This is a genomic window from Staphylococcus sp. FSL W8-1207, assembly GCF_038003745.1.
GTDB lineage: Bacteria > Bacillota > Bacilli > Staphylococcales > Staphylococcaceae > Staphylococcus > Staphylococcus equorum.
In genome coordinates this window covers 1326442-1382521 of record NZ_JBBOPU010000001.1, presented here as the reverse complement: position 1 = coordinate 1382521, position 56080 = coordinate 1326442, and the positions used below count along the sequence as shown (strand labels likewise).

Here is a 56080-nt window from a genome sequence, read left to right as displayed (position 1 = left end):
TTAGAAGTGAATCCACGTTCGAGCCGTACAGTACCATTTTTAAGTAAAATTACGAACATCCAAATGGCTCAGCTAGCGATGCGTGCGATTATGGGTGAAAAACTTGTAGATTTAGGTTATAAAGCAGGTATTCAGCCATATACTGAAGGTGTCTTTGTCAAAGCGCCAGTGTTTAGCTTTAATAAGTTGAAAAATGTTGATATTACGCTCGGACCTGAAATGAAATCAACAGGAGAAGTTATGGGTAAAGATACAACAATGGAAAAAGCCCTATTCAAAGGATTAACAGCCAGCGGTATGGAAGTAAAAGATCATGGTACTGTATTGATGACAGTGAGTGATAAAGATAAAGAAGAAGTAGTCAGTATCGCACATCGTTTAAATGAAGTAGGCTATAAAATTTTAGCAACAGAAGGTACTGCCAATAAATTAGCTGAGCATAATATACCAACAGAAATTGTCGGTAAAATTGGTAAAGAAAATGATTTATTAACGCGTATTCAACAAAGCGAAGTACAAATTGTAGTGAATACGATGACGAAAGGTAAGGAATTCGAACGTGATGGCTTCCAAATCAGACGTACATCAGTTGAGAATGGCGTGCCTTGTCTCACTTCATTAGACACAGCTGATGCACTAACGTCAGTGATTGAAAGCATGACATTTACCATGAAAAATATGTAATAGTTAAGTTTGCTATCAACTAAGATAAAATAATAGCGTGATTGCGCAATAATTTTTTTATCTTAGTTCATATAGTAGAAGTTTTTAAAATACGAGGTGTAGAACATATTATGAATAATTTACCAATTATTGCACTAGACTTTGATTCATCAGAAGCGGTGGATACATTCTTAGACCAATTTGATGAGCCACTTTTTGTAAAGGTAGGTATGGAACTTTTTTATCAAACTGGACCACAATTAATAGCGTCTATTAAAGCACGCGGACACGATATTTTTTTGGATTTAAAATTACATGATATCCCTAATACTGTGGGTAAGGCAATGGAAGGATTAAGTAAATTAAACGTTGATTTAGTCAACGTACATGCTGCTGGCGGAACTGAAATGATGACGCGCGCATTAGAAGGCTTAAAAAAACATAACCAAAATATTAAAATTGTGGCAGTTACGCAACTTACTTCAACTACAGAAACCATGTTAAGAAATGAACAAAATATTCAAAGTTCTATAGAAGATGCAGTGCTTAATTATGCGCATCTAGCCAAAACATCTGGTTTAGATGGTGTCGTATGTTCACCACTTGAATCGGCATTACTCACAGGCGAACTCGGCAAAAACTTTTTAAAAGTAACACCTGGTATTAGGCCAGCGAATACGCATTTGGACGATCAAAAAAGAATTACTACACCGGAAGAAGCAAAACAATTAGGCTCGACACATATTGTAGTAGGACGACCAATTACAAAAAGTAATAATCCGGTTGCAAGTTATCATAAAATTAAAGAAAGTTGGTTAAGTTAAAATGGCTAAAGCAATAGCAAAAGCACTATTAGATATTAAAGCAGTTTCACTTTCGCCAAACGACCCGTTTACATGGAGTTCAGGTATTAAATCACCTATATATTGCGATAACCGAGTGACATTAGGTCATCCTTCTGTTCGACGTAATATTAGAAATGGTTTAATTACATTAATTAAAAATAATTTTGCGGATGTCGAAATCGTTTCGGGCACTGCAACAGCTGGTATTCCACATGCTGCCTATGTTTCTGAAGTGCTAGATTTACCGATGAATTATGTGCGTTCTAAAAGTAAGAGCCATGGTAAACAAAACCAAATTGAAGGTGCATTGAGCAAAGGTAAAAAAGTGGTTGTCATTGAAGACTTAATTTCAACAGGAGGTTCTTCTATAACTGCTGTGGAGGCGTTAAAAGAGGCAGGAGCTGATGTTCTAGGCGTTGTAGCTATATTTACGTACGGTCTAAAAAAAGCGGATGAACAATTTAAAGCAGCCCAAATACCTTTCTTTACTTTAAGTAATTATAATGAATTAATTGAGGTAGCTAAAGAAAAGGGAGAAATTTCTGACATTGATATTGATACATTAGTTGAATGGCGAGACAACTTGTCTTAAAATATGAGTTGGAGGGGATATTATGACAGAAGACCCGAAAAAAGCATATAATCACTTTGCACATTTAAATGATTTTTTAAAAAAAGAAGACGATTATAGACATCCATCTCATTCAGACGATAAAAACGAATGGCTAGCTAACACATCTGAAGCAAATATATACAAGAAATCAAAGTCTAGTATTAAACAAAAAGGACACATTAAGTAAATCATAACATGTAATATGTATAGACGTATTTAAGACCATAATAAAGAGGAAGATCAAAATGAATTCCATTTTGACCTTCCTCTTTATATTAAATCATTTTGATATAGTAAACTTTTTGTTGGAATTTGTTAAATTAAAGTCATTTTTTACCGATAAAGACTATCAATATAGTACTTATTATATGTGCTGACCGTATTAAAACTAAATTGTGTAATTGTGTAGTATAGTTATTAGCGGACCATAAGTTTAATAATAATATAACCTACTAATAATACTAATGCTGCGATAAGTAATGGAATAATATAAAAAGACATGAAATACCTCCAATTAGATTTATATTTATTCTAACTGTAAATATGAAAAAGTAAAAGAAATAAAGATGATATAGTCATTCAACTAAAAAAAGAGTTGACTGTTATACATTTTTTGAAAGTAATGGGCTAAAAGCTTTACAAAAATTACAAAGTGGTGTGACTACTATTGTTGTGGTACATTTACATTTATAATACGATGTATAACTTAGAATTACAATAATATATTTTCATGAGGCTGGGACATAAATATAAGTCTTAGCCTCAATAGTTATATTGATTTTAGCTGACTGAATTGAAAATACTACTCGTAATTGTTTGCCAAAGAGGTATAATTTTTGAAAATGTAAGGGGTGCTTAAATGAAAATGATGAAACAATTATTCCGTGATCATACTAAAAATGTCATTGTTTGTTTAATTGGCGCATTTGTCAGTGCAATTGCAGTAAATTGCTTTATCTTAGAATCTAATCTAGGGGATGGAGGCACAGTTGGTATATCTTTAGCGCTCAAATATGCTTTTGGTTGGTCGCCAGCTTTAACTTCTTTAATTATTAATACAATCGTTATTATTGTAGGTTGGAAATTTTTAAGTACCAGAACTGCTGTATATACTTTTATTGCAAATACGGCAATTTCTCTATTTTTAGATTTAACTGAAAATTTTAGTACAGGTATAGATAACTTTGTAATCAACGCTGCTTTTGGTGGTGTGTTTGTAGGCGTGGGCATCGGCTTGGTTATTGCAGCAGGTGGTGTCATTGGAGGAACTTCAGTTGTAGCTAAAATGCTGAATAAGTACTTTGATATAAAAACTTCACAAGGTATATTCTTATTAGATGGTTTAGTTGTCCTATCGTTCTTGTTTGTCTTACCGTTAGAAAATGTGTTGTTTACGATTATTATGATATTCATTACCGAACGTGCAACTGCATTTATAATTGAAGGATTTAATCCTAAAAAAGCTGTTACAATTATTTCAGATAAAAATGAAAATATTAGTGATAAAATTAACAGTTTTACAGGCAGAGGCTCAACCTTACTTAAAGGGAAAGGCGGTTTCGGTAAAAAAGAAACAAGTATGTTATATGTTGTAGTGCCACAATCCCAAGTCACGCGAGTCAAAAAATTGGTGAATGAAGAAGATGACAAAGCTTTCTTAGTTATACATGATGTACGTGACGTGCTAGGCAGTGGATTTATTAATTTAACATAAGCCAATATTTTAAACGATTGCAAATAAGAATTTGTAAATATTTTACAATTTATAATAGCGTTGTATATTCGATTTTTTACAATTTATCATTTATTCTAGTATTAAGAAGAATTAAGGAGGTTGGATAATGGCTATACCAAAAATAACTACATTTCTAATGTTCAATGGAGATGCAGAAGAAGCAATTAATTTATATGTTAATACATTTGAAGATGCTGAAATATTGGCATTGGTAAGATATAGTGAAAGTGATAAAGAACCAACAGGTGCTGTTCAACACGCTATTTTCAGGTTGAAAGATCAAGTGTTTATGGCAATTGATAACATGAATGGTGTCGATATAGAAATGAATCCAGCCGTATCATTGTATGTCACTGTAGACAGTGCGTTAGAAATGGAACGCTTATTCAGTAATCTGAAAAGTGGTGGGGCTATTTTAATGCCTAAAACTCAGATGCCACCATTTAGAGAATTTGCTTGGATACAAGATAAATTTGGTGTTAATTTTCAATTAGCATTGCCAGAATAAACTTAAATTATAAAATGAAAAAAGCTAGGATATAATCGTTTTTGAAAGAGCAAACGACTTTATCCTAGCTTTTTTATTATGCGCTTTGATAATCCTAACGCTTATAATAAAAATTATTTTACTTTCATTTTTTGAATGTGATCATAATCTGGTGTAGCAAAAAGCGTTTTCTGATTATCATATGTTACAAAACCTGGTTTGGCACCTGAAGGTTTGTGTACATGCCTAATTTCTGTGTAATCTACTGGAATTTGTCCGGAATTACCAGCTTTGGAGAAATAACCAGATAACATGGCCGCTTCTTTAATCGTGTCTTCACTTGGTGCATCACTAAGTATCACAACATGTGAGCCTGGTATATCTTTCGTGTGGAACCAAAGATGGTTTTTTGCCGCTTTTTTATTCGTTAAATAATCATTTTGTTTATTGTTTTTACCGACAAGAATTGTATCACCATCAGTTGAAACATATTCTTGTAATTGAATGGTTTGTTTCTTTTTCTTCTTATTTTGTTTGCGTTGTTTCATAAAGCCCTGTTCTGCAAGCTCATCACGGATATCATCAATCTCATCAACAGAGATATGTGCGAGTTGTTGTTCAATACTTTCAAAATAAGCAATATTCTCTTGAGTTAATTCAATTTGACGTAGTAACTCGTGTGCTCTTGTTTTTAACTTGTTATATTTTTTATAATAATTCTGCGCATTAACAGCAGGGGCTTTAGTTGGGTTAAGAGGAATCGTAATTTCTTCACCAGTATAATAATTAAGCGTTGTAATTTCTTTATCGCCTTGCTTAATTTGATAAATATTGGCAGTTATTAACTCACCATACAGTTGCTGTAATTCTTTTTCTTTTGTACCTTCTTGCTCATCAATTAGTTTACTTAATTTATTTTGATATTTATGAAGTTGTTGTTGTACAAATTTAACTAAATCATTCGCACGTTGTTTGACGCGTTCTCTCTCGCCACGTGCATCATAATAGCGATCAAGTAAATCATGCAGTGAATCATATTCTACAACATCATCATAAAATTGATTTAATTTCATAAAGTAAAAATCTTCTTTACCTGTTTCATGATTTTTATGGAAAACGGGTGTGGGCTCCCCCTTAGTTTCTTCAATTACTATATCAAATGCTTCAGGCAATGTTTGAGCAGTCATAAATTGTTTTCTGCTAACAATTTCATTAGTGATTAATGGACTAAAACCTTCTAAATGATCTAGTAATTGTCGTGCTATTTTTCCACTATTAAAATCTATATATTTTAATACAGTTTCTCCAGATATATCATATGGATTAATTTTGTTTTGCGCAGGTGGTGCTTCATATTGAAAACCAGGCATTACAGTACGATACTGATTTGTATTTGGTGTTAAATGCTTAAAGCCTTCAATAATCTTGCGCTGTTCATTTACTAAAATTAAATTACTGTGTTTACCCATAATTTCCAATATAATTGTACGATGTATTGTATCGCCAATTTCATCTTTACTCTGTACATCTATTTCTACACGTCTATCATTACCAATTTGTCTTACTGCTTTTATAAAGCCACCTTCAATATGTTTACGGAACACACGTGCAAACATAGGAGGATCAAATGGATTATCATATTTTTTATTAGTTAAATGCATTCTAGTAAAACTTGGATGGATAGAAAGTAGAAGCTGATGATTTTTACGATTTTGACGCACGACGACAAGAAGTGTGTCGTTTTCTGGTTGATTTATTTTGTGGATTCTACCACCTACAAGAAATTGTAGAGATTCCACCATTTTTTTAGTGAATAAACCATCATATGCCATTACTATCAGCCACCTTATTTTTAGTCATTCAACATATTGTAACATGGCGCAAAGATTAGGTCATGAGCAAAGTTTGTGTTGTGGGACGCTATACAATTGAATGTTTCTTATGGTATCATATGTTAATAATAGAAGATTAGCTTAGAGAGGTAGTAAGTCATGGATAATGAGAAAGGTTTATTGATTGTACTATCTGGACCTTCTGGTGTAGGAAAAGGGACAGTTAGAAAAAAGATATTTGATGATCCAGCCACATCTTATAAATATTCTATTTCAATGACCACACGTAGTAAACGTGAAGGTGAAGTAGATGGTGTTGATTATTTTTTCAAAGCAAAAGCAGAATTTGAGGAATTAATTAAACAAGATGAATTTATAGAATATGCTGAATACGTAGGAAATTACTATGGGACGCCTGTTCAATATGTTAAAGATACGATGGAGCAAGGCCATGACGTATTTTTAGAAATTGAAGTAGAAGGTGCGAAACAAGTGCGTAAGAAATTCCCAGATGCATTGTTTGTTTTTCTTGCCCCGCCAAGTTTAGATCATTTACGTGAACGATTAGTCGGTCGTGGTACGGAATCTGATGAAAAAATTCAAAGTCGTGTGAATGAAGCACGTAAAGAAGTCGAAATGATGAACTTGTATGACTATGTTGTAGTTAATGATGAAGTAGAGTTAGCTAAACAACGTATTCAATCTATTGTAGAAGCTGAGCATTTGAAGAGAGAACGTATTGAAGCGAAATATAGAAAAATGATATTGGAGGCAAAAAAATAATGTTATACCCACCATTAAACGAATTAACAGCAAAAGTTAATTCAAAATATTTAATTGCAACTACTGCTGCAAAACGTGCTCGTGAAATAGATGAAAATCCAGAATCAGCATTGTTAAGTAAATATGATGCAAAAAAACCTGTAGGTAAAGCGCTAGAAGAAATCGCTGGCGGAGATGTTTATCCGGACGGACTATATAAAATACCATCTAAGTAATTAAAAGTTAATCTTGAAACATATAAATAATAACTAGCACGCTGCTAGTTTAAAGTTTTTCAAAATGAGTCTGGGTCATAAATGCGTGTCTCAGACTCATTTGTTAGATTGAACAGTAGTTGTTTGATATCTCATTGTACTTGTTTCAAGCTTTTAAAGTGCTATATCTTCATTTATGAAGAGAAAGTAGTGCGGATATAAGCGCTTCAGTTCTTGTGTTCTTTTTTAATAAGGCTTGCGGAGCGGGAATACGAAATCAAATTTTTGATTTCTATCCTGCTCCCTTTTTTTATTTAATTTAAAATTTTGTGTATAATGGTGATTAATCATTTATTTAAAGCATTCAATAACAAATTAACCTTTGTTTTATTTAAAAATATAAAGTTATAGTCCATTAAGAGGTCATATTTAAATTATTTGGAGGAGATTTGCAATGAAACGAATATTACTTGCTGTTACAGGTGGCATTGCTGCGTATAAAGCAATTGATTTAACAAGTAAATTAACGCAAGCAGACTATGACGTTAGAGTCATGCTTACAGATCATGCACAAGAGTTTGTGACTCCATTAGCTTTTCAAGCAATTGGTAGAAATCCAGTTTATACAAGTACTTTTTTAGAACAAAATCCGGAAGAAATTCAACATATCGCATTAGGTGATTGGGCAGACGCAATCGTAGTGGCACCAGCGACAGCAAATATCATTGCTAAACTTGCAAATGGTATTGCAGATGATATGGTAACGTCGACATTGCTCGCTACTGAAACTGCTAAATTTATTGCGCCAGCGATGAATGTGCATATGTATGAAAATAAGCGAACACAACACAATCTCGCTACACTGAGTTCAGATGGTTATTATTTTCTTGAACCTGGTGAGGGCTTTTTAGCATGTGGCTATGTAGCAAAAGGCCGTATGGAAGAACCTTTGCAAATTGTTGAAAGGTTAAACCAGTTTTTTAAACACAATGACCAAGCATCTTATTCGATAGACAGTCGATTTGAAGGTATGAATGCACTAATCACTGCTGGACCGACTGTCGAAGAGTTAGACCCAGTACGTTATTTATCTAACCGATCATCAGGAAAAATTGGTTATGCATTGGCAGAATCACTAACTAAGCGTGGGGCTAACGTCACACTCGTATCTGGACCTACACATCTAACACCTCCAGAAAATGTGAATGTTATTCAAATTCAGAGTGCTGAGGAAATGTTTGAAGCGGTGAAAACACACTTTGATGAACAAGATATCGTATTTAAAGCTGCAGCAGTATCAGATTATGCGCCTGCTGAAATGTTAGAGCACAAACTAAAAAAACAAGACGGTACATTATCTGTGACTTTTAAACGTACACCAGATATTTTGAAATATCTAGGTGAACACAAAACAAAGCAATTCTTAGTAGGCTTTGCAGCAGAAACACAAAATATTGAAACATATGCGCAGAAAAAACTGCAACATAAAAATGCAGATGTGATTATTGCTAATAACGTAGGAGATCGTTCAATAGGGTTTAGTTCAGATGATAATGACTATACGATGTACTTTAAAAATGGAAATCCTATGAGTTTAGGAAAACACAAAAAAGTCATATTAGCGGAGCATATCTTAGATAGTTTAGAAACAAGGTGGGAATAAAATGATAGCAAAAGTAATTGTTGATATACCTTCTAAAAGTGTGGACTTTACGTTCGATTATATAATTCCTACAAGACTACAATCTATGATACAAGTTGGTATGCGTGTCATTGTGCCTTTTGGACCAAGGACAATTCAAGGCTATATTATGGAAATAACAGAACAACCCGATGCAAATATAGATATAGCTAAGCTTAAAGAGATAAAAGAAATTCAAGATATTAAACCAGAATTAACTGAAGAACTTATTAAGTTAACAGATTGGTATAATAATTACTTTGTGACGAAGCGTATTTCTATGTTAGAAGTGATGTTACCAAGTGCAATTAAAGCTAAATATACAAAAGTTTTTTCAATTGAAAATGATGAAGCGATTCCGGAACAGTTACGACTCCGTTTTGATAGTGAAGGTCATTATGCGTATAAAGAAGCTCAATATAATGATGATCTATCCGCCATCTCTCCTTTATTAAAGCAAGGTGATATTAGTGAAGTGACATTGCTTTCTCAAAGTCTCAGCAAAAAGAAACAACGTGCTGTGAGAGTGGTAGAAGGTTTTGAATATGATGCTGTATTGGGTTCTTTAGAAAAGTCTCAAAAGCAATATGATTTATATGCTTATTTAATTGATGAACGTCATCATACTGTACTACTGAAACAATTAGAAGCAATGAACTTTTCAAAATCAAGTATTGATACACTGATGCGCAAAGGCTTTGTGGAAAAATACGATGCAATCGTGGAACGTGATCCCTTTGAAACGCGTGTATTTGAACAAGATGAAAAGCAACAACTCACAGCTGATCAACAACAAGCGTTTGAAGCAATACTTAAAAATATTAAGGCACATGAACAGAGAACTTTTTTACTCCATGGTGTGACTGGTTCAGGAAAGACTGAAGTTTATTTGCAAACAATTGAGGAAGTGTTGCATTTAGATAGACAAGCTATGATGCTAGTGCCAGAAATTGCATTAACCCCACAAATGGTTTTAAGGTTTAAGCAACGATTTGGTGACGAAGTTGCCGTGCTCCACTCAGGTTTGTCGAAAGGTGAACGCTATGATGAATGGCAAAAAATCAGAGATGGTAAAGCTCGGGTAAGTGTTGGTGCACGGTCAAGCGTGTTTGCGCCATTTAAAAATTTAGGCATGATCATTATTGATGAAGAACATGAATCATCTTATAAACAAGAGGATTATCCTAGATATCATGCACGTGATATCGCAGAGTGGCGCAGTCAATATCATCAGTGCCCATTGATATTAGGGAGTGCCACACCAAGTTTAGAAACATACGCGCGCGCAGATAAGGGCGTTTATGAACTGTTATCTTTACCAAACAGAGTCAATCAACAGGCGTTGCCAGAAATTGAAATCGTTGATATGAGAGCTGAATTAAGTTCAGGTAATCGGTCTATGTTTTCCGAACAATTACGTGAAGCCATTCAAACTCGTTTAGATAAACAAGAACAGATTGTATTGTTTTTAAACCGTCGAGGCTATGCATCATTTATGTTATGCAGAGATTGTGGTCATGTACCACAATGTCCTAATTGTGATATCTCATTAACTTATCACAAGTCTTCGGATCAATTGAAGTGTCATTATTGTGGTCATCAAGAAACACCACCGAGCAAATGTCCTAATTGTGAAAGTGAACATATCAGACAAGTTGGTACTGGAACACAAAGAGTTGAGGAGTTATTACAAGAAGTGTTCCAGGAAGCACGCATTATACGAATGGATGTTGATACTACATCTCGTAAAGGTGCTCATGAAAAATTATTAAATGATTTTGGCTCAGGTAAAGGAGATATTTTATTAGGTACTCAAATGATTGCGAAAGGGTTAGATTTTCCTAACATCACACTCGTAGGTGTACTCAACGCGGATACAATGTTGAACCTTCCTGACTTCAGAGCAAGTGAACGTACTTACCAATTATTAACGCAAGTATCAGGTCGTGCAGGACGTCACGAAAAAGAAGGTCAAGTAATCATTCAAACTTATAACCCAGAACATTATGCGATTAAAGATGTTCAAGAAAATGATTATCCGGCTTTCTTTAACAAAGAGATGAATTATAGGAAAATAGGTAAATATCCTCCTTACTTCTTTTTAATTAATTTCACTATCTCACACAAAGATATGAAGAAAGTCATGGAAGCATCGAAACATATTCATAAAATTTTATTACAGCATTTATCGGATAAAGCATTAGTGTTAGGACCATCACCAGCAGCATTATCAAGAATAAATAATGAATATCGCTTTCAAATCTTAATTAAATATAAAAGTGAACCAGCGCTCCACGAAGCGCTTAAGTATTTAGATGATTATTATCATGACCAATATTTAAAAGACAAGCTATCGTTAAAAATTGATATTAATCCCCAAATGATGATGTAATAAGGGGTGTAAAATGGCTTAACACCAGTGGTTATAAGGGTTCTAGGGGCTACTAAAATTATAAAAAGGGCAGAAAAAGGGCAGATTGTTTAATTGGGAATGTTTTCTAACTTCTCGGTTAACTGTTTGTCCATTTTTTCTGTTACATGTGTGTATATCTGAATCGTTGTTTTTTCGTCTGTATGTCCAACTCTTTTCATAATTGCTTTGAGTGATACATTCATTTCAACGAGTATACTTATATGAGTGTGTCTGAAGGTATGGGACGTTACTTTTTTATTTATACCTAATTCAAGTGCAGCATCTGATAATAATTTATTTACTTTATGAGAATATAATGGATTGCCAAATCTTGTAGTAAAGATAAAACCACGATCAATGTAATCTTTTTCCCAATGAGCAGATTTTTTATTTTCCAATATTACTTTTTTTAAAATTTCAACTGCACGTTTATTAATAGAAATCGTTCTTCTTGAACCTCTAGTTTTAGTTGTGTCTTTATATCCATATCCATTTTCATATTTAATCCAATGAATTGTTCCGTTTATATCTATTGTTTTATTTTGAAAATCGATATCCTTTTCTTGTAATGCTTGAACTTCTCCAATCCTCATACCAGTTAGCGCTTGTAATTCTATTAAGCTAGCTACAAATAAATTCAACCTTTTGTCCGAATGTTTTTTTGTTAATATAAAATCACGTATTTTTAACACTTGATTCATTTCAAGATAGTTGTATATTTTTTGTTCTTCTTTTTCTATATCTTCTAGCGTTTTAGCTTTCTTAGGTACTTCCACATCATTTAACATATGTTTGTTAGTGTATCCATAAAATTTCGTTGCATACGCTAAAGTTTTCTTTAAATCATTGAGTTGTCGTCTAACTTGGTTTTCTGAATAAATTTCTGATAGTCCATTAATTAGTTTTTGCACATGTTTTACATCTAATTTTGAAACTAGTGTATGTTCATCTATATTGCTCTTTAAATTGTTTAAACGAACTTTAGAGTTATTTAGAGTTGTTACTTTTAAACCAGATGTATTTTTATGATACTCAAACCATTCATCCAGTAAGTTGTGAAATGTTAATGATTTTAAATTGTTGTTAGTACTAGTAGACATCTTACTTTTTATCTTATCGTCTAATTGGAACACAGCCTCTTTTTGAGAAGCTTTAGTATTTTTGTTCATAACAATACTTACTCGTTTCCATTTGTCTGAATACGGGTCTTTATACTTCTCGTAGTAGCGATATTTATTTTTGCCTTCTTTATCTTTGAATTGTTCACTCCACATAGGTCATTCCTCCTAAAAAAGATAAAAATATATAGGGCAGTGGTGACTGCCCGTGGAATTATCTAAAAGCTGGATGTACCCAATATTCACTTGCATAGCCTTCTGCATCTTCACGAAGTTTGTATTTATTATCATCGTTCATATTTTCAATTAAATCTTTATCGAACGTCATTTTTAAAACATTATCTTTTGAAGTATTCATCTTGTCATCTTCCATATCCATTGCTACAACAATATCTACAGTATCAATATCTAACTTAGACTTTTTAACACCTATCAATGCATTTGCTGCTCCGTACTGCATTTCTCTTAACGCTGACTTTTCGCTAAAACCATCGTAATCTTTTAAAGTAATGACAGCTACATTATCATATTCATTATAGACGATGTCAGAAAAATTCTTTTTACCAACTTCTTTTTTTACACTTTTTTCTAATTTTTGTTCATCAGTTAATTCTTTCTTCTTTTCTTCTTTAGGTTTCGATTCTTTCTTAGGTTTTGCTTTTTCTTCAGTTTTCTCACTATTTTTAGTAGTACTCTTTTCTTGATTTTCTGATTGAGATTCATCTTCTGTGAAAAAACTTATTATTAATAATAAAGCAAAAATGCCAGTAACAACCCATCTTGCTGCTTTATTCCATTTGTTGAAATACCACATTAAAAATAATCCTACTGGAAAGAAAATAATTAATGTTAAAATAACAAACCAATTTCTTTGATACCATTTCTCATTATTCATTTCACATTCTCCTTAATAATAATATCCCTCTATATTAAACAACCGAAGTTGTATTAATCCCAATTATGATGTTCGAACACTTGTAATGGTTCAAACTTAATTACATGACCATTGAAGTATGTTGATAATCCATATTTCTTTTTATAAAAGTCAATAACTTTAATTATGTACTCTTCGCTTAACTCGACATATTCTGCCAATTCATGTAAGTTACTTATTCCATAATGATACGCTTCTATAATTATGCGCAATGGTAGGGCAGCTTGATATCCTGCACGTCTAGCATAATTTTCGAATTTCCGATTGTTGAATTGTGATTGATCTGTGATGTCACCCCAAGTTAATTTGTGGTGTGCGAGTTCTTCAAAAAGAACTTCAGCTTTACGTGTTTCAGTAAGGTGTTTATCAATTACAATTACTCCCATATCATATAATCCTCTGAAGTTACTATTAGACTTAAAATTATCACCTATAGGTATATGACTGTTTTCAATTACTAAATCTTCATATAATGACATATATAACTACTCCCCTTGCATTTTGCGATGTTGTTCTCTTACGTAATTTGCATACTTTCTGATTTCAGCCAATTCTTCTTCAGTAAAGTCATCTCCATCTAAATGCGCAGCTATTGTATCTTCATTAGAAGGTTCTTCGTCAATCCATCCCATTAAGTAAGCTGGATTAACATTTAACGCACTAGCTATATTTTCTATAGTGTCATTTTTTAAGTTTTTAATATTTCCGCTCTCATATCGTTGTACAGTGGCTTCAGTTTTACCAATTTTTCTTCCTAATTCTGCTAAAGTTATGCCCTGTTTTTCTCTTGATTGTTTCATTCTTTTTGAAAAGCTCATCTTGTCCAGCTCCTTTTAAGTGATAACTATATTATAAGGAAAACTTTCGGCATTTGCAATGTTTTTCTAAAAAACTTTCGTAAAATGCTTGATTAATTAATTAAGTGTTGTTAGTATTAACTTACGCAATACGAAAGCGAGGTGAATAACATGTATGTAGACAAGAATTTACTTCTTTCGAAAATGTCATTGCGTGGTTACAATATTTCTTCTTTAGCTGAAGCTACAAGAATTAATAGAGACACTATTTCCAACGTATTGAATGGTAAAACAGCACCATCTTATCCGGTGATGAACGCTATTTTTTATGAACTGAAATTAACACCACAAGAAGCAGTAGATATTTTTTTTAGCAACAACTTACGTAATAAGAAAGTTAAATGTTAAAGGAGGAATTAAAATGCAAGAATTGCAAATTGTAGAACAAAACAAAGAATTATACGTAGACAGCCGAGAAGTAGCAGAGATGGTAGAGAAACGACATGCAGATTTAGTTAGGAGTATTGAGGGGTACCAAGATGTTTTAGGTCAAAACGCAAAATTGCGTTCTGATGATTTCTTTATAGAAAGTAGCTATAAAGCAGGAACAGGAAAATCTTACAAAAACTATCTACTAACTAAAAAAGGTTGCGACATGGTAGCCAACAAAATGACAGGTGCAAAAGGAACATTATTTACTGCAATGTATGTAGACGCATTCCATAAGATGGACAAACACATTAAAGAGCAATCTCATATAAATGTCCCACAAACGCCAATGCAAGCATTAGAAATGATGTTCAGTGTTCAAAAAGAACAACAAGAGTTTAATAATCGAATTGAAACAGAAGTAACTGGCATTCGCAACATTGTAGGAATGGAAACCAAAAACTGGAGAAACGATACTAACAAAGTGTTAGGTGCTATCGCTCAACATCTTGGTGGAGGAGAGAAACATAAAACGATTCGTATGGAGGCTTACAAGTTATTAGAAGAAAAAGGACGTTGCAAGCTAGAACAACGAATGAATAACCGTAAAGCCAAAATGTTATCGAAAGGTGCAACTAAAACTCAAATTAATAAGTTATCTAAATTAGATGTAATAAATGACGAACCAAGATTAATTGAGATTTACATTTCAGTTATCAAAAGTATGGCGATCAAATATGGCATAGATATTAACCAATTCGAAATATAGGAGGAAACGGAATGGCAGAACTAAAAAAAGTAAAAGAGGAAACAATAATCGCATTACTTAAAAAAATACAAATTGCTAACGAGGCAGACACGATTTTAGATTTAACTAGATCTATTGAAACTATTCTTGAAATTAAATAAACCTAGCAGTTGCTGTAACAACCACTAGGTAGAAAAGTTATTTGACTTTTACTTTAGTACCACAGCTTTGTTTGCTGCATTTATTAGTGGATTTAGAAGAATCAAAGTTAAATTCACGTCCACATGCAGGACAAAAAGAAGGTGGCATATTCATAACGTATTCAAGTTTAGCCATAATAACACCTCCTTTCACTAGGAGATAACACTATTGTACGAAACTATAATAATAAAAGCTATAGGAGGATTAAGTATGAACTTAAAACAAGCATTAAAAATAACACTCCTAATCGTCATCTTGGCGGAAGAGATTAAGAGTGTTGGGAGGAGTATGTTATGAATCTGGATTTAGTTCTTGCAGGTGGTACTCTTGGATTAATTTTTGTGATGGTAATTGAGATTTATAAAAATCAATCTTCGTTGAAGGAGAAAGTAATTGTGTCGATAGTTGCGGCAGTTGCAATTCTTCTGACAACCTTTCTGATTCTTTTAGTGAACTCATAATTATCAAGTGAGAATAATAATTCAAAAAATCACTTAAAATGCCACGTGCAATAGAGTTGTTCTTATAATCATGTTCAAAAAGTTTAAGTGCTAAATTGTATTTCTTCCAATTATTGATTATTTCAGGAGACACATAAGTAAAATTTTTAGTGATAATTTTAGATAATTTATCTTCATGATGATAAGAATAGAAACTCATAAAATCTAACAAATCTGTAGTTGGCAAGGTGTAACAGGCTTTTAAAATATCAGAATAATAGTTGTCATAAATTTCTTTTTTAACTTGTTGCTCATATTTTTCGTTAGCTGTTTTAGTAGCAAGCCACCAAGAAAAAATAACTGCAATTAAAGGAACTAACACAGTTAATATATCAGAAATATATTCCATTATTTTTCACCACCCACTATCGCAGTAGCGATAAATAAATTATACCAGAAAGGAGTGGTTAAGATGACACATTTACCAACTAAACAAAACGTTGTAGAAGATGTTAATCAAGTTGTGTTTTACCCATTGTACGGAAAACCACCAACTATAGCGAAAATATTCGATGTTGGAAAATCAACTGTTTACAGATGGTTACGTGATTATGATGAAGATGATCTAGGTGTTAAAGACTTGTATCTTGATTTATCTGCAAATATGACACGTATCGATATTGAAAAGTTGAGAGAGTATTTAAAACTTAGAAATAAAAAATGGTTGTAGGAGGCTAAACATTGAGATGTTTACTAGCATTATCAACAGCAGTGGTTATATTCTTCATAGCTTTGATATTCACGAAAGACTTTATCCACTTGTTTCTTATTTACTGGGTAGCCGTTTGCTTTAGCTATATGGCTTGGGATAGTTGGATTAACTATTTAAAGACAGAAAAAAAGACTGAAACTTGTACCAGCAAGTAACAGTCGGTTAGCAAAATATATAAAACAAATATACACCTAAATAACGGAGGTAGTCAAATGTATTATCGAATAAACGACGAAAGTAAGAAGGTAATTAATGTTCAAGGGTTCCAATTTATCCTACGTATTAGAAAGATGACGCAATTTGAAGTGAATATATCTATTGAAACTTTAGACAGCGTATCTATAGATAAAATTTTAGTAGCCGATGAAGAACTAGGCGTACACACTGCAAGAGAAATATTAGAACAATCCGTATTCAAATGGATAGATGAGAACACCGATGAAGCAGATAGAGTAATGAGCGCTGTGATGAAATGGTAAAAAACAAGTCTATGCACAAGAAAGACTATTGCTACATCGTTCATAAGAATGTAGATCATTACGTTGACAATAGACCGACAGAACGAGCGCCTAAAGTCGAATATACAGATGATATGGAAACGGCACGTAAATTCTTTGAAGAAGATTTTGAAGTGTTAGAAATTGATTGGACTAAGCACGACAAAATTATATGTGAATCAACTCATATAAGAATACACAGAAGTGAGAGGGTTGAAGTGAATGAGTGAAGAACAAGACATTTTAACTCAACTAGGTGTTAAAGATATTAGTCAGCAGAATACGAATAAGTTTTATAAGTTTGCTATATACGGAAAGTTTGGAACTGGAAAAACTACTTTTCTAACTAAAGATAAAAATGCACTTGTACTTGATATTAACGAAGATGGTACGACTGTTTCAGAAGATGGTGCAGTAGTGGCGGTTAAGAATTATAAACATTTCTCTTATGTAATAAGAATGATTCCACAGATTTTAGAACAGCTTAGAAATAACGGTAAACAAATTGATGTAGTAGTTATTGAAACAATCCAAAAGCTTAGAGATATAACAATGGACGATGTAATGGCTGGTAAGACACGTAAAGCCACATTCAACGATTGGGGCGAAACAGCTACTCGAATAGTAAGCATGTATAGATATATTTCTAAGCTACAAGAACATTACCAATTTCATCTAGCTATAAGTGGTCATGAGGGCATCAATAAGGACAAAGATGATGAAGGTGGAACAATTAACCCTACCATTACTATTGAAGCACAAGAGCAGATTAAAAAGGCTGTAGTAAGTCAATCAGATGTATTAGCAAGAATGACCATAGAAGAAACGGAACAAGATGGTCAAAAGCAATTTGATTATGTACTGAATGCAGAACCATCAAGTTTATATGAAACGAAAATTAGACATTCACAAAACGTGACAATAAGTGACAAACGATTTATTAACCCAAGTATTAATGACGTTGTACAAGCAATTAGAAACGGAAACTAAACTAAAATTAAAAGGATGGTATATAAATTATGAATATTACAGGACAAGCTAAACACATTAAAGAAACTAATCAAGATGCATTTTTAAAGGGTGGAGACTTCTTAGGCGCTGGAGAGTTCACAGTTAAAGTTAAAGATGTTGAATTCAATGATAGTCAAAACAGATATTTCACAGTTGTATTTGAAAATGCTGAAGGCAAGCAATATAAGCACAATCAATTTGTACCACCATTCCAACAAGATTTCCAAGAAAAACAATATGTAGAGTTCCTAAGTAGATTAGGTATCAAATTAAACTTACCAGACTTATCTTTTAACACGGACGAATTAATTAACAAGATGGGAACAATCGTTTTAAAACATAAATTAAATGAAGATCAAGGCAAATATTTTGTAAGACTTTCATTCGTAAAAGTTTGGAATAAAGGCGATGAAGTAGTTAATAAACCAGTACCTAAAACTGATGAAATGAAACGTGAAGAACAACAAGCGAACGGACAAGGTCAACAAAAAGAGTCATTGAGTGACCAAAGTAATCCATTTGCAAATGCTAATGGACCTATTGATATAAACGATGATGACCTTCCATTCTAGGGTGTGATTAAATGCAACAAATTACTAGATACCAATTGGATGACGACGGTACTTATTCCGTCGTTGCCACTGGTGTTGAATTAGAAAATAGTCATACAGAACTTATAGATAACGGTTATAGCTTAAACGCTGATGTAACTGTTCCAGATAATAAATTGATTTCAATTGACCAACGTAAAAAGATATTTGCGATGTGTAGAGATATTGAATTGCACTGGGGAGAACCAGTAGAAGCTTTGAGACAAAGATTTCAAAGTGAATTAGAAATTATGAATGGTTATGAACGTATTAGTTTACGTGACTGCACAAGGAAGATAGCTGGTGAGTTAATCGAACTAATTATAACTTTCATATTTCATAACCAAATACCAATGAGAGTTGAAACTAGCAAACTATTACAAGGCGACAAAGCGATGTTGTATTGGGCTACTGTAAACAGAAACTGTGTAATATGCGGTGAACAGAAAGCAGACCTCGCCCATTATGAAGCAGTAGGTCGTGGCATGAACCGTAAAACAATGGATCATCACGGTAAACATGTTCTTGCATTATGCAGGTGCCACCACAATCAACAGCACTCGATAGGTGTTAAATCATTCGATGATTTATATCACTTACACAATAGTTGGATATCAGTAGATGACAAGCTAAACAGTATGTTACGAGGTGAGAAACAATGATGATGCCTAGAATGATTAAACCTATAGACAGAAAAGCTATCGGATATAGAATAGCATCGCTTAGAGCGAGTGACGATTGGTCACAAGAAGAATTCGCAAACATATTCAAAGCAAATAAAAGTATTGTAAGCAAATGGGAAAGAGGTATTCATTTACCGAGTATGGATAGATTAAGAAAAATGGAACGAATATTCAATGTAACACTTGAATGGCTGTTATATGGAGAAGGTGAAAAAGATGGCAGATAGTATTAAAAGTTCTATCTCGGGTTATGGGTTAGTTTTCAAAAGAGTTATGAAAGATACAGATATAAGTATAGAAGCTAAGGCTTTGTATAGTTACTTATCTGCATATGCTGGAGCAAATGAAACAGCTTTTCCGGGAGTAAGTTTAATATGTCACGAGCTTAATATAAGTGATAAAAGGTTTCAGAAGTATAGAAAACAGCTTGAAGATAATGGCTACTTATCAATTAAAAGAGAAAGAACAAGTAATGGCTTCAGTAAAAATATTTATACCATAGAACACAATCCCGTATCAGGTCATTTCGTACCGGTACAAAACTTACCGGGAAGAAATCTACCGGGACAAAACGTAGGTACTACAATTAACAGTTCTATAATTAACAGTAATACAAATAACAGTCAGACAATTAATACTAGCGCAACTGACGTTACGCGTGAACGTTTTGAAGAATGGTGGAAACTGTATGATAAAAAGCTAGACAAGAAAAAAGCATTTAGCTTATTTAAATCAGCGCTTAAAAAGCATAGTTACGAAGAAATTATGAATGGTACTAGAGATTATCTCAAAACCATTACTAACAAACAGTATCAGAAATATCCTAAAACATTCTTAGGACAAGAAAGTTATATGAACGACTTTATAGAAGAAGTAAAACCTACAGGGCAGAATCAATTAGAAAGAATGAAACATGATCCTAGCTATTGGGATTAGGAGGGATTAAATGAAACGGATGCTAAATCCTAGAATAACTGAAACATTAAAGGAATATGAAGCTACTGAAATAGACGAAGGACTGTACTGTAAAAAGTGTGATAACAAATATGATTTACACAAATTCAAAAATGGTTATGAATATCGTGATGGTTGTGAGTGTAGCATGATTGCAGCGGGCAAAGAAGCAGAAAGAAAACGTAAACAAAAAGCAGTTAATCGTATATTTAGTCAATCTAATGTAAATCACTCACTTAAAGATGTAACAGTAAATAATTATCAACCACAAAATCAAACACAAGAAGACGCTAAGCAGACAGCTATAGAGTACGTTAAAACATTTTCTATAGATGAATCTAAGAGTTTAATACTACAAGGCTCATATGGTACTGGAAAATCCCATTTAGCTTATGCTATAGCAAAAGCAATTAAAACACAAGGTTATTCTGTAGCATTTATGCACATACCAATGTTAATGGACCGTATCAAAGCTACTTACAACAAAAATTCAGTAGAAACGACAGATGGACTCGTTAAGTTACTAAGTAATATAGATTTACTTGTATTAGACGATATAGGTGTAGAAAACACTGAACATACATTAAATAAACTATTCAGCATTGTAGATAACAGAGTAGGTAAAAATAATATATTTACTACTAACTTCAGCGATAAAGAATTAAATCAAAATATGAATTGGCAACGCATCAATTCAAGAATGAAACATAATTCAAGACAAGTGAGAGTTCTTGGTGATGATTACAGGGAGAGAGACGCATGGTAACAATTGACGAAATAAAACAAAACCTTGAATGTTCTGATGTGTACATTCAGAAAATGATTGAGTGGGCAAATGGAGACGAAAATAAGTTAGAGAGCTTATACTACTTCAAGCTTGCTGAACGTCAAATACGACCTGCTATTCAAGAGGTGAGGTAATTGGGGTTAAGCACTGAATATGATTTGAAAGATAGTACGGGTAAAGTGGTTGGTTCTGTTATACCACTTAACAATAAAACGAATAGGTTATTTGGATTGTATAAACGATATGGATTAGATGAATTCATCGTTACAGATAACAGATTAGAAAAAATAAAGAAGCATTTCAATTTAACTAGAGTAGATCAAACAAGCATATTTGATTTCATACAGGAGTGACGGAATGAGTAAATACAACGCTAAGAAAGTTGAGTATAAAGGGATTGTGTTCGACAGCAAAGTTGAATGTGAGTTTTTCAAATACTTAGAAGGTCGTAAGTATATTGATGGCTTTGATTATATCGAAGTGCAGCCAAGATATGAATTGGTCCCTAAGTTTGGCAAGCAACGTAAAGCTGAATACATCGCAGACTTTGCACTATGGAATGAGAATAAGTTGGTCGAAGTCATAGACGTAAAAGGAACGGCTACAGATACAGCTAAATTGAAAGCTAAGTTATTCAGATACTTGTATCAAGATGTGACACTAACGTGGATATGTAAAGCGCCTAAGTACACTGGCAAGGATTGGATAACGTATGAAGATTTGATAAAGGCTAGAAGAGAACGTAAGAAAGCAATGGAGTGATTCCGATGAATGAAGAAACAATCAAGATTAAGTATACTGCATCGTTTGAAAAGACAGTGCCATTTATACAAAGACCAAATGAAGAAGTGAACGATGTGTTAGATCGTATTGGTAAAGATATGGATAAATACGTGAATGATTATTTAGATGGAACGTTTATAGAATTCAGTGAGCCGGAGGTAAAAGACTAATGAACATCAATTTAAGTAGAGCAAAAGATGATAAAGGTAACTTATGTTTCGTAATGATAGATGATAACGAAGAAGTATTTGTAGATGTGGAAGATTACAAGGAAGCAAAACAACTTGGTATCCATTACACGAGAATTAGATACCATGCGAAGAAAGGTAGACAACACTTGAAAAACTACATTAGAAAGTATGACCAACGTCAAGGTGTGGACAGACTCAATGCAGAGGACAGAGAGCGTGCTGAACGTAAGGTTGAGTTGGAAGAACATAAGCAACGTAAGGAACAGGAACGTCTGCAGATGATAGAGGATGCTAAGCGTAGAGATGAATATTGGTTCGATAATACATGGAATCAAATGTTTAAGGGGTGGAGTTAATGAAGATTAGAGAATTAGATGTTGGTAATTATGTAATTGTGTATGACCTTGGTAAAAGTGAAGATGCTAAAGGTATGACAGTAGTTGGAAAAGTAATAGATTATCTAGAATTTATAGATGAAGAAAACAATCAAGTTTACATTAATTCAAATGGAAATAAATATCTAATTACAGATGATAACTACTTTGATTTGTGGAGTAACTATTTAGATAACAAGACGGAACATATTGGCTTTGATAAAGAGAATACGGAGAAAGCAATAAAATTGTTATCCAACGACGTACAACAACGTAAACGTAAAGGTGTGGTAACTAAAGCAATACAAGCAACTATACAACCAGGAGAGGGCGTGCTTTCACATGAAACAGTAAACCACCCATCACATTATAACTACGGTGAAATAGAAGTAATAGATTTCATTGAGCAGGTCACACAACACTACAATACCAACGTGGCTTATCACATTGGCAATGCGATTAAGTATCTAGCACGTTCGCCACACAAGAATGGTAAAGAAGATGTGGCAAAAGCTAAATGGTATATCGAACGTGCATATGATAATTGGGATGTGAAGTAAGTGGCTGGTGGAAAACAAAGATATGAATACGTTATTTATAAAGGTGATGACATTATTTGTCATGGTACACGTAAGGAATGTGCAGAAAAGTTAGGTGTATCTGAACAAACAATTATGTTCATGAGTTCACCAACATTGAAGAATAAAGATAAAGGTACACGTTTAATAGCAGAAAAAGTAAGTATTGCAGAGATAGAGAAAGAGCTAGCGATATGATCCTATCAGATACTATAAAAGTTAAATATAAATTAAATACATGTGGGCTACAGACACATGAAATTGCAAAGTTACTACGTGATAAAGGTGTTAAGGGATTCACAATATCCTCGAATGATAGAAGTGTAATCGTAGCAGTACCACGTGAGGATATAAAACGGAACAGGAAGATAATGGAGGGGTTTAGGAATGGTAAAGATAAAAACTAAGAAACAACTAAACTTACCGCAGTTGATTGAGTGGGCGATGGATAATGATATAAAGCACAGAGTATTTGTATCGAATCCAAACTTTGATGGAGTGACTTATAAATTAGGTTTCGATATTGGTGGAGATTTGTATTTTGAGGAAGCGTTAACACCTACACTACTTTTCACAGTTGAAGTCGAGGAAGAAATTACGGAAGATACAGAGTTTAAAAGTATGGTCGAGGTAACCACAGACGACTTATTTGCTGTTTGGGAACACGCAAGTATTAGCACATGGAAAAATGAACACAGCAAAGAATTTCACGCATACATTGATGGAGAATTTAAATTAATCTGGACACATGAGAAAGGTTTGGTGGAGTAGATGGTACCGAAGTATAGAGCGTGGGATAAAGAAGAAAAAGAATGGTTAAGTATTAGAACAATAGGATTTGATGATGATGGTTCACTAGTGAAATGGGAACTCCTCCAATCCACAGGACTTAAAGACAAGCATGGTGTTGAGATATTTGAGGGAGATGTATTGGAAATCCCTGTCGCTATAGATACCGAAACATTAAATGGTGAAGTTGTTTTTGAGGATGGAATATTTGGTGTTAAAGATGTTTTAGATGGTTGGGGATTTGACATTGGTTTGGTTCCATTAATAGAAATTATTTTAGCTAAAAAAGTAATAATTGTGGGAAATATATACGAACACCCACATTTACTAGAAGGTGATAACGGATGAAACAATTCACAGTTTGGCTAGCAGTCGTAATCATACTGACAATCGTGCTATTGATAATGTGGACAACTATGTAAGGGAGTGGTGAGGGTGAAGAAGAAATTTACAATTGAAGTTGAAATGGAAGAAAGATGGATTGATTGTTTTATGTCGATGTTAAATAAAATGGAACACCTCGGTAATTTAGGAGTTTCCAGAGATGTTTCTATCTACTCAGATGGTGATGGAGATTTTCGACCTAAATTTAAAGCAGATGTAGATTGGGAAAAAGTAGAATCTGATATAGAAGATAACCATTATGATGCGGGGTAGTATGAACGTATTTTAAATCAATAAGGAGTGATGGCGAGTGAGTTATGAATATGTAGACTTCGGAGAACAACGTGATTACAAAGCAGAACGAGATACATTGAAAGATGATGTTTTAGCTTGGGCAGTTACTTGCAATAATTTAGAACAAGAAAATAAAAAGCTAAAAGCAGAACGTGACAAATTCGAAAAAATGCTCAATAAAGAATGCGAATGTGGCTATAAATTGGAAGGTCAATTGCATGATATGACAAAACAACGAGATACTTTAAGCGACGATCTATCTTGGTATAAAGCAAAGGTTAGTAGGTTGGAAGAGATTAGAGAGATTAAAGATAGTGCTTTAAAAGGTGCGGACATTAAAGTTAAAACGTTGGAACAACGACATTCAAAATTAGTAGATGAAAATACAAGATTGCAAAATGAATTATACACAATGGGATTAAATCAAGATGAAGCAGACGACAAAACAAAGAAATTGGAACGGGAGAATGAGGAACTTAAAGAAAGTCATATAAAACACATTGCTGATATGGAAAATTACTACAAAGACAGAGTGCAAGAACTCAAAGAAGAAAACAAAGACAAAAATAGAATAATATCAAAAAGATTAGAACACGAGAACAAGGAAAACATTCAGTGGTACCAAATGCATAAAGAATGTGCTGATGCTGTGTATAACAAGAAGATGATGTACGAATCCCTACTATCCGAAATCTCCCAACACATCGGCAACAAACCATCGAGCAGCACGTATAAGTATTTTAGAGCGAAGTTGGATGGTGTCGGGATTAAGGTGGGTGAGTAAATGTATTCTTTATTAGAACTTGAAAATGTATATGCCAGCCTCAAAGAAGGAATGAGTAAATTTCACGATTTTAAATTCGATACTTTACTGATAGTTGCAGCGATAACATTAGGAACTAATCATATTTGTAAAGCTATAAAAAATACTGAATGTAACAATGATTCCACAATAAAATATATAGATTAGATGATGACAACATCATGGGATGAACATTGATGAGAAAAGAGAAAAAAGCTAAATCAGTTTATTAACCGAAAATAGCTGAAATGAAAGGTGCAAGATAAGCCATGAAGCATAATATTGTAAATAACACATAAATAAATCCCTTAATTTCGTCACTCATAGATTCAACCCCTTTTATAGAATCAAGAAAGTAATTTTAAAATAGTCCAGCAATGAAGTCAATAATATTATAAAAACGAAAATCAGGGAGGACAAATAACATGAATGAACTAATCAAATTGGTAGAACAATGGAGTATAGGTAAAAACTTACACAAAAATAATTCAGATAGACAAGCATTGAAATTCTATGAAGAGGCTGGTGAAGTTGGTGCAGCATTATCACGTAACAAGATGGATGATCTAAAAGACGGTATAGGCGATACAGTCGTAACTTTAATTATATTGGCACAACAACATGGAATGACATTAGAGGAGTGTTTACAGTACGCGTATGACGAAATCAAAGGAAGAAAAGGAAAGACAATCAATGGAACGTTCATCAAAGAATCAGACTTGTAAGGATAAAGACATTTTAGAAAAAGTTAAGGAAGTGTTACAGCGTGACTAATTATTTAATCCGACACATAACCGACTCAACAGGTCACACTTTCACTGAAGTCATCAAGCCACGAGAGAATGAGCGCTACGATATTGTGAGTGCAGAGAGTAAGGCAGAGGCGAAGAGAATTGCAAGTAGACCTAAAGGGTTGTTAAGTGTAGTTCCATCTAGTTTTAATGATGGTCCAATTAGTAGAGCTTTATCAAAAGGTAACAAATAAAGAAAGGACAGTGAGTGAATTTGGAGATAGGTAAATACTATTATGTTGTAACACGAAATAATCAAATGGCTACAGGTTTATTTGCACCTGAATATGTAGCCATCAAAGATCTTGTACATGATATTGGAGGTAAATAGATGAAAACAATTGATGATATAAAGAGCAAGTTGAATGAAACAATAGAAGATATAGATTCCTTTGGCATTACTGTGGAACTTGAAGGTTACAGATTAGCATTAAGTGATTTTTTAGAATGGATTAATGAGGAGGACGACTAATGTTCTGGATAACACTCTCAATACTTCTAGGAGTAATCGCAGTCATTTCACTTATATACAACACAGTCAAAGATACTAAGATAGATGCACTTGAATATGAGGTGGCGTACTTGCTAGATATTATATTCAATGATCATGGCGATGTGGTGTTGAGGTTGAAGGAAGATGAACGCACTGACGAACAGATTAGAGAGATTAAAGATAAGTGGGATAAACGAATAAAGTAGGTGGAGAGAATGGAAGAATGGAAGGATATCATAGGTTACGAAGGTTTGTACAAGATATCTAACAAAGGTAGAGTTTGGAGTTGTACTTATAACAGAACTTTGAAGCCTTCTACAGAGAAAAGTGGATACAAAAAAATAGTGTTATCTAAAGAAGGAAAACTTAAAACTTATAGAATCCATAGATTGGTTGCATTAGCTTTCTTAAAACCTGTTAAAAATAAAGAAATAGTTAATCATATAGATGAAAATAAATCTAATAATTATTTCTTAAATTTAGAATGGTGTACTTACAAAGAAAATATGAATCACGGGACTTGTATAAAAAGAATATTAAAAACTAAAAGCGGGAAAAATTACGATGGTTATAAAAAAGTTTCTGAAAAGCTTTCCGTTCCTGTAATCGGTATAAATGTAAAAACAGGAGAAAAAATAGAATTCAAATCAATGACTGAAGCCAGAACTAAGGGTTTTAATAATGGACATATTAGCGCTTGTGTTAATGGTATAAGACAGACTCACAAAGGATACAAGTGGCATAAACAATTTGGAGGGTATTAGATGTACACAAAGGAAGATATTCGATATATGATTGATAACTTTAGAAGTAACTGCAATACATTAGCAATGATACTTCCAGATGTGGATAGTAATAGTATTGCACAGTACGGCATAGAGGCTACATTACCTAAACCACAAGGCGTTAATAGTAGTAAGGTAGAATCGGTTGTACTTGCTAGAGAGAAAGCTCACAGACACGTAAAGAGTAAGATGGATAAGATAGCGTTCATCAATGACTGTCAAGATAAACTAGATGAGGATGACTTTATATTCTTAGAAGTAATGAAAGGATATAAGCGTCATGAGATATTACCAGAGGCTGAGATGAATAAGAATACTTATGGAGATAGACGTAAGGAAATCATTGATAAGCTATACTACATGCAGAAGGACAGTTAGGACACATCAGGACAGTTGTGACACATTAGGACACTTCTGACACTATTATGTACTGTACATAGGTATGGTATATAATATCGATATACGATAAGTTCCAGTGACTTATTATAAATAACAATACTATATTATATTTAGGCACGCAGGGGTGATTACCTGTGTGTCTTCTTTGTGCTTATTGATATGAACACTACACATGAACTCCAACTATATAACTTTAAGTCATGCTCGTAGTGTTGATATGAGTTAGCATATGTCATTCATTAATAAAGATAAGGTGATTGCATATGATAGATGATATTAACTATAAAGATGTGAATGATCGTAAGAGATTTTATAAGAAAAGAGAATGGAAAGATATAAAAGCGATAAGACGTGAGATTGATAATGGGGAATGTCAGTGGTGTAAAGCTAATGGCAAAGTAGTTACATCTAAAGATACACGATTGATTGTTCATCATAAGCAAGAGTTAAAGGATAGACCAGACTTAGCATTAGATATAGATAATTTAGTTACAGTTTGCTTTGCTTGTCATGAAAATCATCACGATAGAAATCTTTATAAAAAGAAAAAAGATAATTGGAATGATGAATGGTGGTAATTTTTAAAAAATAAAAAATAAATTTATATAAAAAAATTATTTAACCCCCCGCCAAAATATTTTTAATTTTATTTTAACCTCGGGGAACGAGGTGGGGAGTCTTTTCTCGACATTTGCTAACAAATATCGCGTATAACCCCCTCCCTACAGCATATATAGAAAAGAGGTGATAACTGTGGAAAGAGATGAACAGCAACTTAAGGAACATGAAGCACGAGTAGATAAGGAAAAAAAGCGATTAGATAAGGTCTTTCAGTCTATACCCGATGACAAAAAGAGAGTAGCGCAAGGGTTAATTGTTCAAGCGGCAAGAATGCGTGTGTTACTTGATGACGCTTGGTTAGATATTCAAGAAAAAGGTGATTACGAGTTATTCACTCAATCAGAAAATGCCCCTCCATACGAACGTGAACGACCAATAGCCAAACTTTTCAACTCTCGTGATGGTGCTTATCAGAAAATCATACAACAACTCTCGCGGTTGTTACCAGAAGAAGTAGCGCAAGAAGTGAAAGATAAAGGTAGGAGTTTATTATGACGAAAGTAAATAAACATGTACAACGGTACATAGATAAATACAAAAATGGTGAAATCAACTTAAATAGTGACCGAATTAAATTGATAGATCACTTAGAACTTAATGTTTTATATCGAGAAGATTTATATTTCGATGATGAACAAATTGAAAAATGTATTGCTTTTACAGAAAAGTTTTATTTCAAATTACAACCATTTCAGAAATTTCTAATCGCTTTTATTTTCTTGTTTGATGAAGAAGACGAATTATACTTTGAACAGTTCTTTTGGTTAGTGGCACGTGGTGCTGGTAAAAACGGTTTGATCAGTGCTTTATCTAACTATCTAATAAGTGAACTACATGGTGTAGATAATTACGATGGCACAGTTGTAGCTAACACTGAAAAACAAGCTAAAACATCATTTGAAGAAATGCACAGGCAAATTACTAAGCATAATTTATATAGTGGAAAAATTAACGATGTAGAAGGTGAAGGTTTCTTTGATTTAACCAAATTACGCATAACATCAGAAGTAACACAAAGTAAATTTGAATTCGCAACAAGTAACGCTGGCAGTAAAGATGGTGGTCGTGAAGGATTTATCATTTATGATGAAATTCACAGATATGAAAACAATGACATAGTAGATGTATTCTCTAGTGGGCTTGGTAAGGTAAAGCACCCTAGAGAATTTTTTATAGGTACTGATGGATTTGTTCGTGAGGGATTCTTAGATAAATTGAAAGACCGTTCTAAAGCAATTTTAGATGGCGATTCTCCTGATGATAGATTGTTTCCATTTATTTGTAAGTTAGACCATAAGGAAGAAAAAGATAACCCTACAACATGGTCAAAAGCAAATCCAATGTTTGAAGAACCTATGAGTGATTATGGTAAACGACTTTATCGTAAAGTATTAAATCAATATAAAGATTTAACGCATAGTCCTAGTGGTTATGAAAACTTTATAACAAAACGCATGAACTTACCTGAAGAAGATTCAAGTAAGATTGTAGCATCTCGTGAAGATGTGCTTGCGACTACACGTAATATTCCACCACTGAAGAACAAAACAGCTATTGGTGGCGTTGACTATGCAAGTATTAAAGACTTTGCAGCGGTAGGATTGTTATTTAAACAAGGAGACGATGTAGTGTGGATATCACACTCATTTGCTCGTAAAGGGTACTTAGACGAAGCTAAGCTAAAGCCACCAATTAAACAATGGGAGAAAGACGGTCATTTAACAATAGTCGATGAACCATCAATTAACCCTGTCCATATTGTTAATTGGTTTATAGAAATGCGTAAAAAGTACGCAATCCAAAAAGTAGTAGCTGATAACTTCCGAATGGATTTAATGCGTCCACTGTTTGAAGAAGCAGGTTTTGATATAGAGGTTATACGTAATCCTAGAGGTGTTCACAGTAAATTAGCACCACGGATTGAAACGTTATTTGCTAACCATCGTGTCATTTATGGCGATAATCCATTAATGCGTTGGTATACAAATAATGTAGCAGTCCAAATTAAAAAAGATGGTAACAAAGAATTTATCAAGAAGGACGAACACAGAAGGAAAACAGACGGTTTCCATGCGTTCTTACACGCTTTGTATAGCGTAGATGAAATAGAAGAAATAGATTTAGATCAAGCTTTTGATTTATTAGATAAACTTGAATTCTAGTTAGGAGGTGATTTATTGGGAATTTTTGATTCAATACTGAAAAGGAATCTAGACTTACGAGACATGCTTGATTTGGATTTAGCCTATGACCCTGCTAGTAGGTCGTATTTAAAACGTATTGCACTTGAAACCTCTATTAACTTTATTGCTCGTACCTTTAGCCAATCAGAATTTTGGGTTAAAGATGGACAAGAATTAGTTAGAGATAAGTTGTATTACAAATTAAATGTACGACCTAACACTGATTCAAGTGCTTCAGACTTTTGGCATAAGGTCATTTATAAACTTGTGTATGACAACGAAGTATTAATCATAAAGACTGATAGCGATGACTTATTGATTGCTGATGATTTTTATAGAGAAGAATATGCAGTCTATGATGACTTGTTTAAAGATGTAGTAGTTAAAGACTATGTATTTAAACGTAATTTTAAGATGGATGAAGTAGTTTATCTAAACTACAACAACGATAAGCTGCAAAGATTTGTAGATGGTTTGTTTGGTGATTATGGTGAGTTGTTCGGTCGTATGATGGACACACAACTACGTAAGAATCAGATTAGAGGTGTTGTTAAAGTTACTAAAGGCGGTGGTGAAGTTGCCAATGGTAATATGAGCAAATTACAGAACTATATAAATAAAATATATGGTCAATTTAACAAAAATGGTGTTGCAATAGTACCACAAGTACCTGGCTTTGAATACGAAGAATTGTCAAAAGACAATGCAAACGGGACTGATAACGGTGCGGAAAACTTACAAAAAGTTAAACGTTTATTTATTGACGATGTAGCTAAAATCATTGGAATACCATCTAACCTTATTCATGGGGATGTGGCAGACCTTAGCAACGCTATGACAGCTTACATTGATTTCTGTATTAATCCACTTGTCACTAAGATTGAAGATGAATTAAATAGTAAGTTTTTCACAGAACAAGAATACTTAAAAGGACAATGTGTCAAAGTAGTAGGCATTAACAAGGTGGACCCTATTAAGAATGCAGAAAAAGTAGACAAATTAATATCATCAAGCGCAGCTAAACAAAATGAAGTGCGTGAAATGCTCGGTCTTGAACCTGTTGAAGGTGGAGACCGTTTTATTTTGACTAAAAACTATGAGAAAGAAGATTCAACGGAAGGAGGTGAGACTGATAATGGAGACGAAAAAGGAACTAATCAAAGCAACGTCTAAATATTCGTTTAAGAATGAAGTACAAGACGATAAAGTCATTCTCACTTTAGGAGGACCCGTTGCAGAATCGTCATTCTTTGCAGAAGAAACTATCAACAGTGAAGACATTGCGAATGCATTAGACGATGTGAACAAAGACGTTGTTATTAGATTAAACAGTCCCGGTGGTGATGTATTCCAAGGTATTGAAATTTACAACTACCTTAAGAATCATTCATCAAATATTACAGTAGAAGTTACTGCTTTAGCTGCAAGTGCTGCATCTATTATTGCAATGGCTGCTGATTCTATGGTAATGGAAAAAGGTGCTTCAATCATGGTACATGAAGCTGAAACTTTAGCTATTGGTAATAAAGCCGATATTAAAAAAACGCTAAACGCTTTAGAAACGATTGATGAATCCATTGTGGATATTTACCAAGAAAAAACAGGTTTAGATCGTGATGAAATTTCTCAAATGATGTCTGAAGAAACTTGGTTTACTGCTAAAGATGCAGTAGACAAAGGTTTTGCAGATGATACAAAAGAGAAGGTTGAAACACCTAAAGAAACTAAAGTAGAAAATAACGCAGAAATTATTGAATTACAGAATCAAATTGCAAACTTAACAAATGAAGTTAAGTCTTTTAAAAATCAAAACAAGAAACCAAAAACAAAAAGGTTATTATAGGAGGAAAAAGTATGACGATGAAATTTAAAGATGCAATCAACAAAGACGTTGAGAACTTAAAGAATGAATATTTTAATGCAGTACGTAATGAAGAAGACCAAGAGGTAGTAGAAAATAAATACGCTGAATACATGGCTGCCTTTTCTCAAAACTTACACAATGAAGTGTTAAAAGAAGCACGTGAAGAAGTCCACAACACTACTACAGATAAACAAGTACGTATGAATCGTGGAGACAATATATTAACAGCAGAAGAAAATCGTTTCTTCACAAACTTAGTAGAAGATGAAGCTAACTTAGATACTTACAAAGAAGAAGTTATCTTACCTGAATCTACTGTATTACGTGTGTTCGAAGATATGCAACAGGCTCGTCCTTTACTATCTAAAATTAATTTCCAAATTGCTGGGATTAAAACACGTATGATTGTGGGAGACCCAAGTGGAGCTGCAATCTGGGGTGAGATCTTTGGTAAAATCCAAGGACAAATCCAAGCTAATTTTAAAGAATTAAACTTCTCACAAAATAAATTAACAGCATTTGCAATTGTACCTAAAGACATGCTCGACTTTGGTCCAGAATGGGTTGAACGTTATGTACGCTTACAATTAGCAGAAGCTATGGCGCTTAAATTAGAAGAAGGCGTTGTTTTAGGTAAAGGTGCAGCATCTAACCAACCATATGGTTTAACTAAAGACTTAACGTATGATACTGATGGAGTAACTGTAACAGGTGCAGCAGATAAAACATCGGCTGGTACTTTAACATTTGCAGACACTCAAACAACTGCTAATGAGCTTGCTGAAGCATTAACAACATTATCTACTAAAGAAAATGGACATAAAGTAGATGTAACGGCTGGCGTAACTTTAGTGGTTAACCCTGCAGACCAATTCTATGTTAAAGCTCAAAACACTATGCAAACAGTTAATGGTTCATGGGTTACATCGTTACCATTTAATGTAGATGTTATTGCATCTGAATTTGTAGAAGAAAACCAAGCGCTATTCGTAGTAGGTAGTCGCTACTATGCAGTTCAAACTGGCGCAGTTAACATTAAGTCTTACGACCAAACGTTAGCTTTAGAAGACGCTGATGTATTCATCGCCAAGCAATATGCACACGGTATGCCTGACGATAACAAAACTTCGTTAGTTTATGACTTAGATATCGCTGCAAAACCGGTAACACCCTAATACACCCCAAAACGTAGAAGTAACAGCTAATAGTAAATCTGTTAGCATTTCTGCGGAATAGGGGCAGATTAAGTTGAAAGTGGTGATTAGATGATCACTCAGACACAAGTAAACGAAATGAAACGCCGATTGAAAATATTCCATACATTTGAAGATGAACATATCAAGTCTTTGCTCGAACAATCGTTTGAAGACATTCAATTCAGATGTCAAGAGTTTGTAATAGGCAAGAACATTAGAGGTACAGAACTTGTGTATGAGCGTACAAGATATGCTTATAATGACGCATTAGAATATTTTCACGAAAACTTTTTACCACAAATAACTTCTTTCGCTTTAGAAAACATGGAGGAGGTTGATTATGAAGAAAAGTTATAAACCACCAGAGATAAGTAACGGAGACCTTAGAGTCCCTGTTACTTTTTTTCGTATGGTAGAAAATGAAGGACCTTTACCTGGTAGTAGCAAAGCAGAGGATGTTTTCACTACACTTTGTGAAGTTTATGAAAGCTCAACTAAAGACTTAGAAAAAACAAGTAATATTACTGGTACCAATAAGGTAACGATTAACTTTAGAAATCCTCATTCCGATTATCATGTTAAACATTCAGATACGTTTGAGTTAATTCATGATCTATATCAAGGTTTAACATTTAGAGTCATTGATTTTGCACTCAATTCAAGTAATAAAGAAATGATAAAAGTCGTGGGTGTAGCTAATGACAGTTAAATTAAAAGGCATGAAAGAAATAGAACGAGCATTAGAACGTAAATATGGCAGACAAAAAATGAAAAAGATAAGTGACGAAGCGTTACTTGCTGGTGGGCAAGTGATAGTTAAAGAAATAAAGAAAAGTTTCGAATCATTTAAAGATACAGGTGCGAGTATTGATGAAGTCACGTTATCCAGACCTTATTCATTAAACGGTGTACGTACAATAAAAATACATTGGAAGGGTCCTGATGACCGTTATCGTATTATTCATTTAAACGAGTTCGGTACTATCAAAAACCCTAATCCACGTGGTAAAGGCTCAATTGATAGAGCTTTAAGAAGTGGTAGAGATACCTATTTCAAAGTGGTTAAAAGACAATTAGAGAAAGGATGATGTAGATGAGGGATATCTTAATGAACATTTATAATATGCTGATAAACGACAATCAAGTTATAGAACATGTAGGAAAAAGAATTAAATTCTACGAATACCCAGAACCCTCTGACGCATCTAAGCCTTACATTGTCATGAGTGAAATTGATGATACTTTACCCGTTGGATATGCAGATAATGATAATTTAGCTTTGAGTTACTTGGTACAGATTGATTTATTTGTACCAGAATCAAGTGATTATCAAGCTTATCACGTTAGGAATCAACTTAGTTATCACATATCTAGGTTGATGAAAGAAAAGTTACAAATGGAAAATACAGCAAATGCACAACCAGAATACGATAGAGAATTAAAAATATACAGGTCCGCTCGTAGATACGAGGGGTCCTTTTATCGTTCTGAATTAAATTTACAGGAGGAATTATAATGCCAAAACAAACAACAAGTTTTACAGGTTTAGATAACTTTAACTACAAAGTATTGAATGAAGATGGTGCAGGTGTTAAAACACCAGAACGTATCAAAGGTTTACAAGAAATAACAATTTCTAAAGAACAAGAAGTTGTTAAAGCACACGGTGATAACAGAACAATGGAAACTGCAGTAAGTAATGGTGATGTGGAAATAGAAAGTGGTTTCCATACATTAAGCCTTGAGGATCGTACAGCTTTATTTGGCTTAGAAGTTGACGAAGATGGAATCGTAGCAGTTGGTAATGACACACCAAACGATGTAGCAGTCTTATTAGAACGTACATCGGCAGAAGGGCGTGAAGTTGTAGGTTTAATCTCTGGTAAGTTCACATTCGCAGAAGTGGAAGGTTCTACAACATCTGACGAAATCGAATTCTCTAGTCAATCAACTACTGGAACATTCATTGCGAAAGATGTCGAAGGTTATGACGAACCTAAAGCGATGTACTTAGGTTTCGACCCTAAAGGTACTGATACAGCATTACACAGCATTTGGAAGAAAGTCTTTGGCGAAGAACACCCAGACGCAGTAGTAACACCCTAAGGTTCCCCAAAAAGTTGAAGTAAGTGCAAACAGTAAGTCTGCATCTATTTCAGCAGAATAGGGGCTTTCAAAATAAAAAATGGAGGAATTGAAATGGAAGACAAATTAAATTTATACAAAGATGAAGAACTTTTAAAGAGTGAGAATTACGTTGAAGGAAAAGCAAACGTAACTATTGATAGCTTAGATGCAGATACTGATTATCCAAAAGGTACTTATCAAGTATCACGTGAAAATGAAAATGGAGAATCAAAGAAAAAAGACGTCCCAGCATTTAAAACAAAACCTATTCTAGTAACGGGTGTGACGTTAAATAAGGAAGCATTGGATTTAACGGTTGGGGATCAACAAAAAATTACGGCAACAGTAGCGCCTGGAACAGCTACAGACAAATCAGTTGAATATTCTTCTTCTGATAAAGCTGTGGCTACAGTAGACGGTGAAGGTAATATCACTGCTGTTGCCAAAGGCGGTGCTGACATCACAGTTACAACGACAGACGGTAATAAGACAGCTAAATGTACAGTTACAATAACTGAAAAAGAAGTAGAAGAACCAGAAGCATTAAATGTAGAAACAAAAACAAATAGCGCTGACGTATCAGCGAAATAACTACTATTGAGGGCTTAATGCCCTCTTTTTATTTGCAAATAAAAATGGAGGATGACTATGAAAAAAATAATTGAATTCTTAAAAAAGAAAAAACAAAAAGATGAATGTTTATTAGTCATTAAACAAAAAGATGTTAATTCTGTTCCAACAGTTATTTATCAAGGAAAAGAAATTTCATTGAAAAAGTACATTAATTTTGAATGGGATACAAAAGATTTAGATAAACCTTATGGAACAGCATTTAGCGTTCAATATTCAGATGATGCTGAAGTAGGATATCCAGAAATTACAGAATGCTATACACATCCTAGTAAAACAAAGCTTCTCGAAGGAGTAATATATACGCCTAGTTTGCATACTATAGCTAAAAATGGAAGTCCAGAATCAATCATACCTTTTAATAACATATAAAAAATACAAAAAACAAAGGAGCAATTATAAATGGCTAAACAAACTAAATTAAACTTTATCGAATTAATCACAGGTGAAAAAGAAAACGGTGAATTTGAAACAAAAGTATATTTCACACCTAAACACTTACCTTTCAGTGAGTTAATGAATGTATTTGAGAAAGTGGAAGAAATTGAAAAACTAGAAGAAGATTCAGGAATTGAAAGCATTAGAGAAATGTTTAAGTTAGTTGCAGAAGATATTTATAAAAAACAATTTACTGTACAAGAGTTAATGGACGGATTGCATGCACCAGAAGCAATGCCAGAGTTAAGAGCACAAATACAGTTTATTTCACAAGGTGAGTTATCAGAAGAAAACGAAAAGCGTTTGAAACAGCTTCTAAAGTAATAAGAGGTGATATGAATGAAACACAGCAAAATAGAATTAGCTACTAACTTTGATAGTGAAGGAGTGCCAGGGAGACATGAAACATTTGTCACACGTCCGAGCATTCCTTTTTCTTTGGTATATGAATGTGTTTCTTTTCTAGCTTCGTTAAAAGGCAATCCAGACAATGACGAGTTACACGTAATGATAGACCTAGTTGTCCGTATATTTGATAACCAGTTTTCTAAAAGGCAACTTATTGACGGTCTAACATCGTATGAAGGTACCCACGAACTATACAAACAAGTTGTTTTCATAGGAAGTGGGCAAAATTTAGATGATGAAGTTGAGTCAGATGAAAAAGTTCAATCTATATCAGTAAATGGTTGGGAAGATCATAGAGAAAATTTGAAAAAAACTATTAAGAAAATGGTCAAAGACGGTGAACAGACGTACAACGATGTTTTGGATATTCCGTATTATTTAGTGTTCGATGATTTAAATACGAAGGTTAAAGCGGAACGTAAGTCGTCTATGTTATCAGCCTTTGGACAGTAAGTATAGGAGGTTTTGAATTATGGAACAACAAATGTTAAACGCGTTTATTGAAGCGCCTATTCATTACAAATGTGACAGCATGTTGACTGCTTGTATCTTTTAATTACTTTATTAGCAATTTATAAGTAAGGAGGTGGAACAATGGCAGAAAGAATAAAAGGACTTCAAATAGATTTATCCATGAAAGATATGGGTATTGGTGCCACACTTGCTGGTGTTAGACGTAGTTTTAAGACATTGAATTCTGATTTGAAGTTATCAAGAAATAACTTTAAAAATTCCGAGAAGTCTATGACTTCATACAAAAACAGAATTCGTGAACTTGATGGAGCTACTAAACAACAAAGGAATAATGTTAAAGAACTACGTGCACAATATCAAAAGACAGCACAAGAACAAGGTGCAAATAGTGCGAAAGCTGCAAGGTTACGGACAGAGTATAACAAACAAGCTGATACTTTGAATTACCTGGAGCATGAGTTAGAACAAACTACGAGTTCTTTTAAAAACTTTCAAAAGGAATCACAAGCAGCTGCTAGAGTATCTAACAGTAGTTTCGGCAGACTAGGTAAGAGTTTTACTGAAATGGGTCCTAAGATAAATAAAGTGGGCGAATCAATGAAAAGTGTTGGTCGTTCAATGTCTATGTATGTCACAGCACCAGTCGTAGCTGGATTTGGCTTAGCTGCAAAGACTAGTATAGATTTCGATGATTCTATGCGTAAAGTTAAAGCGACATCTGGAGCTACTGGTAAAGAGTTTAACTCATTACGTGATAAAGCGTTGGAAATGGGAAAAACGACAAAATTTAGTGCCAGTGAGTCATCAGATGCTCTTAACTATATGGCACTTGCCGGCTGGAGTTCCAAAGAAATGATGTCTGGTATTAGTGGTGTTATGGATTTAGCAGCTGCGTCAGGTACCGAATTAGGCCTTACCTCAGATATCGTTACTGATTCATTAACAGCTTTTGGCATGAAAGCAAAAGATAGCGGTAAGTTTGCCGATGTACTAGCACAGACAAGTTCTAAAGCTAATACAGATGTAAAAGGTTTAGGCGATGCGTTTAAATACGCAGCACCTGTAGCTGGTGCATTAGGTTATAGTGTGGAAGATACATCTGTCGCTATAGGTTTAATGAGTAATGCGGGTATGGATAATATGCTCGAACACACAGTAATGTGTGCGTAGAAATCGGTGAATTCGGTAGAGGTTAAGTCAAAAGATATATTAATACCGAGCCAAGCGTGTGAATGTTCAAACAGTAGCACGAAGGTGTAGAGACTAGATGTTGAGTTAGAACAAACAATAAAACATCCACGAGCGCCGATTATCCCAAGGGATAAAGATATAGTCCGATACTCAAAGGAAACTTTGAGATTATAGGGTAAACTCCTATATATAACAAATGATAAAAGGTGAAAAAGCTGGTACAGCATTACGTACTATGTTTACTAACCTTTCAAAACCTACTAAAGCGATGAAAGATAAGATGGATGAACTCGGTATATCTATCACAGATAGTAACGGTGAAATGCTACCAATGCGTGATGTTATGGATCAATTGAGAAGTAGCATGGGTGGTTTATCTAAAGACCAACAAGCGGCAGCTGCGGCAACTATATTTGGTAAAGAATCTATGAGTGGTGCGTTGGCAGTGGTTAACGCATCAGAAAAGGATTACAAAAAGCTTACTAAATCCATTGATGGGTCAAAAGGCGCTTCCAAACGAATGGCTAAAGAAATGGAAGGCGGTATTGGTGGTTCAATGCGTAAGATGAAATCTGCGGTTGAATCACTAGCAATTAGTATTGGTGATGTAGTAGCACCATTTATAGGAAAGGCAGCAGACGCTATAGCAGGTTTAGCAACCAAATTAACTAATCTACCTGGTTGGTTACAAGGTACGATAGTAGCGTTTGGTGCGTTAGCAGCTGCAATTGGTCCACTAGCATTAGTTATTGGAGCATTCACAGCATCATTAGGTAGTATTATGACTACACTTGGACCAATAATGGTTGGTATTACAAAAGCTGGTGGTGTAATGAAATACCTATCTGGAGTAATGGCAACTGTTACAAAAGCTTCACCACTTTTAGGAATGGCGTTAAAAGGCATTGGTTCCGCAGCAACATTCATGTTAGGACCATGGGGACTAGTTATTGCTGGTGTGGTAGCGTTAGGCGCAGCATTAGTTGTAGCTTACAAGAAATCTGAAACGTTTAGAAATATTGTGAACGGTATGATCACAGGTGTGGTTAATGGATTTAAATTATTATGGTCAGGAATTATGACTGTACTAACACCTATAGGTCAAGCCTTCATGAAGTTTGGTGGACAGATTAAGTCAGCTATTGGTGACTTCTGGTCTAAATATGGCGCACAATTCATGCAAGCGATAAACAATATTAAGAATGGATTCTTAGCATTTTGGACATTCATTCAACCAGTATTAGGATTCATAGGTGGATTATTCAAGAGTACGTTTAGCGATTCCATACCTATTATAAACTTCTTCAAGAATCTGATAATGGGTAGTTTAGTACATGCGTTTAATATGGTGAAAAATACTGTGATGATTGCGTTTAATGCTATTAAAGGAATTATCATGGGTGTCCTAAACGTTGTAATGGGATTCGTTAAAATGTTTATTGGTATTTTCACAGGTGACTGGAAACTATTCGGCGAAGGATTAAAACAAGTTGCTAAAAGCTTTCTAAGTATACTGAAAAATCTGTTCCAATTAGCGTTTGCTGGAATCTTAGGTATAGCTAAGACAATTTGGGGCGTAATTAAAAATACAATAGTTGGATTAGCAAAAGGTATTTGGACTGGCGTTAAAAACGCTTTTACTTGGTTAAAAAATAGTACAGTATCAATTTTTAATTCCGTAAAAACTTTTGCTATTAATGTTTGGAACTGGATTAAAGATAAAGTAGTAGGTTTTGCCAAGTCGCTATGGTCTGGTGTTCAGACATTCTGGTACCACTTAAAACGTGGAACAACTATAATTTTTAATTCTGTTAAGAATTTCGCATTAAGTGTTTGGAACTATATCAAAGGTAAAGTAATAGGTTTTGCCAAATCGTTGTGGTCTGGCGTGGAGACGTTTTGGTATCACTTGAAACGTGGAACAAGAATAATATTCAATGCTGTACGTGATTTCTTATACGATATTTGGCAGAAAGTTAGAAATAAAGTTGTTTCAATTGCCACATCATTATGGAACGGTGTGAAAGATAAGTTTAACAATCTGAAAAATTCTATTAAGTCAATTATAGGAAAAGTAAAAGACAACCTTTACGACACTTGGGATAAAATTTGGAACAAAGTAACTGGTGTCGCTTCTAGTTTATGGTCTACTGTAAAAGGTACTTTCCAGAACATGAAAGATGGTATTAAAGGATTTGCCGATAAAATTGGCGGTACGATCAATGATATGGTTGGTGGAATTAAAAAAGGGCTTAATAAATTAATTGACGGTGTTAACTGGGTCGGTGGAAAATTAGGTATAGATAAAGAAATACCTCATTTATCAACTGGTACATCGGGTGCAAGTGGCAGTGTTGTATCGAATGGTGCTATCAGTAGTCCAACTTTAGCCACTGTGAATGACAGAGGACCGGGTAATGGCTCGGGTATCGGTGGACATCAAGAAGTTATTCAAAGAGCTAACGGTCAAATGTTCGCACCTAAAGGTAGAGACGTGACTGTTCCATTAGGTAAAGGCGATGTCGTCCACAGTGGACGTTCTGTACAGAAAGCTCAAAAAGCTGGAGTATTACCTAAGTTCAGTAGAGGTACAAATAAGAAGAAAAAATATGATTTACTAAAAGATGCTAAGAAGAATAAACATGAGCATGGTGGTATGGACGCAATCGGAACAGGACTTGCGAAAAATAGCGCATGGGGTGTATCTGGTGGCGGAAATAAACTACAAGAAATGCTAGTTGGAAATGCAGCTAAAGGACTCAAGAAAACTGGAGACGTTGCTAACTCTGGTAAGAAGAAAGTTAAAGAGGGTGCCGAGACTGGCAAGAAAGTTGTAGAAGCTGGTGCTAAGTCTGCTGCTAAAATTGGCGGCGACTTACTAGATTACGTTGGTAGTCCCGGTAAATTAGTAAACGCTATGTTGAAAAAATTCGGTGTAGATTTTGGAAAAGTCAAAGGTGAAATTCCTAAAGACATGATGTGGGACGGTATGTGGAAAGGTCTTAAAGGTGGCGTTAAATCACTATTTGATGGTTGGTTAACAGAAGCTAGTTCTGCTGGCGATGGTGGATATATTGATTTATCACATGGTATTAACTATGGTTTCGGTTTCCCTCCAGGTTATCCTTTCAACAGACCGCATAACGGTTTAGATATTGGTTATCCTTATGGAAGTAAACTTTATTCTACACTAGGCGGAACAGCAACAGCTAAGTCTGGATATAATGGCGGTTTCGGTAACAGCATGTGGATTAAATCGGGTGCTATGCAAGCTATCTATGGTCATATGAGTAAACTTGCGTTTAATGGCAGTAAGAAAGTTAAACCGGGTAGTTATTTAGGATTATCCGGTGGAGATCCATCTAGACAAGGTGCTAGTGCAGGGGATTCTACAGGACCCCATCTTCATTATGAGATGAGAAAAAACGGTAAACCTTTCGACCCAACTAATTGGTTAAAAACTAACAATGGTGGAGGTAAAGGCGGAGGTAAATACGGTAAACAAATCAAACAAGCACTTGGAATGGCTGGATTACCACAAACTTCTAAATATATTAAAGCTTGGCAAGAACAGGCGAGAACAGAATCAACGTTTAATCCAAAGGCGAAAAACCCATCCGGCGCTAGTGGTTTAGTACAAGTTAAACCTGGAACGTTCAATGCTTTTAAATTATCTGGTCATGGAGATATTTGGAACCCGTTAGACAACCTAATCGCTGGTATGAGATACGCTAAAGCAACATACGGACCTAAGAAAATGTTAGACCGTATTGGTCACGGCTTACCTTATAAAACTGGGGGCATCATAAACAGTGAAGGCATGTATAACCTTGCAGAGGACGGACATAGTGAAGTAGTTGTACCACTTGATCCGGCACGTGCTAACGATGCAATGAAATTAATTGGTTACGCACAAAGTAAGATTAAGGATAAGAAAAACAAACGTCCTAATGACATGAGTAATAAATATGGTTCTCAATCTGGTGACGATAACACGAACTTGTTATTACAAATGATTGCTAACCAACAGAAACAACTTGACGCTTTAATGGAAATCGCAAGAAGTAATAAACACATTGAAGGACAACCTAAAGGATTTACTGAACGTGATGTTTCTCAAGCTCAAGGTAAAAAAGCACAAATGATGGCATATAGTTTAGGTGGTGTTTAACGAAATTGGAAAAACAAGTAAAAATATTCAATGATACATTCACAACCATGTTAACGAACATAAAAGGTTTGAAATTTTTAGATTTTGAAGAAGAAGGTGTTGAAGTACAAACAAATACACAATCTGTCAACGGTGTTGATGGTGTTTTAATGGGACCAAGTACATTTGGTCCTTTTTCTTTGGTGTTGAACTTCGCTTTCAAAGGTGTAGACATAAAAGATTATCATCTAGTTAAACAAAAATTAAGGGGTCTGTTATTCACACGCGACCCGTATTATGTATGGCATTCTGATATGCCAGGAAAAAAGTACGCAGTTTATTGTGAAGAAAACACTATTGAAAATTTAACTTCTGATTTCGGAACTTTTTCATTAAAATTTGTAGTATTTAAAGGTTATTCAGAATCACTTTATCCTACAGATCAGTTTTCATTAGGCGATGGAAAATGGCAATTTGAAAATGGATTAGTACCTGATAGCGATATTAAGTATAAACATACACGTACATTGTTTGAAATATTTAACGGAAGTAGCGGCACCATAGACCCAAGACATAGTCATAAATTGAAAATAAGAATTAAATTAGCTACTGAAACAGGTTTCAAAATCATCAATAAAGAAACAGGAGATGTGTTTGAATACACAGGTAAATTAAAAGCAAATCAAAGTTTCATCATCGATGGTGGTTACGCCTATAAAGATGGAAAACGATGTGGTAGACAAACTAATCATGGTATTTTAAGGCTTGCACCAGGATATAACACATTCGAAGTGTGGGGGAAAATATCAAATTTTGAAATAGAATTTGTTTTCCCTTTCATATATAGGTAGGTGATAAAATGGAAAATTACGATATTATCGTCACAGATTTAAATGATAAAATGTCGGAGTTATTGCTCGACTTTGCATACGATACTTTTGTATATGAATACGAACGTAATAATACTAGACAGATATCATTCACTGCTTACAAAACAAGTAAAAACGAAGATGTGTTTAACATGTTACAAAATGAATCATATATTGAATATCAAGGCCAACGATATGTCATAAAAGATGCTAACGCTAGTTATAATGGTTTACTGTTCATTAAGGAAATAACAGCTTTTCATATCATGTATGAATTTCAAAATCACTATGTAAGTAAAGATATTACTTCGGAAGAATTGAATGATGAAGTATCAGACGATGAAACAGATACTTTAATGACGCTAGAACAATTTTTAAACTTTGCATTTAAAGATAACAAGTTAGGTTATTCTTATGAAATTAAAGGAGACTTTAATGAATCGTTACCTGTCAATGAACTAGGTGGTAAAAATGGTATTGAGTATATTGTAGAAGGTGCAGAAACATTTGATTATATTTACTTTGCAGATAATAAAAAAATAACTTTCTATGATCACAATACTTTTTATAATGAATCAGAAAAAGTTGTTAGATACCGTTATAATAACGATGAAGTTAAAGCAACCGTAGACACAAAAGATATGAAAACCTACGTTAAAGGTTACGGTAAAAAGAAAAACAAAAGTGAAACTAAGAACTACAGTCCTGTTAAGCCTCCTAATTTGATGTTTAACGGGGCTTTTTTTAAAGAAGGAACATGGCGAACGCAGATAGTAGGTGCGAGTTATCAAAAAACATTTAATTGTAAATGGGGTAACGAAACACTTACATGGACACTTAAAAAGTTATCACGTGGTGGTTTGCTAGATGTTTATATTGATGGTGATTTACTAGGCAGATACAGTTGTTACAGTCACACCGCACGTTCTGAACAAATAATAATAGCTAAAAATTTAAGTAAGGGTAACCACACATTCAAAGCAGTTTTCAGAGGTGCAGACCCTAATGTTAAAGAGTATAAAACAGAACCTGTGATGTATGTAGGTACAGAGAAATCTAATGTTTTGAATTTAACAGCTGTTCTTCAAGGGTCGGAAGTTTACCATACACTAGGTGAATATAAATCACCTAATTACAATGTGTTCGGTCACAGACAAGCGCCTGATGTGTTCGACGATAATATTACAGATAAAACTGAACTGGTTAAAAGGTTAAAAAGCGAATTGAACGATCAACCTAAAATAGGTTTAGAAATCAATTATATAGACAAAGAACAAATAGACGAAAACGATGCTATTTGGTTTATTCATGAACCACTGGAGTACGATACAGAGCTTAAAGTTGTTACGTTGAATCGTAAACATCCACTTAATCCTGAACCAGATGAAATATCGTTCAGTAACAACAATGACGATATCATAAAAATTCAAAATAAAATAACTAATCAGATAAAGAATGTAGATAATGCGATTAAGAAAAACGCTATAAACAACATTTATACACCATCTACTGGATATGTAGAAGGACCAATCGTAGGGAGTGTGTTAATCAATGACTAAAGAAATACAGATACGTAGTTGGGTTAATCCTAACGACGGAGAAACTGAATTTATTCAAACACATGTGAAAGGCGTTATTGGTATTGAAGAAAAAATACAAGAAGAAATACAAAAAAACGAATCAGATGCTATTATTTTACGTTCTCCCGAAGGTCAAAAGTTCATGCTAACTGTAGATAATGGCGGAGAATTAGGCACTGTTAAAGTTGAGGAGGGTTAATATTGATACGTTTACAAACGAACATGAGTAATCAATTAGACCAAACGTACAGAAGTGAGGATATAAGTAACTTTAAAAAGTTAGAGGTTGGCGTTAATGAATTATACAAACTTTTAAATAAACACCAACAAGATGATGAAGTAGAACACGACAGTAAACAAGTTTCTCATGGTAACACTACAGTAGATAAGATGTTAATTTATCAAATGAGTAGAATTAGAAATTTAGTATTAGGTTCGGATAAAGACAGTTTAAAAGAAGTGAAAGACGCTAGAGTGGATAATGATGGGAATGAATACCCTATATTGTCAGAGCGTTTAAATGCACAATATGATAATATGACGAATCGAATCAATGAAGTTGAAAGCCGTTTTATCGAAATCAATTTTGATGAATACGAACCAGATAAAACAGGAGAAGTAGGTATTGCTAATAAGTTGCAACACGCTTTGAATCGTCTGAAAGATGCTAAAGGGGGCATACTTCATATAAAAAATGGCGATTACTTAATGGATGCAAGGGTGGCTGTTTACTCAAACACTGAAATAAAAATGGAAAAAAATGTCACACTCTATCGTGGATGGAGTGGTGGCTTTTTTGATATTGGTCATAAAAATGATGCTTATTACGGATACGAAGGTGTCCACAACGTTCAAATTACAGGTGGTACATTAGATGGTAACTATGAGAATATTGATAAATTCCCTACGACTGAACTTAATTTTATCCAACTTAGACATAATGATAATGTGAGTTTTACCAACATGAAGTTTAGAAATGCGATCAGTTTCCATGTGACAGACATCAACGGTTCAAGAAATATAAAAATTCGTGATTGTATTTTCGAAGGGTATATTGATCTAAACGGTAAGGGATATAAAGAAGCTGTTCAACTAAGCGAATATACAGATGACAGTATTGGTGGTGCAGGTTATGAAGATGGTACACCAACACGTGATGTTGTAATAGATAATTGTGTGTTCAGAAAATCAGATATATTAGATAGTTTTAGTGTAGCAATTGGTAACCATTTAAGTCGTCACAACGTTTGGCAAAAGAATTTTAAAATACAAAATTGTGTATTTGAAGATATTAAAGATATTGCAGTAAGACCTTATAAGTGGAACAACGTTAAAGTTTTAAATAATGAATTCTTAAGATGTAATGAAGGTGTTCGTATATCTTCTGTTAACGGTGATGATATTAGTGCTAACGATGTTAATGGTGTGCCTAGTGGTCAACCACAAACAGGTATGTTATACACAATAGAAGGTAATACATTCCAAGATTACAAATCCAAAGGAATTACAGCATACGGTAAGCAATACAATGATATTACTGCACGTATTACTGAAATAAACATTACAAATAACTTCTTCGTATCAGATAACAACGATGTGGGTGAAGCTATAGTTTTGAGTCTATGTGCAAGTGTTCATATCAAAACAAACACAATCGGTTATGCATACAGAGGTATACGTTTCATTGGTTGTAATACACTTGTTATCAACAGTAACTATATTAACAACGTTAAGACAGAGGCTATTATCAATGATGCCTCACCGTATACAGGTTATTCTGCTTTAGCTAGACATATTTATATTTCAGATAACATTATCAACATAACGGGTAGAAATGGTTTCTTCTTAAGATATATGCGCAACTTCTTTGTTAAAAATAACACGATTACTAATACAAATGATTACAACGTAGACGGAACAAGACGTGGTGGCATATATGGCTATGAATTAGATGCTGGCGACATTTCAGGCAACATGGTTTGGGGTGGCGATAAAGCCTTTGCTATTCGAATAGACAATGCAAATAACACTGTTTTATTCAACAATGGTGGCTATGGAGAAGTATCTATAAATGGTAGTGACTCGGCTAAAATTGGTTACTGGAACGTTGATACAAACGGTGAAATTTACAGACGAGAAACGAAAGGGTTGGGATAACACATGAGTATAAGTAAAATTAAAAAACTAAAACTTGAGACTACCGCAGAGTATCAACCAATATCTGAATTGAACGTTAGTTTTTTCAATCAAGATATCAACACTTCTGTTTTTGACTTTATTGTTACGAGAAATGATACTCCAATCCCTTTAGGTCCGGACAATATAGAAGCAAGTATTGTATTGAAGTCAGACAAATTCAAGATACAAGACGAGGTTCAAATAAAAGATGGAATGAACGGTATAGTAACATACACGCTGCCTAACGAAATACTCGAAAGAACGGGCAAAGTAACTGGTCAAATTTATATAGGCGTTAAAGGTAAAGAGGACACTGTTGTACAACGGTTGTTCTCTTTTAATATTGTCGATAGTCTAATAAATTCATTCGATGCCGAAACTAAATTGGTTTATATCAGAAAGTTTGATAAATTAGAGGCTGAAATAAGTCAACGAGTAGAATCAATTGAACAGGCGATTGCACATTCAGAGGATTATGTAACTAAAGTTATTGAAGAAAAAGATATTGCGTTGTCGCAGATAGATGCAAGTAAAATCAATATTTTGGAAGAAATGACAACTTTATTCGATACAGAAAAAAGTAATTTACAAGCAATCGGAGAAGGTTATAAAACAAACTTCGAACAAGTCGATGTAGAATTAAATCAAAAAATAGAAGATATAAAGCAAGAAATTAATCCTGAAACTTATGTAACGCAAATACAAAGTGATAATTGGCAGAAGTATAGTTTTACCGAAGATGATGGTGCAGTTAAAGAGTTACCAATCGATACAGATATTTCAACTTTAACTGCTGGATTATATGAAGGTAGTGGTTTAATTAATACGCCATTTGACGATAGTGGTTTTTATGAAATTTATGTAACACAATCGTACAACGGTAGAAAAGTTATTATAGCAATATCTTCTTATTCTGGTAGAAGTTCTATCAAAACATTCCATTCTGGTGGTGCAGAAGGTAATTGGAAAGAGTTAACTAATGCCACAGAAGATACAGGTTGGTTAGAAGTAATGTTGAAAAATAATGTCGCTTCCATTAATCCAGTAAATTATAAAATAGTTACCATGAACAACACGGAACAACTAAGTATAAAGGGTAGTATATCGAATATCGCTGCTGATAGTGAAGTTAATTTTGGAAAAATACCAAGTATAAAAACTATTGGAGTCCCTTATATAATCAACACATTTCCTAGTAATATAAAAATGTGGATTGAAAATGATGGAGAGCTAAAAGCACGAACTCCAGTAGATTGGGATTTAACAAGCACGATTGATTTTAGTAGTACATTAATTTTATAGGAGGTTAAACATGTATAAACAGATTTATAATAAACTAAATGGAGAACCGAAGTTAATTCAGGATAGTTACGATGAAAAAAGTGATGTAAGCATATTCGAATATGATAAAGAAAAATACACCGATTCAATGCCTCCTAATAATTTATATCAACCTATTCATTTCGATGAAGATTCAAACGAATGGATAGGTGTTGCGTACGAAGAATGGAAGGGAAATCAAAACGACACAGTACCTTATAAACCTTCAGGATTAGAAAAAGATTTGGCTAAATCTCAAATGCAACTCTTTGCTACTCAATTAGAGCTAAAAGAAGCAAGACAAGAAAACGCAAAAACAACTAAAGAATTATTTAAATTGAAAGAGGGGTTAGAATAATGGAATATCCTGGATATGAGACAATTAAACGTTATTATGATTTAAACTGTTATACAATTGAAGATATACATTTTTATACGAAATATGGTGCTTTGACTAGAGACCAATATACAGAAATTACAGGAGAATATTATAAAGAACAACCACAGGCTTAGGCTTGTGGTTTTATTTTATAGAAAGTGGGAGGTCCGATGTTGAATGTAAATGAATTAACGACATGGTTTATCTTCTCTGTTTTGCCTATTGCTTTAGCGATAGCAACTTTTGCGTGGAAGATAAGTAAGGATAAGAAAGATAATGAAAATCGTATTACTCGAATTGAATCCGAAGTGACGAGAAATACTGAAGATATTAAAGAAGTGAAAGACGAACAAAGACAACAAAGAGAAGAAATTAAAATAATATTGCAAATTAGTTCAAAGATTGACACTTTAAATTCACGTTTTGAAAACTTTGAAAATAGATTTTATGACAAACAAGATACTAACAATTAAGTCGGCTCATTGAGTCGGCTTTTATTATATATAAAAGGAGATAACGATATGGAACAAATTATAGCATTTGCAGGAATAATTTCAGTAATCACAATTGCATTAACACAAGTTATTAAGAAAGCGAGTGTTGTGCCTAAAAACATCATACCAATCATTTCAATGGTAATAGGTGTAGCAGTTGGTGGTATTACTGTCTTTATTCCAGAAATAGTAACTGAATTATCAATTGCTGGTCGTTTGTTAGCTGGATTAATTAGTGGGCTAATGGCTACAGGCATCTGGGAAACGTTCAACAGACGTACAGGTAATACTAAAGACTTAAATATGAAATAAGGAGATGTTTATATATGAAGAATGCGATTGATTATTTAACTGAAAAAGGTTGGAAAATATCATCAGACCCACGACAATACGATAACTATCCAAAGAATTATGGTTATCGTAATTATATAGAAAATGGAATTAACTACGATTCATTTTGTGGTGGTTATCATAGAGCGTTCGATGTGTATTCTAATGCTACAAATGATGTACCATCAGTAACAAGTGGAACAGTAGTAACAGCTGAAACACATGGCAACTTTGGAGGTACACTGGAAGTAAGAGACGCAAACGGTAATGATTGGATATACGGTCATTTACAACGTGATTCTCTACGTTTCAAAAAAGGAGATTTAGTTAATCAAGGCGATGTAGTCGGATTGCAAGGTTCATCTAACTATGACGACAATCCTATGGCAGTCCATCTACACATTCAACTAAGACCTAAAGGTACTGATTTATCAGATGAAAAAGCAGAAGTTTGTACAGGATTACCAATAGAAACATACGACATTAGCAAACTGAATAAAAAACAAGATAAAGCTAATAATGGGAGCGTGAAAGAATTGAAACATATTTATTCTAGTCATATTAAAGGTAATAAAATAACATCACCTAAGCCAAGTATTCAAGGAATTGTTATCCATAATGATTATGGTAGTATGACACCTTCTAGTTATTTACCATGGTTATACGGTCGTGAAAAAGCTGGTACGCATGTTAATGGTTGGGCAAGCGTTTATGTTAACCGTAACGAATGCTTATGGTACCACCCAACAGATTATGCAGAATGGCATTGTGGTAACACGTGGGCAAACAATAACTTAATCGGACTTGAAGTTTGTGAAAGTTATCCGGGACGTATTTCTGATAAATTATTTTTAGAAAATGAAGAAGCTACATTAAAAGTGGCAGCAGATATATTGAAGTCTTATGATTTACCAGTTAATAGATCAACTGTTAATCTACATCGTCAATATTTTGGTACATCTTGTCCACATCGTTCTTGGGATATTTACGTTGGTAAAGGTGCAGCTAATACAACTGCTAATAATAACAAGATGAAAGATTACTTTGTAAAACGTATCAAACATTATTATGATGGTGGTAAATTAGAAACTGGTAATGGAGAAACTATTCAACAAGAAGATGTAAAACAAGAAGTTAATGAACACAAAAACGAACAAACAGTATCTTCTACTGATTGGGAAAAGAATGCAGATGGCGTTCTATACAAAGCAGAGCAAGCAACGTTTACTGTAACTGCAAGTGAAGGAATTATCACACGTTATACTGGACCATGGACTGGTTGGCCACAAGCTGGAGTGTTACAGAAAGGGCAATCTATTAATTATAGTGAAATACAGAAATATGACGGTCATGTATGGGTATCGTGGGACACATTTGAAGGAGAAACAGTATACATGCCGGTCAGAACGTGGAATAGTAAAACTGGTAAGTTAGGTTCATTATGGGGAACATTTAGTTAATATGTTACAATATAAATAGCTATCATACTAAGGGTAAGTGTCGTCATGCACTTGCCCTATTTTTTTATGTGTGAAAAGTTAAGAGTACGCAAATTAAAATAACAAAAATTAAAATAAAATAAGTATATGTTATTGCAATTTTGCAACATATAGTATTAGAATGTGTATATAGTATAAAATTAGAAGGAAAGAAGTGAGTAGTATGGCCACTAAAAGTTTTACTACAGATTATAAATTCAATAATAAAGCAGCGTACAAATTAGTTACTGCTATGGATCAAAGTGAAGATAACCGAATCAATAGACAAAATGTATATGCCAAACGCTTAAAAACTGATAATGAGTTACAGAATTTTATGAATAAAGTAAAAATTAAATGAGTTTAGAAGTAGTTGCTTTATCTACATTATTAAGAAATTTTGACGAGCATCAAGTCCAAATTTTGCTTGATGAGTTTAAATCAAGAGACTTTTCTGGCAAAAATGAGGCACATGAAGTAGAAGATTTTCTTAAAAATAAAGCGATTTATTATGATAAAAATGATTTTTCTAAAACTCATTTGGTTTATAGTGATTATCAAGGCGAAAAGGTATTAGTTGGCTATTATGCTGTCGGGATAAATTCTTTAAATTTTTCAACAAGGCAGTTGAATAAGTATTCTAGCAAAATTAAAGGACAATTAAAAAATAAAGCTACTAAAAAAGATAAAACTACTGGGAATATCGAATTAACATGTTATTTAATAGGTCAAATAGGAAAAAATTTCAGTGAAGATGCGTTGAAGACTAATGCTATAACTGGTTTTAAACTTTTAGACTTGGCTTATCAAACTATTTTAGAAGCTCAAGAATTGACCGGTGGTTCTTTTGCTTACTTAGAATATGAAGATACCGATAAATTAAGAGAGATATATAAGAAATTTGGGTTTAAAGAATTAGTCGATTACAGGACTCAGAATGGTTTATGCATGGCAATTTTAAGAATTAAATAATTTAACACTCACCAACTAGTGGGTGTTTTTGTTTTGTGGTAAAATAAAATAACATGCATTTATAATCCCTTATAAATATTTATAAACTAAAGGCATCCCTAGCCACCCAAGCATGTCACTGGGTGTTTATTATGTTATATTATAGCTAGCTTCCGACATAAGCTATTAAAATTTACATTTTTAGGCAATCCCATTTGGGGTTGTCTTTTTTTATGTTATAGTATATATACTTCTTTATTTCCTAACAATTAAGAAGTCCTCTTAAGTATTTAGGCAACCTACCATAATAGGTTGCCTATTTTTATGCTTATGTTAAAATAGATTTATCCGTTTACACGGACTCCTTTAGTAGTATTTTATACTTTGCCCCTTCTATAATTAGAGGGGGTTTTTTATTTGTTTAATGAGTACTCTATTTATATGAAGGAACAGGTTTAAGCAAGATTAATTTGAAGAATATTGTGGAAATAAAATAAAAATAATGTTAATTTGAGTATAGGGTTTGCGAAGGCCCCTAACTTTTTATTGTTTAACTCTTTTCCGTATACTTTTAAGTGTACAGTCGCCTTTCGAGGCGGCTATTTTTTATGCAATAAAATAACCCACCTAAATTAATAGATGGATATTTTAAGGGCAAAAAAAGGGCAGATTAATAAGAAAAGGGCACACACTGTAGGAATTTATAATTAGTGTAATACCCTTAAAACCTTGATATGAAAGCTTTTATAGACACTGTGAAACAATGACAAAACAGACTTTTTAATCCCCAAATGATGATGTAAGCAACTTAGTTAAATGTATTGTCTACAGTTGATCCAAAGTTTAGAGAGGTTTGTATAATTAAATAAACTACAAAAAAGGACAAATAGTTTAATTTGAGACGTTTTTAAAGTCTTAGTTAACTGTTTGTCCTTTTTAATGTTATATATTTGAATGATTGCTAACAATGTTGGTTAATATATTTGGCATTCGTCGATTTGCATCCTTGAAATATTATATTAGAGGAGTTTTGTGAGGAAAAAAGAGATTATTAATATTGCTAATGATTATAAATAGCATCTATGAAGGGGAATAAATACGCTAAAAACATAAGTATTACTAGAATAGCTATAAACCAGTTTTCTTTATCCAAACTTATTCATCCTTTGTAAAAGTATATAGTAACCATATTATAAAAGAATAACTAAAATCAATAACATAGGGTGAATGTAATTAAATCTTTAAGTTAAATTAACAATGTTATTAAAAGTGAATAGTGAGCTACTATTTATTATAAAGGTCTTTTTAACTTTTTGTTTTTAAAACTTTAAATGTCTATAACAATTATTATGTATGCAAATTCAATATATATAAAACATATCAAATTTAAAATTTGCATTTAATGATTTGTACAGTTATATTGAATAGTAACGAGTCCAATATAAATTGAAATCGAACTTATTTAAAATAAAGGTCTGAGATTTTAAAATCAACAATAAAATACATTGCTGAGTATTTTTCATCATCTAAATACAATATCTAAGGGGTTTTGTCTATGAGTTTAATGAATAAGAGAGAAGCTACAGGATTAAGCATAGTTGAATTATCAAATCGCATCGCATCTTTATATAATACGAAATTAAGTCCTGAATTAATTGAACGCATAGAAAGTAAGCAAACGACGTTAAAAAATGAAGACGCACAAATATTGGCTGAATTTTTTAATACAACCTCTGAAGATTTAATGTGAATCAAGCAAACTTCAAAAATTCATCCAAATAAGTGTGTAACAATAAAGTGTGCGCATCATCGCACTTGTTAAATATTGAGCTTAGCGTTATAAATTAATATTTAAAATAAATAGACAAAATTTAAAATATTAGTGTATAGTGAGCCTATAAATCTCGGCATAGTACGAGTGAATAAAGGGGCGATGTTGCAATGGTATATAATGAATACAATCAACCAATTGGTGATATAATAAATGATTTTGAAATGCCTGGTTTTCCTGAAACAAAGTCATTAAAAGGACAATATAGTCACTTGGAAAAATTGTCAACACAACATATCGATGATTTATTCAACCATTTTAGTGTAGAAGCAGATGCGCCGAATTGGACATATCTACCTGATGAACAAACTCAAGATTTCAATCAATTTAAAGCCTACATAAATAATAAAATTAAATCAAAAGATCCTTATTTCTTTTCAATTATTGACAACAAAACGGAAGAAGCGGTTGGTATTTTATCATTGTTAAGAATAAATCAAAAAAATGCATCTATTGAAGTGGGCCATATTCATTATTCAAATGTTTTAAAACAATCACGTATTGCAACTGAGGTTCAATATTTATTAGCAAAGTATGTATTTGAAACATTAGGTTATAGAAGATATGAATGGAAATGTGATGCTTTGAATCAACCTTCTATTAAGGCAGCCAAACGACTTGGATTTAAATATGAAGGCATTTTTAGAAATCATACAATTTATAAAAATAGAAGTCGAGATACATGTTGGTTATCTATGATAGATAGCGAATGGCATGAAAATAAAATAGAATTTGAAAAGTGGCTGAATCCTTATAATTTTGATGAGTTTGGCATACAGCTTACTAGTTTATCTATGAATTAAAAAAGAGAATTAATATTTATATAATTGAATTACATGTAAAACGAAGGAGATATTTTATTGTAAACTGATGAAATATCTCCTTTTTTTGTTTGGAATTGTTAAGCTGTATGTAGTAATTAAAATGGATGAAATATATTTTCAAATTAAAGTATAAACGGCTAGTACGGTTATTTAAATTAGCTGTTACACAATGCATGATGCATTTTTGGTCAAAATAAGTTATAATGATATGATGAATTTTTGTGAGGAGAATTATGATGACAATTAAACAGCTTGTTACGAGTCAACACCCACTTCTAAAAAGATCAATACCTGATGTTACTTTATTTGACGCTCAATTAGCGGAGTTGTTACTCGATTTAGAAGATACAATGTATGATGTAGGTGCATCCGCTATATGTGCACCACAAATTGGTATATCGCAAAAAGTAGCGATTATAGATATGGAAGTAGATGGCTTGTTACAACTGATTAATCCTCAATTAATAAGCGAATCTAATGAGAAAGTTACAGATTTAGAAGGCTCTATTAGTATACCTAACGTATATGGTGAAGTGACCAGAAGCAAAATGATCGTTGTTAAAAGTAATGATAAAAATGGTAATGAGGTTGAAATGACTGCATATGATGATATTGCACGTATGATATTACATATGATTGACCATTTTGAAGGTAAGTTATTTACTGAGCGCGTAAGTAAATTTTTAAGTGAAGC

The 56080-nt window shown here is 33.5% G+C and carries 80 protein-coding genes (2 of these 80 running past the window's edge); 73 read left to right on the top strand and 7 right to left on the bottom strand.

Features of this window, described 5'->3' with window-relative positions; genetic code table 11:
- The 6 genes from carB to NSR03_RS06905 form a co-directional block, all read left to right on the top strand.
- A protein-coding gene (carB, locus tag NSR03_RS06930; RefSeq protein ID WP_046465204.1) for a carbamoyl-phosphate synthase large subunit crosses the window boundary here: on the top strand, nt 1–684 show its final stretch. It extends 2490 nt beyond the left edge of the window; 684 of the gene's 3174 nt are visible here — the last part of the coding sequence; the start codon falls outside the window, past its left edge; the stop codon is at nt 682–684.
- A 110-nt stretch (nt 685–794) separates the two neighbouring features.
- On the top strand, nt 795–1487 hold the full coding sequence (gene pyrF / locus NSR03_RS06925) for an orotidine-5'-phosphate decarboxylase (protein ID WP_002507915.1): 693 nt from the start codon (nt 795–797) through the stop codon (nt 1485–1487).
- A 1-nt stretch (nt 1488) separates the two neighbouring features.
- Nucleotides 1489–2100: an orotate phosphoribosyltransferase gene (gene pyrE / locus NSR03_RS06920; protein ID WP_021338707.1), complete on the top strand. Its 612-nt coding sequence runs from the start codon at nt 1489–1491 to the stop codon at nt 2098–2100.
- A 22-nt stretch (nt 2101–2122) separates the two neighbouring features.
- Nucleotides 2123–2308 carry a hypothetical protein gene (locus NSR03_RS06915; protein WP_002507913.1) on the top strand — a complete coding sequence of 62 codons (186 nt, stop codon included), beginning with the start codon at nt 2123–2125 and terminating at the stop codon, nt 2306–2308.
- A gap of 672 nt (nt 2309–2980) precedes the next feature.
- Complete coding sequence (locus NSR03_RS06910) at nt 2981–3835, top strand: YitT family protein (protein WP_002507912.1); 855 nt, start codon at nt 2981–2983, stop codon at nt 3833–3835.
- 127 nt (nt 3836–3962) lie between these two features.
- Nucleotides 3963–4364, top strand: coding sequence for a VOC family protein (locus NSR03_RS06905; RefSeq protein ID WP_002507911.1), 402 nt, complete (start codon nt 3963–3965; stop codon nt 4362–4364).
- Between the two features lie 113 nt (nt 4365–4477).
- On the opposite strand, the gene NSR03_RS06900 is transcribed toward NSR03_RS06905, so the two are convergent.
- A complete protein-coding gene (locus NSR03_RS06900) occupies nt 4478–6175 on the bottom strand; it encodes an Rqc2 family fibronectin-binding protein (RefSeq protein ID WP_002512293.1) in 1698 nt (565 codons plus the stop codon).
- Between the two features lie 159 nt (nt 6176–6334).
- Here NSR03_RS06900 and gmk point away from each other — a divergent pair, with 159 nt between their 5' ends.
- From gmk to priA, 4 genes are all read left to right on the top strand, one after another.
- The gene (gene gmk / locus NSR03_RS06895) at nt 6335–6958 is read left to right on the top strand and encodes a guanylate kinase (RefSeq protein ID WP_002507909.1); all 624 of its coding nucleotides are present in this window, start codon (nt 6335–6337) and stop codon (nt 6956–6958) included.
- Nucleotides 6958–7173, top strand: coding sequence for a DNA-directed RNA polymerase subunit omega (gene rpoZ, locus NSR03_RS06890; protein ID WP_002507908.1), 216 nt, complete (start codon nt 6958–6960; stop codon nt 7171–7173). The genes gmk and rpoZ overlap by 1 nt, the downstream gene beginning before the upstream one ends.
- Before the next feature lie 433 nt (nt 7174–7606).
- Nucleotides 7607–8815, top strand: coding sequence for a bifunctional phosphopantothenoylcysteine decarboxylase/phosphopantothenate--cysteine ligase CoaBC (gene coaBC, locus NSR03_RS06885; protein ID WP_002507907.1), 1209 nt, complete (start codon nt 7607–7609; stop codon nt 8813–8815).
- A 1-nt stretch (nt 8816) separates the two neighbouring features.
- A complete protein-coding gene (gene priA / locus NSR03_RS06880; RefSeq protein ID WP_021338708.1) occupies nt 8817–11225 on the top strand; it encodes a primosomal protein N' in 2409 nt (802 codons plus the stop codon).
- An 89-nt stretch (nt 11226–11314) separates the two neighbouring features.
- Here the strand turns inward: priA and NSR03_RS06875 are convergent, their stop codons facing one another.
- Genes NSR03_RS06875 through NSR03_RS06860 form a run of 4 tightly spaced genes read right to left on the bottom strand, consistent with a single transcriptional unit; the run spans nt 11315 to nt 14116 of the window.
- The gene (locus NSR03_RS06875; RefSeq protein ID WP_285342783.1) at nt 11315–12520 is read right to left on the bottom strand and encodes a tyrosine-type recombinase/integrase; all 1206 of its coding nucleotides are present in this window, start codon (nt 12518–12520) and stop codon (nt 11315–11317) included.
- Nucleotides 12521–12578: 58 nt separating this feature from the next.
- On the bottom strand, nt 12579–13259 hold the full coding sequence (locus tag NSR03_RS06870; protein ID WP_285342782.1) for a hypothetical protein: 681 nt from the start codon (nt 13257–13259) through the stop codon (nt 12579–12581).
- A gap of 53 nt (nt 13260–13312) precedes the next feature.
- Nucleotides 13313–13777, bottom strand: coding sequence for an ImmA/IrrE family metallo-endopeptidase (locus tag NSR03_RS06865; protein ID WP_285342781.1), 465 nt, complete (start codon nt 13775–13777; stop codon nt 13313–13315).
- 6 nt (nt 13778–13783) lie between these two features.
- A complete protein-coding gene (locus NSR03_RS06860; protein WP_285342780.1) occupies nt 13784–14116 on the bottom strand; it encodes a helix-turn-helix domain-containing protein in 333 nt (110 codons plus the stop codon).
- Between the two features lie 150 nt (nt 14117–14266).
- Here NSR03_RS06860 and NSR03_RS06855 point away from each other — a divergent pair, with 150 nt between their 5' ends.
- The 3 genes from NSR03_RS06855 to NSR03_RS06845 are packed head-to-tail and all read left to right on the top strand — an operon-like array spanning nt 14267 to nt 15433.
- Nucleotides 14267–14503 (top strand): helix-turn-helix domain-containing protein, encoded by a 237-nt coding sequence (locus NSR03_RS06855; RefSeq protein ID WP_285342778.1) that lies wholly within the window; start codon nt 14267–14269, stop codon nt 14501–14503.
- A 13-nt stretch (nt 14504–14516) separates the two neighbouring features.
- Complete coding sequence (locus NSR03_RS06850) at nt 14517–15293, top strand: Rha family transcriptional regulator (RefSeq protein WP_285342776.1); 777 nt, start codon at nt 14517–14519, stop codon at nt 15291–15293.
- Nucleotides 15294–15304: 11 nt separating this feature from the next.
- Nucleotides 15305–15433 carry a hypothetical protein gene (locus NSR03_RS06845; RefSeq protein WP_285342775.1) on the top strand — a complete coding sequence of 43 codons (129 nt, stop codon included), beginning with the start codon at nt 15305–15307 and terminating at the stop codon, nt 15431–15433.
- Between the two features lie 37 nt (nt 15434–15470).
- Here the strand turns inward: NSR03_RS06845 and NSR03_RS06840 are convergent, their stop codons facing one another.
- Nucleotides 15471–15608, bottom strand: coding sequence for a hypothetical protein (locus NSR03_RS06840; protein ID WP_158649098.1), 138 nt, complete (start codon nt 15606–15608; stop codon nt 15471–15473).
- Nucleotides 15609–15764: 156 nt separating this feature from the next.
- Nucleotides 15765–16322 carry a hypothetical protein gene (locus tag NSR03_RS06835; protein ID WP_285342773.1) on the bottom strand — a complete coding sequence of 186 codons (558 nt, stop codon included), beginning with the start codon at nt 16320–16322 and terminating at the stop codon, nt 15765–15767.
- Between the two features lie 63 nt (nt 16323–16385).
- Here NSR03_RS06835 and NSR03_RS06830 point away from each other — a divergent pair, with 63 nt between their 5' ends.
- The 60 genes from NSR03_RS06830 to NSR03_RS06535 all read left to right on the top strand — a co-directional run.
- Nucleotides 16386–16643, top strand: a complete 258-nt coding sequence (locus NSR03_RS06830) for a helix-turn-helix domain-containing protein (protein ID WP_285342771.1) — start codon at nt 16386–16388, stop codon at nt 16641–16643.
- Between the two features lie 11 nt (nt 16644–16654).
- On the top strand, nt 16655–16840 hold the full coding sequence (locus NSR03_RS06825) for a hypothetical protein (RefSeq protein WP_285342769.1): 186 nt from the start codon (nt 16655–16657) through the stop codon (nt 16838–16840).
- A gap of 57 nt (nt 16841–16897) precedes the next feature.
- A complete protein-coding gene (locus tag NSR03_RS06820) occupies nt 16898–17164 on the top strand; it encodes a DUF1108 family protein (protein WP_285342767.1) in 267 nt (88 codons plus the stop codon).
- A complete protein-coding gene (locus tag NSR03_RS06815) occupies nt 17158–17412 on the top strand; it encodes a DUF2483 family protein (RefSeq protein WP_056935507.1) in 255 nt (84 codons plus the stop codon). The genes NSR03_RS06820 and NSR03_RS06815 overlap by 7 nt, the downstream gene beginning before the upstream one ends.
- On the top strand, nt 17405–18172 hold the full coding sequence (locus tag NSR03_RS06810) for an ATP-binding protein (RefSeq protein WP_285342764.1): 768 nt from the start codon (nt 17405–17407) through the stop codon (nt 18170–18172). The genes NSR03_RS06815 and NSR03_RS06810 overlap by 8 nt, the downstream gene beginning before the upstream one ends.
- 29 nt (nt 18173–18201) lie before the next feature.
- Complete coding sequence (locus tag NSR03_RS06805; RefSeq protein WP_285342762.1) at nt 18202–18765, top strand: single-stranded DNA-binding protein; 564 nt, start codon at nt 18202–18204, stop codon at nt 18763–18765.
- Between the two features lie 11 nt (nt 18766–18776).
- On the top strand, nt 18777–19445 hold the full coding sequence (locus NSR03_RS06800; protein ID WP_285342761.1) for a putative HNHc nuclease: 669 nt from the start codon (nt 18777–18779) through the stop codon (nt 19443–19445).
- Nucleotides 19442–19693 (top strand): helix-turn-helix domain-containing protein, encoded by a 252-nt coding sequence (locus NSR03_RS06795; RefSeq protein ID WP_285342760.1) that lies wholly within the window; start codon nt 19442–19444, stop codon nt 19691–19693. Before NSR03_RS06800 ends, NSR03_RS06795 begins: the two co-directional genes overlap by 4 nt.
- The gene (locus tag NSR03_RS06790; protein WP_285342759.1) at nt 19683–20402 is read left to right on the top strand and encodes a helix-turn-helix domain-containing protein; all 720 of its coding nucleotides are present in this window, start codon (nt 19683–19685) and stop codon (nt 20400–20402) included. Before NSR03_RS06795 ends, NSR03_RS06790 begins: the two co-directional genes overlap by 11 nt.
- Before the next feature lie 10 nt (nt 20403–20412).
- Nucleotides 20413–21186 carry an ATP-binding protein gene (locus tag NSR03_RS06785; RefSeq protein WP_285342510.1) on the top strand — a complete coding sequence of 258 codons (774 nt, stop codon included), beginning with the start codon at nt 20413–20415 and terminating at the stop codon, nt 21184–21186.
- Nucleotides 21180–21341 (top strand): hypothetical protein, encoded by a 162-nt coding sequence (locus tag NSR03_RS06780; RefSeq protein WP_165349546.1) that lies wholly within the window; start codon nt 21180–21182, stop codon nt 21339–21341. The genes NSR03_RS06785 and NSR03_RS06780 overlap by 7 nt, the downstream gene beginning before the upstream one ends.
- Nucleotides 21342–21560: a hypothetical protein gene (locus tag NSR03_RS06775; RefSeq protein WP_103170003.1), complete on the top strand. Its 219-nt coding sequence runs from the start codon at nt 21342–21344 to the stop codon at nt 21558–21560.
- Between the two features lie 4 nt (nt 21561–21564).
- Nucleotides 21565–21969 (top strand): DUF1064 domain-containing protein, encoded by a 405-nt coding sequence (locus NSR03_RS06770; protein ID WP_285342757.1) that lies wholly within the window; start codon nt 21565–21567, stop codon nt 21967–21969.
- Between the two features lie 5 nt (nt 21970–21974).
- On the top strand, nt 21975–22160 hold the full coding sequence (locus NSR03_RS06765) for a hypothetical protein (RefSeq protein WP_069832482.1): 186 nt from the start codon (nt 21975–21977) through the stop codon (nt 22158–22160).
- Nucleotides 22160–22537, top strand: coding sequence for an SA1788 family PVL leukocidin-associated protein (locus NSR03_RS06760; protein WP_285342755.1), 378 nt, complete (start codon nt 22160–22162; stop codon nt 22535–22537). Before NSR03_RS06765 ends, NSR03_RS06760 begins: the two co-directional genes overlap by 1 nt.
- On the top strand, nt 22537–23115 hold the full coding sequence (locus NSR03_RS06755) for a DUF3310 domain-containing protein (protein WP_285342753.1): 579 nt from the start codon (nt 22537–22539) through the stop codon (nt 23113–23115). The genes NSR03_RS06760 and NSR03_RS06755 overlap by 1 nt, the downstream gene beginning before the upstream one ends.
- Entirely contained in the window at nt 23116–23331 is a 216-nt protein-coding gene (locus NSR03_RS06750) for a hypothetical protein (protein WP_285342515.1), read from the top strand.
- 189 nt (nt 23332–23520) lie between these two features.
- On the top strand, nt 23521–23904 hold the full coding sequence (locus NSR03_RS06745) for a hypothetical protein (protein WP_285342751.1): 384 nt from the start codon (nt 23521–23523) through the stop codon (nt 23902–23904).
- Nucleotides 23905–24270 carry a YopX family protein gene (locus NSR03_RS06740; protein ID WP_285342749.1) on the top strand — a complete coding sequence of 122 codons (366 nt, stop codon included), beginning with the start codon at nt 23905–23907 and terminating at the stop codon, nt 24268–24270. It begins immediately after the preceding gene.
- Between the two features lie 87 nt (nt 24271–24357).
- Entirely contained in the window at nt 24358–24579 is a 222-nt protein-coding gene (locus tag NSR03_RS06735; protein WP_069820673.1) for a hypothetical protein, read from the top strand.
- Nucleotides 24580–24616: 37 nt separating this feature from the next.
- Nucleotides 24617–25384, top strand: coding sequence for a hypothetical protein (locus tag NSR03_RS06730; RefSeq protein WP_069820674.1), 768 nt, complete (start codon nt 24617–24619; stop codon nt 25382–25384).
- A complete protein-coding gene (locus NSR03_RS06725; protein ID WP_069820675.1) occupies nt 25385–25570 on the top strand; it encodes a hypothetical protein in 186 nt (61 codons plus the stop codon). It begins immediately after the preceding gene.
- A gap of 257 nt (nt 25571–25827) precedes the next feature.
- Nucleotides 25828–26127 carry a MazG-like family protein gene (locus tag NSR03_RS06720; RefSeq protein WP_069820676.1) on the top strand — a complete coding sequence of 100 codons (300 nt, stop codon included), beginning with the start codon at nt 25828–25830 and terminating at the stop codon, nt 26125–26127.
- A gap of 41 nt (nt 26128–26168) precedes the next feature.
- A complete protein-coding gene (locus NSR03_RS06715; RefSeq protein ID WP_285342737.1) occupies nt 26169–26387 on the top strand; it encodes a DUF1381 domain-containing protein in 219 nt (72 codons plus the stop codon).
- A gap of 137 nt (nt 26388–26524) precedes the next feature.
- Nucleotides 26525–26665: a hypothetical protein gene (locus NSR03_RS06710; RefSeq protein ID WP_285342735.1), complete on the top strand. Its 141-nt coding sequence runs from the start codon at nt 26525–26527 to the stop codon at nt 26663–26665.
- A complete protein-coding gene (locus NSR03_RS06705) occupies nt 26665–26892 on the top strand; it encodes a DUF1514 family protein (RefSeq protein WP_285342733.1) in 228 nt (75 codons plus the stop codon). The genes NSR03_RS06710 and NSR03_RS06705 overlap by 1 nt, the downstream gene beginning before the upstream one ends.
- Nucleotides 26893–26901: 9 nt before the next feature.
- Nucleotides 26902–27450 (top strand): NUMOD4 domain-containing protein, encoded by a 549-nt coding sequence (locus NSR03_RS06700; protein ID WP_069827469.1) that lies wholly within the window; start codon nt 26902–26904, stop codon nt 27448–27450.
- Complete coding sequence (locus NSR03_RS06695) at nt 27451–27849, top strand: hypothetical protein (RefSeq protein WP_285329422.1); 399 nt, start codon at nt 27451–27453, stop codon at nt 27847–27849.
- Between the two features lie 284 nt (nt 27850–28133).
- A complete protein-coding gene (locus NSR03_RS06690) occupies nt 28134–28448 on the top strand; it encodes an HNH endonuclease (protein WP_285342731.1) in 315 nt (104 codons plus the stop codon).
- Nucleotides 28449–28623: 175 nt separating this feature from the next.
- Nucleotides 28624–28986 carry a hypothetical protein gene (locus NSR03_RS06685; protein WP_285342730.1) on the top strand — a complete coding sequence of 121 codons (363 nt, stop codon included), beginning with the start codon at nt 28624–28626 and terminating at the stop codon, nt 28984–28986.
- Nucleotides 28983–30653, top strand: a complete 1671-nt coding sequence (locus NSR03_RS06680; protein ID WP_285342729.1) for a terminase TerL endonuclease subunit — start codon at nt 28983–28985, stop codon at nt 30651–30653. Before NSR03_RS06685 ends, NSR03_RS06680 begins: the two co-directional genes overlap by 4 nt.
- Nucleotides 30654–30668: 15 nt before the next feature.
- Nucleotides 30669–31847, top strand: coding sequence for a phage portal protein (locus tag NSR03_RS06675; RefSeq protein WP_285342728.1), 1179 nt, complete (start codon nt 30669–30671; stop codon nt 31845–31847).
- A complete protein-coding gene (locus tag NSR03_RS06670) occupies nt 31810–32517 on the top strand; it encodes a head maturation protease, ClpP-related (RefSeq protein ID WP_285342727.1) in 708 nt (235 codons plus the stop codon). The genes NSR03_RS06675 and NSR03_RS06670 overlap by 38 nt, the downstream gene beginning before the upstream one ends.
- Before the next feature lie 11 nt (nt 32518–32528).
- Nucleotides 32529–33713, top strand: coding sequence for a phage major capsid protein (locus NSR03_RS06665; RefSeq protein WP_285342726.1), 1185 nt, complete (start codon nt 32529–32531; stop codon nt 33711–33713).
- Between the two features lie 90 nt (nt 33714–33803).
- Nucleotides 33804–34091 (top strand): hypothetical protein, encoded by a 288-nt coding sequence (locus NSR03_RS06660; RefSeq protein ID WP_069816145.1) that lies wholly within the window; start codon nt 33804–33806, stop codon nt 34089–34091.
- Complete coding sequence (locus NSR03_RS06655) at nt 34075–34443, top strand: hypothetical protein (protein ID WP_285342725.1); 369 nt, start codon at nt 34075–34077, stop codon at nt 34441–34443. The genes NSR03_RS06660 and NSR03_RS06655 overlap by 17 nt, the downstream gene beginning before the upstream one ends.
- Nucleotides 34433–34822, top strand: a complete 390-nt coding sequence (locus NSR03_RS06650; RefSeq protein WP_285342724.1) for an HK97 gp10 family phage protein — start codon at nt 34433–34435, stop codon at nt 34820–34822. Before NSR03_RS06655 ends, NSR03_RS06650 begins: the two co-directional genes overlap by 11 nt.
- Nucleotides 34823–34842: 20 nt before the next feature.
- A complete protein-coding gene (locus NSR03_RS06645) occupies nt 34843–35250 on the top strand; it encodes a hypothetical protein (RefSeq protein WP_081333351.1) in 408 nt (135 codons plus the stop codon).
- Nucleotides 35250–35840 (top strand): major tail protein, encoded by a 591-nt coding sequence (locus NSR03_RS06640; protein ID WP_069816137.1) that lies wholly within the window; start codon nt 35250–35252, stop codon nt 35838–35840. Before NSR03_RS06645 ends, NSR03_RS06640 begins: the two co-directional genes overlap by 1 nt.
- A gap of 93 nt (nt 35841–35933) precedes the next feature.
- Nucleotides 35934–36452, top strand: a complete 519-nt coding sequence (locus tag NSR03_RS06635; protein WP_069826516.1) for an Ig-like domain-containing protein — start codon at nt 35934–35936, stop codon at nt 36450–36452.
- 57 nt (nt 36453–36509) lie between these two features.
- The gene (locus tag NSR03_RS06630; RefSeq protein ID WP_340719195.1) at nt 36510–36863 is read left to right on the top strand and encodes a hypothetical protein; all 354 of its coding nucleotides are present in this window, start codon (nt 36510–36512) and stop codon (nt 36861–36863) included.
- A gap of 30 nt (nt 36864–36893) precedes the next feature.
- Nucleotides 36894–37253 (top strand): phage tail assembly chaperone G, encoded by a 360-nt coding sequence (gpG, locus tag NSR03_RS06625; RefSeq protein ID WP_053464108.1) that lies wholly within the window; start codon nt 36894–36896, stop codon nt 37251–37253.
- Nucleotides 37254–37268: 15 nt separating this feature from the next.
- On the top strand, nt 37269–37790 hold the full coding sequence (gene gpGT, locus NSR03_RS06620) for a phage tail assembly chaperone GT (protein WP_340719194.1): 522 nt from the start codon (nt 37269–37271) through the stop codon (nt 37788–37790).
- Nucleotides 37791–37931: 141 nt separating this feature from the next.
- Nucleotides 37932–38981, top strand: coding sequence for a phage tail tape measure protein (locus NSR03_RS06615; protein WP_445684143.1), 1050 nt, complete (start codon nt 37932–37934; stop codon nt 38979–38981).
- A gap of 217 nt (nt 38982–39198) precedes the next feature.
- Nucleotides 39199–43173 carry a phage tail tape measure protein gene (locus tag NSR03_RS06610; protein ID WP_340719193.1) on the top strand — a complete coding sequence of 1325 codons (3975 nt, stop codon included), beginning with the start codon at nt 39199–39201 and terminating at the stop codon, nt 43171–43173.
- A 5-nt stretch (nt 43174–43178) separates the two neighbouring features.
- A complete protein-coding gene (locus tag NSR03_RS06605) occupies nt 43179–44003 on the top strand; it encodes a phage tail domain-containing protein (RefSeq protein ID WP_340719192.1) in 825 nt (274 codons plus the stop codon).
- A gap of 8 nt (nt 44004–44011) precedes the next feature.
- Nucleotides 44012–45580 carry a prophage endopeptidase tail family protein gene (locus tag NSR03_RS06600; RefSeq protein WP_340719191.1) on the top strand — a complete coding sequence of 523 codons (1569 nt, stop codon included), beginning with the start codon at nt 44012–44014 and terminating at the stop codon, nt 45578–45580.
- Nucleotides 45573–45800, top strand: a complete 228-nt coding sequence (locus NSR03_RS06595) for a hypothetical protein (RefSeq protein ID WP_340719190.1) — start codon at nt 45573–45575, stop codon at nt 45798–45800. The genes NSR03_RS06600 and NSR03_RS06595 overlap by 8 nt, the downstream gene beginning before the upstream one ends.
- 2 nt (nt 45801–45802) lie before the next feature.
- On the top strand, nt 45803–47758 hold the full coding sequence (locus NSR03_RS06590; RefSeq protein WP_340719189.1) for a hypothetical protein: 1956 nt from the start codon (nt 45803–45805) through the stop codon (nt 47756–47758).
- A gap of 3 nt (nt 47759–47761) precedes the next feature.
- Nucleotides 47762–49081 carry a BppU family phage baseplate upper protein gene (locus tag NSR03_RS06585; RefSeq protein ID WP_340719188.1) on the top strand — a complete coding sequence of 440 codons (1320 nt, stop codon included), beginning with the start codon at nt 47762–47764 and terminating at the stop codon, nt 49079–49081.
- Between the two features lie 10 nt (nt 49082–49091).
- A complete protein-coding gene (locus NSR03_RS06580) occupies nt 49092–49457 on the top strand; it encodes a hypothetical protein (protein WP_340719187.1) in 366 nt (121 codons plus the stop codon).
- Nucleotides 49457–49612 carry an XkdX family protein gene (locus NSR03_RS06575; protein WP_340719186.1) on the top strand — a complete coding sequence of 52 codons (156 nt, stop codon included), beginning with the start codon at nt 49457–49459 and terminating at the stop codon, nt 49610–49612. Before NSR03_RS06580 ends, NSR03_RS06575 begins: the two co-directional genes overlap by 1 nt.
- A 39-nt stretch (nt 49613–49651) precedes the next feature.
- Nucleotides 49652–49951: a DUF7365 family protein gene (locus NSR03_RS06570; protein WP_069826525.1), complete on the top strand. Its 300-nt coding sequence runs from the start codon at nt 49652–49654 to the stop codon at nt 49949–49951.
- 48 nt (nt 49952–49999) lie between these two features.
- Nucleotides 50000–50284 carry a holin gene (locus tag NSR03_RS06565; RefSeq protein WP_340719185.1) on the top strand — a complete coding sequence of 95 codons (285 nt, stop codon included), beginning with the start codon at nt 50000–50002 and terminating at the stop codon, nt 50282–50284.
- 14 nt (nt 50285–50298) lie between these two features.
- Nucleotides 50299–51762, top strand: coding sequence for an SH3 domain-containing protein (locus NSR03_RS06560; protein ID WP_340719184.1), 1464 nt, complete (start codon nt 50299–50301; stop codon nt 51760–51762).
- A 202-nt stretch (nt 51763–51964) separates the two neighbouring features.
- On the top strand, nt 51965–52141 hold the full coding sequence (locus NSR03_RS06555) for a hypothetical protein (RefSeq protein WP_285342712.1): 177 nt from the start codon (nt 51965–51967) through the stop codon (nt 52139–52141).
- Nucleotides 52138–52752: a hypothetical protein gene (locus NSR03_RS06550; RefSeq protein ID WP_285342711.1), complete on the top strand. Its 615-nt coding sequence runs from the start codon at nt 52138–52140 to the stop codon at nt 52750–52752. The genes NSR03_RS06555 and NSR03_RS06550 overlap by 4 nt, the downstream gene beginning before the upstream one ends.
- Nucleotides 52753–54286: 1534 nt before the next feature.
- The gene (locus NSR03_RS06545; protein WP_046465253.1) at nt 54287–54481 is read left to right on the top strand and encodes a helix-turn-helix domain-containing protein; all 195 of its coding nucleotides are present in this window, start codon (nt 54287–54289) and stop codon (nt 54479–54481) included.
- 191 nt (nt 54482–54672) lie between these two features.
- Nucleotides 54673–55365 carry a GNAT family N-acetyltransferase gene (locus NSR03_RS06540; RefSeq protein WP_021338709.1) on the top strand — a complete coding sequence of 231 codons (693 nt, stop codon included), beginning with the start codon at nt 54673–54675 and terminating at the stop codon, nt 55363–55365.
- Nucleotides 55366–55622: 257 nt separating this feature from the next.
- Nucleotides 55623–56080, top strand: the 5' portion of a protein-coding gene (locus NSR03_RS06535) for a peptide deformylase (protein ID WP_021338710.1). The gene runs 31 nt beyond the window's last position; the window shows 458 of its 489 coding nt (coding positions 1–458); its start codon is at nt 55623–55625; the stop codon falls past the right edge of the window.

Bases quoted from the DNA above. Each gene is read 5' to 3' on its own strand.
- pyrF (WP_002507915.1), top strand. From the start codon at position 795: ATGAATAATTTACCAATTATTGCACTAGACTTTGATTCATCAGAAGCG.
- pyrE (WP_021338707.1), top strand. From the start codon at position 1,489: ATGGCTAAAGCAATAGCAAAAGCACTATTAGATATTAAAGCAGTTTCA.
- NSR03_RS06915 (WP_002507913.1), top strand. From the start codon at position 2,123: ATGACAGAAGACCCGAAAAAAGCATATAATCACTTTGCACATTTAAAT.
- NSR03_RS06910 (WP_002507912.1), top strand. From the start codon at position 2,981: ATGAAAATGATGAAACAATTATTCCGTGATCATACTAAAAATGTCATT.
- NSR03_RS06905 (WP_002507911.1), top strand. From the start codon at position 3,963: ATGGCTATACCAAAAATAACTACATTTCTAATGTTCAATGGAGATGCA.
- NSR03_RS06900 (WP_002512293.1), bottom strand. From the start codon at position 6,175: ATGGCATATGATGGTTTATTCACTAAAAAAATGGTGGAATCTCTACAA.
- gmk (WP_002507909.1), top strand. From the start codon at position 6,335: ATGGATAATGAGAAAGGTTTATTGATTGTACTATCTGGACCTTCTGGT.
- rpoZ (WP_002507908.1), top strand. From the start codon at position 6,958: ATGTTATACCCACCATTAAACGAATTAACAGCAAAAGTTAATTCAAAA.
- coaBC (WP_002507907.1), top strand. From the start codon at position 7,607: ATGAAACGAATATTACTTGCTGTTACAGGTGGCATTGCTGCGTATAAA.
- priA (WP_021338708.1), top strand. From the start codon at position 8,817: ATGATAGCAAAAGTAATTGTTGATATACCTTCTAAAAGTGTGGACTTT.
- NSR03_RS06875 (WP_285342783.1), bottom strand. From the start codon at position 12,520: ATGTGGAGTGAACAATTCAAAGATAAAGAAGGCAAAAATAAATATCGC.
- NSR03_RS06870 (WP_285342782.1), bottom strand. From the start codon at position 13,259: ATGAATAATGAGAAATGGTATCAAAGAAATTGGTTTGTTATTTTAACA.
- NSR03_RS06865 (WP_285342781.1), bottom strand. From the start codon at position 13,777: ATGTCATTATATGAAGATTTAGTAATTGAAAACAGTCATATACCTATA.
- NSR03_RS06860 (WP_285342780.1), bottom strand. From the start codon at position 14,116: ATGAGCTTTTCAAAAAGAATGAAACAATCAAGAGAAAAACAGGGCATA.
- NSR03_RS06855 (WP_285342778.1), top strand. From the start codon at position 14,267: ATGTATGTAGACAAGAATTTACTTCTTTCGAAAATGTCATTGCGTGGT.
- NSR03_RS06850 (WP_285342776.1), top strand. From the start codon at position 14,517: ATGCAAGAATTGCAAATTGTAGAACAAAACAAAGAATTATACGTAGAC.
- NSR03_RS06845 (WP_285342775.1), top strand. From the start codon at position 15,305: ATGGCAGAACTAAAAAAAGTAAAAGAGGAAACAATAATCGCATTACTT.
- NSR03_RS06840 (WP_158649098.1), bottom strand. From the start codon at position 15,608: ATGGCTAAACTTGAATACGTTATGAATATGCCACCTTCTTTTTGTCCT.
- NSR03_RS06835 (WP_285342773.1), bottom strand. From the start codon at position 16,322: ATGGAATATATTTCTGATATATTAACTGTGTTAGTTCCTTTAATTGCA.
- NSR03_RS06830 (WP_285342771.1), top strand. From the start codon at position 16,386: ATGACACATTTACCAACTAAACAAAACGTTGTAGAAGATGTTAATCAA.
- NSR03_RS06820 (WP_285342767.1), top strand. From the start codon at position 16,898: ATGTATTATCGAATAAACGACGAAAGTAAGAAGGTAATTAATGTTCAA.
- NSR03_RS06815 (WP_056935507.1), top strand. From the start codon at position 17,158: ATGGTAAAAAACAAGTCTATGCACAAGAAAGACTATTGCTACATCGTT.
- NSR03_RS06810 (WP_285342764.1), top strand. From the start codon at position 17,405: ATGAGTGAAGAACAAGACATTTTAACTCAACTAGGTGTTAAAGATATT.
- NSR03_RS06805 (WP_285342762.1), top strand. From the start codon at position 18,202: ATGAATATTACAGGACAAGCTAAACACATTAAAGAAACTAATCAAGAT.
- NSR03_RS06800 (WP_285342761.1), top strand. From the start codon at position 18,777: ATGCAACAAATTACTAGATACCAATTGGATGACGACGGTACTTATTCC.
- NSR03_RS06795 (WP_285342760.1), top strand. From the start codon at position 19,442: ATGATGATGCCTAGAATGATTAAACCTATAGACAGAAAAGCTATCGGA.
- NSR03_RS06790 (WP_285342759.1), top strand. From the start codon at position 19,683: ATGGCAGATAGTATTAAAAGTTCTATCTCGGGTTATGGGTTAGTTTTC.
- NSR03_RS06785 (WP_285342510.1), top strand. From the start codon at position 20,413: ATGAAACGGATGCTAAATCCTAGAATAACTGAAACATTAAAGGAATAT.
- NSR03_RS06780 (WP_165349546.1), top strand. From the start codon at position 21,180: ATGGTAACAATTGACGAAATAAAACAAAACCTTGAATGTTCTGATGTG.
- NSR03_RS06770 (WP_285342757.1), top strand. From the start codon at position 21,565: ATGAGTAAATACAACGCTAAGAAAGTTGAGTATAAAGGGATTGTGTTC.
- NSR03_RS06765 (WP_069832482.1), top strand. From the start codon at position 21,975: ATGAATGAAGAAACAATCAAGATTAAGTATACTGCATCGTTTGAAAAG.
- NSR03_RS06760 (WP_285342755.1), top strand. From the start codon at position 22,160: ATGAACATCAATTTAAGTAGAGCAAAAGATGATAAAGGTAACTTATGT.
- NSR03_RS06755 (WP_285342753.1), top strand. From the start codon at position 22,537: ATGAAGATTAGAGAATTAGATGTTGGTAATTATGTAATTGTGTATGAC.
- NSR03_RS06745 (WP_285342751.1), top strand. From the start codon at position 23,521: ATGGTAAAGATAAAAACTAAGAAACAACTAAACTTACCGCAGTTGATT.
- NSR03_RS06740 (WP_285342749.1), top strand. From the start codon at position 23,905: ATGGTACCGAAGTATAGAGCGTGGGATAAAGAAGAAAAAGAATGGTTA.
- NSR03_RS06725 (WP_069820675.1), top strand. From the start codon at position 25,385: ATGTATTCTTTATTAGAACTTGAAAATGTATATGCCAGCCTCAAAGAA.
- NSR03_RS06720 (WP_069820676.1), top strand. From the start codon at position 25,828: ATGAATGAACTAATCAAATTGGTAGAACAATGGAGTATAGGTAAAAAC.
- NSR03_RS06710 (WP_285342735.1), top strand. From the start codon at position 26,525: ATGAAAACAATTGATGATATAAAGAGCAAGTTGAATGAAACAATAGAA.
- NSR03_RS06705 (WP_285342733.1), top strand. From the start codon at position 26,665: ATGTTCTGGATAACACTCTCAATACTTCTAGGAGTAATCGCAGTCATT.
- NSR03_RS06700 (WP_069827469.1), top strand. From the start codon at position 26,902: ATGGAAGAATGGAAGGATATCATAGGTTACGAAGGTTTGTACAAGATA.
- NSR03_RS06695 (WP_285329422.1), top strand. From the start codon at position 27,451: ATGTACACAAAGGAAGATATTCGATATATGATTGATAACTTTAGAAGT.
- NSR03_RS06690 (WP_285342731.1), top strand. From the start codon at position 28,134: ATGATAGATGATATTAACTATAAAGATGTGAATGATCGTAAGAGATTT.
- NSR03_RS06680 (WP_285342729.1), top strand. From the start codon at position 28,983: ATGACGAAAGTAAATAAACATGTACAACGGTACATAGATAAATACAAA.
- NSR03_RS06670 (WP_285342727.1), top strand. From the start codon at position 31,810: ATGGAGACGAAAAAGGAACTAATCAAAGCAACGTCTAAATATTCGTTT.
- NSR03_RS06665 (WP_285342726.1), top strand. From the start codon at position 32,529: ATGACGATGAAATTTAAAGATGCAATCAACAAAGACGTTGAGAACTTA.
- NSR03_RS06660 (WP_069816145.1), top strand. From the start codon at position 33,804: ATGATCACTCAGACACAAGTAAACGAAATGAAACGCCGATTGAAAATA.
- NSR03_RS06655 (WP_285342725.1), top strand. From the start codon at position 34,075: ATGAAGAAAAGTTATAAACCACCAGAGATAAGTAACGGAGACCTTAGA.
- NSR03_RS06650 (WP_285342724.1), top strand. From the start codon at position 34,433: ATGACAGTTAAATTAAAAGGCATGAAAGAAATAGAACGAGCATTAGAA.
- NSR03_RS06645 (WP_081333351.1), top strand. From the start codon at position 34,843: ATGAACATTTATAATATGCTGATAAACGACAATCAAGTTATAGAACAT.
- NSR03_RS06640 (WP_069816137.1), top strand. From the start codon at position 35,250: ATGCCAAAACAAACAACAAGTTTTACAGGTTTAGATAACTTTAACTAC.
- NSR03_RS06635 (WP_069826516.1), top strand. From the start codon at position 35,934: ATGGAAGACAAATTAAATTTATACAAAGATGAAGAACTTTTAAAGAGT.
- NSR03_RS06630 (WP_340719195.1), top strand. From the start codon at position 36,510: ATGAAAAAAATAATTGAATTCTTAAAAAAGAAAAAACAAAAAGATGAA.
- gpG (WP_053464108.1), top strand. From the start codon at position 36,894: ATGGCTAAACAAACTAAATTAAACTTTATCGAATTAATCACAGGTGAA.
- gpGT (WP_340719194.1), top strand. From the start codon at position 37,269: ATGAAACACAGCAAAATAGAATTAGCTACTAACTTTGATAGTGAAGGA.
- NSR03_RS06615 (WP_445684143.1), top strand. From the start codon at position 37,932: ATGGCAGAAAGAATAAAAGGACTTCAAATAGATTTATCCATGAAAGAT.
- NSR03_RS06610 (WP_340719193.1), top strand. From the start codon at position 39,199: ATGATAAAAGGTGAAAAAGCTGGTACAGCATTACGTACTATGTTTACT.
- NSR03_RS06600 (WP_340719191.1), top strand. From the start codon at position 44,012: ATGGAAAATTACGATATTATCGTCACAGATTTAAATGATAAAATGTCG.
- NSR03_RS06595 (WP_340719190.1), top strand. From the start codon at position 45,573: ATGACTAAAGAAATACAGATACGTAGTTGGGTTAATCCTAACGACGGA.
- NSR03_RS06585 (WP_340719188.1), top strand. From the start codon at position 47,762: ATGAGTATAAGTAAAATTAAAAAACTAAAACTTGAGACTACCGCAGAG.
- NSR03_RS06580 (WP_340719187.1), top strand. From the start codon at position 49,092: ATGTATAAACAGATTTATAATAAACTAAATGGAGAACCGAAGTTAATT.
- NSR03_RS06575 (WP_340719186.1), top strand. From the start codon at position 49,457: ATGGAATATCCTGGATATGAGACAATTAAACGTTATTATGATTTAAAC.
- NSR03_RS06565 (WP_340719185.1), top strand. From the start codon at position 50,000: ATGGAACAAATTATAGCATTTGCAGGAATAATTTCAGTAATCACAATT.
- NSR03_RS06560 (WP_340719184.1), top strand. From the start codon at position 50,299: ATGAAGAATGCGATTGATTATTTAACTGAAAAAGGTTGGAAAATATCA.
- NSR03_RS06555 (WP_285342712.1), top strand. From the start codon at position 51,965: ATGGCCACTAAAAGTTTTACTACAGATTATAAATTCAATAATAAAGCA.
- NSR03_RS06550 (WP_285342711.1), top strand. From the start codon at position 52,138: ATGAGTTTAGAAGTAGTTGCTTTATCTACATTATTAAGAAATTTTGAC.
- NSR03_RS06545 (WP_046465253.1), top strand. From the start codon at position 54,287: ATGAGTTTAATGAATAAGAGAGAAGCTACAGGATTAAGCATAGTTGAA.
- NSR03_RS06540 (WP_021338709.1), top strand. From the start codon at position 54,673: ATGGTATATAATGAATACAATCAACCAATTGGTGATATAATAAATGAT.